General features: G+C 44.4%; 52 protein-coding genes (1 of these 52 running past the window's edge). 25 read left to right on the top strand and 27 right to left on the bottom strand.

Annotated features, from left to right (window positions below):
- Nucleotides 1-1,684, bottom strand: the 5' portion of a protein-coding gene (gene putA, locus L4D12_RS13530) for a bifunctional proline dehydrogenase/L-glutamate gamma-semialdehyde dehydrogenase PutA (protein WP_428448378.1). It extends 1,472 nt beyond the left edge of the window; 1,684 of the gene's 3,156 nt are visible here — the first part of the coding sequence; its start codon is at nt 1,682-1,684; its stop codon lies off the left edge, out of view.
- Between the two features lie 450 nt (nt 1,685-2,134).
- The gene (locus L4D12_RS13525) at nt 2,135-2,920 is read right to left on the bottom strand and encodes a helix-turn-helix domain-containing protein (RefSeq protein WP_428448377.1); all 786 of its coding nucleotides are present in this window, start codon (nt 2,918-2,920) and stop codon (nt 2,135-2,137) included.
- 1,065 nt (nt 2,921-3,985) lie between these two features.
- Between L4D12_RS13525 and L4D12_RS13520 the strand changes: the two genes are divergently transcribed.
- Entirely contained in the window at nt 3,986-4,696 is a 711-nt protein-coding gene (locus tag L4D12_RS13520; protein ID WP_428448376.1) for a helix-turn-helix transcriptional regulator, read from the top strand.
- Between the two features lie 64 nt (nt 4,697-4,760).
- Here L4D12_RS13520 and pdxH read toward each other — a convergent pair whose 3' ends face one another.
- Nucleotides 4,761-5,405, bottom strand: coding sequence for a pyridoxamine 5'-phosphate oxidase (pdxH, locus tag L4D12_RS13515; protein WP_428448375.1), 645 nt, complete (start codon nt 5,403-5,405; stop codon nt 4,761-4,763).
- Between the two features lie 456 nt (nt 5,406-5,861).
- Here pdxH and L4D12_RS13510 point away from each other — a divergent pair, with 456 nt between their 5' ends.
- A complete protein-coding gene (locus tag L4D12_RS13510) occupies nt 5,862-7,829 on the top strand; it encodes an EAL domain-containing protein (RefSeq protein WP_428448374.1) in 1,968 nt (655 codons plus the stop codon).
- A 70-nt stretch (nt 7,830-7,899) separates the two neighbouring features.
- Here the strand turns inward: L4D12_RS13510 and L4D12_RS13505 are convergent, their stop codons facing one another.
- The 6 genes from L4D12_RS13505 to L4D12_RS13480 all read right to left on the bottom strand — a co-directional run bounded on the left by L4D12_RS13505 (nt 7,900) and on the right by L4D12_RS13480 (nt 15,579).
- Entirely contained in the window at nt 7,900-9,555 is a 1,656-nt protein-coding gene (locus L4D12_RS13505; protein ID WP_428448373.1) for a flagellar assembly protein A, read from the bottom strand.
- Nucleotides 9,556-9,744: 189 nt separating this feature from the next.
- Nucleotides 9,745-10,149 (bottom strand): hypothetical protein, encoded by a 405-nt coding sequence (locus tag L4D12_RS13500; protein ID WP_428448372.1) that lies wholly within the window; start codon nt 10,147-10,149, stop codon nt 9,745-9,747.
- A 245-nt stretch (nt 10,150-10,394) separates the two neighbouring features.
- Entirely contained in the window at nt 10,395-11,138 is a 744-nt protein-coding gene (locus tag L4D12_RS13495) for a phosphatase (protein ID WP_428448371.1), read from the bottom strand.
- Nucleotides 11,139-11,162: 24 nt separating this feature from the next.
- Entirely contained in the window at nt 11,163-13,289 is a 2,127-nt protein-coding gene (locus tag L4D12_RS13490; RefSeq protein ID WP_428448370.1) for a tRNA(Met) cytidine acetyltransferase TmcA, read from the bottom strand.
- Nucleotides 13,290-13,381: 92 nt separating this feature from the next.
- Nucleotides 13,382-14,356: a ParB/RepB/Spo0J family partition protein gene (locus tag L4D12_RS13485; RefSeq protein ID WP_428448369.1), complete on the bottom strand. Its 975-nt coding sequence runs from the start codon at nt 14,354-14,356 to the stop codon at nt 13,382-13,384.
- Between the two features lie 8 nt (nt 14,357-14,364).
- Nucleotides 14,365-15,579 carry an AAA family ATPase gene (locus tag L4D12_RS13480; RefSeq protein WP_428448368.1) on the bottom strand — a complete coding sequence of 405 codons (1,215 nt, stop codon included), beginning with the start codon at nt 15,577-15,579 and terminating at the stop codon, nt 14,365-14,367.
- A gap of 1,368 nt (nt 15,580-16,947) precedes the next feature.
- On the opposite strand from L4D12_RS13480, the gene L4D12_RS13475 reads away from it, so the two are divergent.
- From L4D12_RS13475 to L4D12_RS13465, 3 genes are all read left to right on the top strand, one after another.
- Nucleotides 16,948-18,948: a replication initiator protein RctB domain-containing protein gene (locus L4D12_RS13475; RefSeq protein WP_428448367.1), complete on the top strand. Its 2,001-nt coding sequence runs from the start codon at nt 16,948-16,950 to the stop codon at nt 18,946-18,948.
- A gap of 144 nt (nt 18,949-19,092) precedes the next feature.
- On the top strand, nt 19,093-21,381 hold the full coding sequence (locus L4D12_RS13470) for a patatin-like phospholipase family protein (protein ID WP_428448366.1): 2,289 nt from the start codon (nt 19,093-19,095) through the stop codon (nt 21,379-21,381).
- Between the two features lie 559 nt (nt 21,382-21,940).
- Nucleotides 21,941-23,269: an anaerobic C4-dicarboxylate transporter gene (locus L4D12_RS13465; protein ID WP_428448365.1), complete on the top strand. Its 1,329-nt coding sequence runs from the start codon at nt 21,941-21,943 to the stop codon at nt 23,267-23,269.
- A 359-nt stretch (nt 23,270-23,628) separates the two neighbouring features.
- On the opposite strand, the gene L4D12_RS13460 is transcribed toward L4D12_RS13465, so the two are convergent.
- Genes L4D12_RS13460 through L4D12_RS13450 form a run of 3 tightly spaced genes read right to left on the bottom strand, consistent with a single transcriptional unit; the run spans nt 23,629 to nt 27,064 of the window.
- Complete coding sequence (locus tag L4D12_RS13460) at nt 23,629-24,588, bottom strand: PfkB family carbohydrate kinase (RefSeq protein WP_428448364.1); 960 nt, start codon at nt 24,586-24,588, stop codon at nt 23,629-23,631.
- A gap of 15 nt (nt 24,589-24,603) precedes the next feature.
- Complete coding sequence (locus L4D12_RS13455) at nt 24,604-26,019, bottom strand: purine-cytosine permease family protein (RefSeq protein ID WP_428448363.1); 1,416 nt, start codon at nt 26,017-26,019, stop codon at nt 24,604-24,606.
- A 10-nt stretch (nt 26,020-26,029) separates the two neighbouring features.
- Nucleotides 26,030-27,064, bottom strand: coding sequence for an ADP-ribosylglycohydrolase family protein (locus tag L4D12_RS13450; protein ID WP_428448362.1), 1,035 nt, complete (start codon nt 27,062-27,064; stop codon nt 26,030-26,032).
- A gap of 158 nt (nt 27,065-27,222) precedes the next feature.
- Here L4D12_RS13450 and L4D12_RS13445 point away from each other — a divergent pair, with 158 nt between their 5' ends.
- Entirely contained in the window at nt 27,223-27,972 is a 750-nt protein-coding gene (locus L4D12_RS13445) for a GntR family transcriptional regulator (RefSeq protein WP_428448361.1), read from the top strand.
- A 94-nt stretch (nt 27,973-28,066) separates the two neighbouring features.
- Here L4D12_RS13445 and L4D12_RS13440 read toward each other — a convergent pair whose 3' ends face one another.
- On the bottom strand, nt 28,067-28,765 hold the full coding sequence (locus L4D12_RS13440) for a phosphatase PAP2 family protein (RefSeq protein WP_428448360.1): 699 nt from the start codon (nt 28,763-28,765) through the stop codon (nt 28,067-28,069).
- Nucleotides 28,766-29,079: 314 nt separating this feature from the next.
- Here L4D12_RS13440 and L4D12_RS13435 point away from each other — a divergent pair, with 314 nt between their 5' ends.
- The gene (locus L4D12_RS13435) at nt 29,080-30,051 is read left to right on the top strand and encodes a LysR substrate-binding domain-containing protein (RefSeq protein WP_428448359.1); all 972 of its coding nucleotides are present in this window, start codon (nt 29,080-29,082) and stop codon (nt 30,049-30,051) included.
- 67 nt (nt 30,052-30,118) lie between these two features.
- Here L4D12_RS13435 and L4D12_RS13430 read toward each other — a convergent pair whose 3' ends face one another.
- Genes L4D12_RS13430 through L4D12_RS13420 form a run of 3 tightly spaced genes read right to left on the bottom strand, consistent with a single transcriptional unit; the run spans nt 30,119 to nt 32,566 of the window.
- Nucleotides 30,119-31,297, bottom strand: a complete 1,179-nt coding sequence (locus L4D12_RS13430; protein ID WP_428448358.1) for a M20 metallopeptidase family protein — start codon at nt 31,295-31,297, stop codon at nt 30,119-30,121.
- A complete protein-coding gene (locus L4D12_RS13425; RefSeq protein ID WP_428448357.1) occupies nt 31,297-31,746 on the bottom strand; it encodes a hypothetical protein in 450 nt (149 codons plus the stop codon). The genes L4D12_RS13430 and L4D12_RS13425 overlap by 1 nt, the downstream gene beginning before the upstream one ends.
- Nucleotides 31,739-32,566, bottom strand: coding sequence for a DUF3100 domain-containing protein (locus tag L4D12_RS13420; RefSeq protein ID WP_428448356.1), 828 nt, complete (start codon nt 32,564-32,566; stop codon nt 31,739-31,741). Before L4D12_RS13420 ends, L4D12_RS13425 begins: the two co-directional genes overlap by 8 nt.
- A 442-nt stretch (nt 32,567-33,008) precedes the next feature.
- On the opposite strand from L4D12_RS13420, the gene L4D12_RS13415 reads away from it, so the two are divergent.
- Complete coding sequence (locus L4D12_RS13415) at nt 33,009-34,136, top strand: hypothetical protein (RefSeq protein ID WP_428448355.1); 1,128 nt, start codon at nt 33,009-33,011, stop codon at nt 34,134-34,136.
- Nucleotides 34,137-34,165: 29 nt separating this feature from the next.
- Here the strand turns inward: L4D12_RS13415 and def are convergent, their stop codons facing one another.
- The 3 genes from def to L4D12_RS13400 all read right to left on the bottom strand — a co-directional run bounded on the left by def (nt 34,166) and on the right by L4D12_RS13400 (nt 37,122).
- Entirely contained in the window at nt 34,166-34,696 is a 531-nt protein-coding gene (def, locus tag L4D12_RS13410) for a peptide deformylase (protein ID WP_428448354.1), read from the bottom strand.
- 88 nt (nt 34,697-34,784) lie between these two features.
- Nucleotides 34,785-35,381, bottom strand: a complete 597-nt coding sequence (gene trmY / locus L4D12_RS13405; protein WP_428448353.1) for a tRNA (pseudouridine(54)-N(1))-methyltransferase TrmY — start codon at nt 35,379-35,381, stop codon at nt 34,785-34,787.
- Between the two features lie 676 nt (nt 35,382-36,057).
- Complete coding sequence (locus L4D12_RS13400) at nt 36,058-37,122, bottom strand: extracellular catalytic domain type 2 short-chain-length polyhydroxyalkanoate depolymerase (protein WP_428448415.1); 1,065 nt, start codon at nt 37,120-37,122, stop codon at nt 36,058-36,060.
- On the opposite strand from L4D12_RS13400, the gene L4D12_RS13395 reads away from it, so the two are divergent.
- A complete protein-coding gene (locus L4D12_RS13395) occupies nt 37,013-37,288 on the top strand; it encodes a hypothetical protein (protein ID WP_428448417.1) in 276 nt (91 codons plus the stop codon). The two genes, L4D12_RS13400 and L4D12_RS13395, sit on opposite strands and share 110 nt — an antisense overlap.
- A gap of 107 nt (nt 37,289-37,395) precedes the next feature.
- Here L4D12_RS13395 and L4D12_RS13390 read toward each other — a convergent pair whose 3' ends face one another.
- On the bottom strand, nt 37,396-38,361 hold the full coding sequence (locus L4D12_RS13390; RefSeq protein ID WP_428448352.1) for a TDT family transporter: 966 nt from the start codon (nt 38,359-38,361) through the stop codon (nt 37,396-37,398).
- Nucleotides 38,362-39,320: 959 nt separating this feature from the next.
- On the opposite strand from L4D12_RS13390, the gene cspE reads away from it, so the two are divergent.
- Together cspE and L4D12_RS13380 are read left to right on the top strand one after the other, a co-directional pair.
- On the top strand, nt 39,321-39,530 hold the full coding sequence (gene cspE, locus L4D12_RS13385) for a transcription antiterminator/RNA stability regulator CspE (protein ID WP_428448351.1): 210 nt from the start codon (nt 39,321-39,323) through the stop codon (nt 39,528-39,530).
- 256 nt (nt 39,531-39,786) lie between these two features.
- Nucleotides 39,787-40,356: a cytochrome b/b6 domain-containing protein gene (locus tag L4D12_RS13380; protein WP_428448350.1), complete on the top strand. Its 570-nt coding sequence runs from the start codon at nt 39,787-39,789 to the stop codon at nt 40,354-40,356.
- A gap of 63 nt (nt 40,357-40,419) precedes the next feature.
- Here L4D12_RS13380 and L4D12_RS13375 read toward each other — a convergent pair whose 3' ends face one another.
- Nucleotides 40,420-41,319 carry a GlxA family transcriptional regulator gene (locus tag L4D12_RS13375; RefSeq protein ID WP_428448349.1) on the bottom strand — a complete coding sequence of 300 codons (900 nt, stop codon included), beginning with the start codon at nt 41,317-41,319 and terminating at the stop codon, nt 40,420-40,422.
- Nucleotides 41,320-41,435: 116 nt separating this feature from the next.
- Between L4D12_RS13375 and L4D12_RS13370 the strand changes: the two genes are divergently transcribed.
- Both L4D12_RS13370 and L4D12_RS13365 read left to right on the top strand, forming a co-directional pair.
- Entirely contained in the window at nt 41,436-41,987 is a 552-nt protein-coding gene (locus L4D12_RS13370) for a cysteine hydrolase family protein (RefSeq protein ID WP_428448348.1), read from the top strand.
- 146 nt (nt 41,988-42,133) lie between these two features.
- Nucleotides 42,134-42,826, top strand: a complete 693-nt coding sequence (locus tag L4D12_RS13365; RefSeq protein WP_428448347.1) for a DUF4336 domain-containing protein — start codon at nt 42,134-42,136, stop codon at nt 42,824-42,826.
- An 11-nt stretch (nt 42,827-42,837) separates the two neighbouring features.
- Here the strand turns inward: L4D12_RS13365 and L4D12_RS13360 are convergent, their stop codons facing one another.
- Entirely contained in the window at nt 42,838-43,344 is a 507-nt protein-coding gene (locus tag L4D12_RS13360) for a hypothetical protein (RefSeq protein ID WP_428448346.1), read from the bottom strand.
- Between the two features lie 51 nt (nt 43,345-43,395).
- Nucleotides 43,396-43,998, bottom strand: a complete 603-nt coding sequence (locus L4D12_RS13355; protein WP_428448345.1) for a glutathione S-transferase family protein — start codon at nt 43,996-43,998, stop codon at nt 43,396-43,398.
- 105 nt (nt 43,999-44,103) lie between these two features.
- Here L4D12_RS13355 and L4D12_RS13350 point away from each other — a divergent pair, with 105 nt between their 5' ends.
- Nucleotides 44,104-44,658 carry a TetR family transcriptional regulator gene (locus tag L4D12_RS13350; RefSeq protein ID WP_428448344.1) on the top strand — a complete coding sequence of 185 codons (555 nt, stop codon included), beginning with the start codon at nt 44,104-44,106 and terminating at the stop codon, nt 44,656-44,658.
- Between the two features lie 134 nt (nt 44,659-44,792).
- Here L4D12_RS13350 and rhtB read toward each other — a convergent pair whose 3' ends face one another.
- Both rhtB and L4D12_RS13340 read right to left on the bottom strand, forming a co-directional pair.
- Nucleotides 44,793-45,410, bottom strand: a complete 618-nt coding sequence (gene rhtB / locus L4D12_RS13345) for a homoserine/homoserine lactone efflux protein (RefSeq protein WP_428448343.1) — start codon at nt 45,408-45,410, stop codon at nt 44,793-44,795.
- Nucleotides 45,411-46,106: 696 nt separating this feature from the next.
- Nucleotides 46,107-49,724: a hypothetical protein gene (locus tag L4D12_RS13340; protein WP_428448342.1), complete on the bottom strand. Its 3,618-nt coding sequence runs from the start codon at nt 49,722-49,724 to the stop codon at nt 46,107-46,109.
- A 155-nt stretch (nt 49,725-49,879) separates the two neighbouring features.
- Between L4D12_RS13340 and L4D12_RS13335 the strand changes: the two genes are divergently transcribed.
- From L4D12_RS13335 to L4D12_RS13300, 8 genes are all read left to right on the top strand, one after another.
- Nucleotides 49,880-50,044 (top strand): hypothetical protein, encoded by a 165-nt coding sequence (locus tag L4D12_RS13335; RefSeq protein WP_428448341.1) that lies wholly within the window; start codon nt 49,880-49,882, stop codon nt 50,042-50,044.
- Nucleotides 50,010-50,180, top strand: a complete 171-nt coding sequence (locus L4D12_RS13330) for a hypothetical protein (RefSeq protein WP_428448340.1) — start codon at nt 50,010-50,012, stop codon at nt 50,178-50,180. The genes L4D12_RS13335 and L4D12_RS13330 overlap by 35 nt, the downstream gene beginning before the upstream one ends.
- Nucleotides 50,173-50,301 (top strand): hypothetical protein, encoded by a 129-nt coding sequence (locus L4D12_RS13325; protein WP_428448339.1) that lies wholly within the window; start codon nt 50,173-50,175, stop codon nt 50,299-50,301. Before L4D12_RS13330 ends, L4D12_RS13325 begins: the two co-directional genes overlap by 8 nt.
- Before the next feature lie 706 nt (nt 50,302-51,007).
- Nucleotides 51,008-51,385: a hypothetical protein gene (locus tag L4D12_RS13320; RefSeq protein ID WP_428448338.1), complete on the top strand. Its 378-nt coding sequence runs from the start codon at nt 51,008-51,010 to the stop codon at nt 51,383-51,385.
- Nucleotides 51,386-51,655: 270 nt separating this feature from the next.
- Nucleotides 51,656-51,820 carry a hypothetical protein gene (locus L4D12_RS13315; protein WP_428448337.1) on the top strand — a complete coding sequence of 55 codons (165 nt, stop codon included), beginning with the start codon at nt 51,656-51,658 and terminating at the stop codon, nt 51,818-51,820.
- Nucleotides 51,754-51,963 carry a Mor transcription activator family protein gene (locus L4D12_RS13310; protein ID WP_428448336.1) on the top strand — a complete coding sequence of 70 codons (210 nt, stop codon included), beginning with the start codon at nt 51,754-51,756 and terminating at the stop codon, nt 51,961-51,963. The genes L4D12_RS13315 and L4D12_RS13310 overlap by 67 nt, the downstream gene beginning before the upstream one ends.
- A gap of 132 nt (nt 51,964-52,095) precedes the next feature.
- Nucleotides 52,096-52,353, top strand: a complete 258-nt coding sequence (locus L4D12_RS13305) for a hypothetical protein (RefSeq protein WP_428448335.1) — start codon at nt 52,096-52,098, stop codon at nt 52,351-52,353.
- 158 nt (nt 52,354-52,511) lie between these two features.
- Entirely contained in the window at nt 52,512-52,802 is a 291-nt protein-coding gene (locus L4D12_RS13300; protein WP_428448334.1) for a hypothetical protein, read from the top strand.
- Between the two features lie 301 nt (nt 52,803-53,103).
- On the opposite strand, the gene L4D12_RS13295 is transcribed toward L4D12_RS13300, so the two are convergent.
- Nucleotides 53,104-53,943, bottom strand: a complete 840-nt coding sequence (locus tag L4D12_RS13295) for a S24 family peptidase (protein ID WP_428448333.1) — start codon at nt 53,941-53,943, stop codon at nt 53,104-53,106.
- A gap of 182 nt (nt 53,944-54,125) precedes the next feature.
- Here L4D12_RS13295 and L4D12_RS13290 point away from each other — a divergent pair, with 182 nt between their 5' ends.
- The 3 genes from L4D12_RS13290 to L4D12_RS13280 all read left to right on the top strand — a co-directional run bounded on the left by L4D12_RS13290 (nt 54,126) and on the right by L4D12_RS13280 (nt 57,379).
- On the top strand, nt 54,126-54,611 hold the full coding sequence (locus tag L4D12_RS13290; protein WP_428448332.1) for a helix-turn-helix domain-containing protein: 486 nt from the start codon (nt 54,126-54,128) through the stop codon (nt 54,609-54,611).
- 71 nt (nt 54,612-54,682) lie between these two features.
- The gene (locus L4D12_RS13285; RefSeq protein ID WP_428448331.1) at nt 54,683-55,207 is read left to right on the top strand and encodes a hypothetical protein; all 525 of its coding nucleotides are present in this window, start codon (nt 54,683-54,685) and stop codon (nt 55,205-55,207) included.
- 519 nt (nt 55,208-55,726) lie between these two features.
- Nucleotides 55,727-57,379, top strand: coding sequence for a type VI secretion system PAAR protein (locus L4D12_RS13280; protein ID WP_428448330.1), 1,653 nt, complete (start codon nt 55,727-55,729; stop codon nt 57,377-57,379).
- A 3-nt stretch (nt 57,380-57,382) separates the two neighbouring features.
- Here L4D12_RS13280 and L4D12_RS13275 read toward each other — a convergent pair.
- On the bottom strand, nt 57,383-57,671 hold a 289-nt coding region (locus L4D12_RS13275), incomplete at its 5' end, for an integrase core domain-containing protein (protein WP_428448329.1).

Raw genomic sequence — 57,671 nt, 5'->3', positions numbered from 1 at the left:
CAAAGGCACTTACCTCTGCGTTAAACGACAGCCATTGAGATTCAATATCAATATTGATCCCAGCAGAGTTTTGACGTTCATGCCCAAAAATCTTAGGTGGCAGTGGGATCAAGTTATTATGTAATGTCGGCCTGGCACGCAAAGTATCAAGCGGATGCTGAATCAAACTCTCGACAGGGCAGCTAGCGTCGACCAGACGATGAACAAACGAACTATTCGCGCCATTTTCAAGTAAGCGCCGAACTAAATAAGGAAGTAAATCTTTGTGACTGCCCACTGGGGCATAAATTCTTATGTTGGTCTGGAACATCGCCATGGCATGGTTATACAGAGCATTCCCCATTCCATGCAGCCGCTGAAATTCAAAATGGCGATTTTCACCCGCCATCGCCATTATTGCCGACACGGTATGAGCATTATGGCTGGCAAACTGAGGATAAATCAGTCCCTGAATATGGGGCGATAACAAGAAACGCGCACAGGCCAAATAGGACGTATCTGTTGCTTCTTTACGAGTAAAAACAGGATAACCAGAATAACCATTTTCCTGTGACCACTTAAGCTCGCTATCCCAATATGCCCCCTTTACTAAGCGAAGAGGGATCACATCTCCCTGCTCACGAGAAAGAGCGGCAAGCCAAGCCAAAGCTGGCAATGCACGCTTAGAATAGGCTTGAACAACCAAGCCAAACCGCCCCCATCCCTTTATCGTCTCGGATCGATACAGCTTCTCAAACAATTTAAGTGACAGCTCAAGGCGATCCGCTTCTTCCGCATCGATTGTGATACCAACATTTAACGCCCGTGCGCGCTTAAGCAACCACAGTACCGAGTCATACATTTCGGTCAGTACCCGAGCTTCATTAGCTACGTCATACCGTGGATGTAATGCTGACAATTTAATGGACACTGTCGGTGCGGACGAGTGAATAGAATTCGCTAGGCCTTTGCTATAACAGTCACGGCCAACCGCCTCTACTGCCATAACGTAGTCATCAAAGTATTTTCGTGCATCCTGAGCAGTTAATGCGGCTTCACCAAGCATATCAAATGAATACGTAAAACCTTGTTCACGCTTGGGCTTGCCGTTTTTTATCGCTTCTTCAATAGTGCGACCAAGCACGAATTGGTGACCCATCACTTTCATGGCTTGGTTCATCGCCTGACGGATCACAGGCTCAGACATTTTATTGACTAAGCGGTTGATCACATGACTGGGTGTCCCATCTTCCTGACTATCGAGCGCGACCACCTTACCCGTCAGCATCAAGCCCCAGGTTGAGGCGTTAACAAATAATGAGTCAGAATGTTTAAGGTGTGATTTCCAATCAGCCACACTCAGCTTGTCACGGATCAAGGCGTCCGCAGTAGCTGCGTCCGGGATCCGCATCAAAGCTTCCGCCAGACACATCAATAAGATCCCTTCTTTGGTATCTAGACTATATTCCAACAACAGTGCATCTATCATCTGTATCGCATGTTGATCTGCCCGTACCTGTTCGATCAATGTCGTCGCCTTCTCGGTTATAAGCGAACGTTCTTGATCTGATGGTTGCGCTAACGGCATGAGCTGTGTCAGCCATTGTGACTCGTCCACACTGTAAAGCGGTGAGATCAACGACCAAATATCGTCCAATGGACGTTTAATAAAACCAGGCTGAAGTACATCTGCTGCATGAAACATAGTGATTCCCTCAATAGTGAACCTAACCGGGGGACCAGCATAACTACTTGCTCGGTATCCATCGCCAGGCCAGATGTTGCGACATTGTTACTATTGAGGGGATTTTATTTTCCACCACTCCGATAGTCTTGCTCTATTCTCCGATACTTTTTAGAAAAAGTCCGTTATTTAACAAAAATAGACATCAAATAATTAAAATAAATGCATTTAACAGAAACTGCCACTGCGGATTTGATGAATAAAGCAGCAATATAGGAACGATGATCAAGAAGAGATAAGAGAAGAAAATGATGATCATCACGATCGAGGGTATCACCTAACAGCCAGCAGCGGGCGTATCGGATACAATGGCAGAGTGATCACAAAAAGAATAGGAATAGAGTGGGTAAAAGGAAAAAAGATAAAAAAACTCGGTGGCTGGCTTAAAGCCCAGCCATTGAGTAACAACAATTAAGGTGCATCTTTTCGATAACGAGCGGGTGGCTTACCATACTGTCGAGTAAACGCCTGCGTAAAACTACTTTGACTGGCAAACCCCGTACTCTGCGCCACTTGAGCAATACTCAGCAGAGACTCCTCTATCAACTCTCTAGCCAACTCTAACCGTTTTTTTAGCACATACTGATGCGGCGTCACCCCGGTTTGTGCTTTGAACAAGCAATGAAATTGACTTTCGCCGAGAAAATTCAAACCAGCAAGCTGAGTATTGGTAATTTTCCGAGTTAAGTGCTGAATAATATATTGATCAATAACATCCATATTCAGCCGCTGGGATGGCTTATTATTATTGAGCGGTTTAAAATGGCGATGCAACACACACATCAGTGTATCTGTACACGCCTTACTCAACAATAAATCATCGGGATGCGCCGTCATTTCAGCAGTTAATACCTGAATCAAAGTTTGAGCTTGGCGATCTAAATGAAAATAACCAGACTGTTCAAACAGCCGAGTCATACCCTCTCCACTGTACGTTGACAAGCGTTGCTCTACAGGGACATTTAACACTAAGATCTCATTATTTCCGATCCCTGAAAAAGCATGCTCTGAATCAGCCGTCACCAAACACCCCTGACCCGGACAAACTAAGTTCCCCACCCCTTCAATATCAAATTCTGTTTGTCCCGACAGACCAATCACCACTTGATTATAACCATGGTTGTGGTGATCCATCTGCTCCGGTAACTTTACGATCTCAGAAGGCTTAAAGAGGGACAAGTTTTGCTTTTCATTCATGCGAAATAACTGCAGTGAGTCATAGTGTTATTCATAGCGCGATCATATCACATCTTCAAGGTAAGAATAATAGTGGAACGATGATCAAGAACAGATAACTTACGGCCAATGTGATTTCAATTAGAAATTGTTAATTGTCAAATTATTATGTCCATGACTTAGGGTGATTTTCATATCGTGGACTGTCATTTCTATTGTTCTCAATCAAAGCACTTCACTGTCTCCTTGATCATTGTTCCGAAAGAACTGACGAGTTCAGCCTAAATAACTTGATCATCGTTCCTGTTGAAAATACATTCTCCGTCAGATTTTGTCCTATGAATATCGTTCCACTACAAATCAACAACTTAAATGCAACACTTTACACATTGATGACCATTTCAAAACAACATATACAGCCGCTTAATCTATGCCGCCAGCTATTACCAAATAGTAAGAGTTATCCTTTGGTCAATATCCCCTGCGCATAAATTTCTGGACAAACGACCATCACACATTAGCAACATGACTCAGTTAGACGAGTGTATAGCTAAATACGGCCTTCAGCTGTGCATATTCATTTATATGAATAATTCATCAATAGTGTACTTTCACCACTCTTATTTTCACTCCACAGTTATCGAGTAATTTCAATAAATTGAAGGTTACTTTATGCATTCCAAAAAGGTATATTTTGGCATTCATAATCAATATATACTGTCAATAGGGGATTCCCCCCCTTACACTATCAAGTTGATTAGGTTATATTCTATTTTGTTGGCAAGTTGCGATAAATATCGATCTTTCCAGCCGTGTCCAACTTTGGATACAACTCAATTCGGTTTAGTTTCGTTATATACCCTCATACCGAAACATATGAACTAAATTGAGTACCTCTTCTACACGTCGTACAGGATTATGCTCTTCGGAGTGAAACTCTTGTCTTTGCCGACCACTTAGGTCGGCTTTTTTTTATTTTTTCTCTTTGTTTGTCCAAAAACCCGCCATAGGGATATTGTAACCTCAGAGTATTCATTTACACTTTCTTCATTAATTGAATGATTCCAATTAACTCAGGCCGGAACAGTGACAAATAATGTTGATCCATCTTTATTGCATATATTCAACCAACTACCAGGCTGCTGGGGATGTAAAGATATGGATTCTATCTTTGTTTACGCCAATGCAGAATATGGGAAAATTATTGGGGTCGACCATCATTTAGATTGTATTGGCCGTACTGATTTTGATATGCCAAGCCCAACAGCGGAGTGTGCCGATGCATTTCAAAAACAGGATAATATCGTCGTGGCCTCTGGTAAAAAGATGCGAGTACTGGATATTCACCCTTATCCGGATGGAAGCTGGCGTGCACACTTATTCACTAAAACGCCTTGGAAAAATGAAAGTAACATAACGATTGGTACTATTTTTTCTGGTGTTGAACTCAAAGATACTGCTGTTCTCGAAGTCGGACATTGGATCTGCCGCGCCGCAGGTATTGCTCCGAAAGGACAAACGTCCTTTAGCTTAGATTTCAACCATAACGCCATCAACCTCAACACTCGTGAATCAGAAGTTTTATTTCTGCTTCTTTATGGTAAAAAACCGCAATATATCGCCAAAGTACTTGGGGTTTCAGTAAAAACCATTGAAAACTATGTCATTCGACTACGAGAGAAATTTAACGCCAATTCAAAAAGTGAACTCATTGATCTTGCCTTGGATTTCGGCTTTGGCTCTCAAATTCCAGAAAGCATGTTAAAACGCCAATTATCCGTTATCTTGAAAGAATAGCGAGTTCGCAACGCACAAAAAAAGCAGCAACAGCTGCTTTTTCATCTTTTACCTTAACGGATAACTAGGGAGCAAGACGCTCTATCAGCCACTCGTCCGGTTGCTCATCGCCCTTGGTATAAAGAAAACGATCGTGCAAACGATTAGCCCCTCCTTGCCAAAACTCAATAGAATCAATTTTTACCCGATACCCCCCCCAAAACGTTGGTACGGGTACTTCCCCGTGAGCAAACTTCTGTTTAATTTCCATAAATTTACTTTCGAGGGCCTGTCTGGCAGACAAACGACTACTTTGCTTACTCGCCCAAGCCGCGATTTGGCTTTCTTTCGGCCGGGTAGAAAAGTACTTCAGCACTTCCAGTTTAGATAACTTTTCGGCGCTGCCCGTAATATGCACTTGGCGCTCAAGCAGATGCCAGGGAAAATGTAAACTGATCTTAGCATTATCGGTTAGCTGTATGGCTTTGCGGCTTCCCAGATTGGTATAAAACACAAATCCTGATTGATCAAAGTGCTTTAGCAATACAATGCGTTGATAGGGCTGGCCATTTTTGTCAACCGTGGCAACCGTCATAGCGGTCGGATCGGTCAGCTGTGCATCAATAGCTTGCTGTAACCATTTTGCAAACAGTTGTTCTGGATGCTCCGGCAAATCATGTCGGCGTAAACCACCTTGAGTGTAGTCACGACGCATATCAGACAATTCCATCGTTATCTCCGCTAGTTATTCTATTTGTCACTATATACCCAAGCGCTCTCAATATGCGCAGTTATACAAAAATTTATTGATTTCACTCAAGGCGCGGATGCAAAGTAACGAGTTGACAACTATCAGCATCCCCCTAAAGTCACCCTCTCACATCATCAATTTACATCTTAAAAATGAGTGAGATTGTGATAGTTAAATTTCCCCAATCATACCCTGCTTTCCGAAGGTGAAGACAGCTAACTGTTTGATTTGCGTTCTGCTTCATTCAAGGCTGTAACAGCTAAATTGCCTTGCAAATAATCTAGACAAAGATTCAATTCTAAGAATGTTTAAGGCGATAGTACCACGCATATTCTGGGTTGTTTGATAATTTATACTAGGTGTTACCCGAATATAACGTGCATTCTTTTTTACTATTGCAAAACCTACAATTTTCCGTGCCATTTGAGAATAAAAATGACAATAACCAAATACACATTCACTTGGATTTTTTCCGGTCTAAGCCTTTTATTGCTTAGCGTTATAATCGGTCATTTTTTTGTTGTAAAGTCAGCCCAACTGCATTTGGCTGAAAAACAACTTCAATCACAGGCCTATCTCTCAGAAGCCGTTCTCAACAATGCATTCAGCCGATTCACGACATTGACACCTGACAACATAAAACAGCAACTCACGTCTCTAGCACAATCTCAACCCGAGACCACCTTTGAACTTGTTTTAGCATCTACAGGTAAAACCTTTGTCCAACACCCAATCGAGCAAAACACAACATCATCCTGGGTAAGCAGCATCGCCAAATTTGACACACTTGAAACATCCCGCACGCTTTATAAAAACCAGAGTCCGATAGCAACCGTTAGACTTACGCTGTCATCATCGCCGCTGCAAAGTCAAATTGGCCAGCAATTGCTGTTATTTACCTACATTGCTTTCGTTATCTATCTCTTCATTATGATCCCGCTTTTGCTAATACTAAAACGCAAACTACGCCCAATCAGTGTTATCGCTGATCACTATAATACGATCACTTCTAACCAGTTTTCGAGCCCATTGCCTCTTCCGCAAGATACCGAATGTCGCGCGATTACAAAGATGATCAATCATCTAACAACGCAGCTAGAAGCTAACTTCAAACGGCAGGCAACGGAAGCCATTAAGCTCAAAGAACAAGCTTACCGTGATAATGTTTCAGGATTAGGCAACCGCCATTTTTTTATTAATCAACTTAGCTCTTGGCTCAGTAGTTCTTCTAAAGGTGGATTAATTTTACTTAAGTCGACACTGATTGATGACATCTACCGGCGAACAGGATTTGAAATGGGTGATAGCTTTGTTCGTTCATTAGCTGAAGAGTTAAATGCAAATATCATCCACAGTGAAATCACCCTCGCCCGCCTGTCGTACGATGAATTCGCGGTTCTTGCGCCCAATATTACTGCCAGTAAGCTCAAGAGCATCAGTGAAACGATGCATACCGTCCACACTGAGTTACAACTGCAACGTCAGGTTGAACTGCCAGATAGTGTTTGTCTAGGTATGCTTATGGTCAGCAATCCCAGTAGTGCGAGCCAACTGCTTGCACAATTAGACAACGTATTAGCTCAAGCAGCTCGAACCCCGGATCACCCCTTTGCCCTCGTCGATGATAGCCAGCAACCCGATGCAATCGCCTTTGGTAAACAACAATGGAAATCACTGTTACTTGATGCCATTGATCATAACCTCATTCAGTATCAATATCAGCCCGTTGCCGATGACACGCAAGCTATCTATCATCACGAGGTATTCTCTGCCATTTGCAAAGACAAGCAACACTACGGTGCAAACCAGTTCCTCGGTGCCATTGAAGATGTGGGGGCAGGTGTTTTATTTGACCGTCATGTTATTGCTCATCATATCAACCTACTTAATGCAAATCCTCGGCAAGGTCCTATTGCGATCAACATCACCGCCAATAGCGTCAGCGATCCTGCATTCATTCGTTGGCTAACGCAAATCATGGACCGAAATCAACGCTTGTCATCAAGGCTATTTATTGAAATACCGGAAACGAGTTTTGTCCGCACACCAGATTCATGCGGCTTACTTTGCTCGGCTATTCGTTTCTATAAATTCCGCTTTGGTGTTGATAACTATGGTCGCTACCTGAAATCACTTGATTACCTAAAAGAGTTTCGCCCTGACTACGTTAAAATTGATTTCTCATATACCCATCAGCTCAATGATCAAATGAAAATCAATTTACTCTCTTCAATCTCCCGTACAGCCCACAGTTTAGATATAATGACAATCGCAACACGGGTTGAGACTGAAACACAATTAGATCGACTCGCGGATCTATTCGTTAGTGGCTTCCAAGGTTATATCATCGAGAAAATGCAGCCTAACGCGGTAAAACGGCACCATTCACCATTTTCAATTTAAGCTAAAACGCAATATAACACCGCTTAAAGGGATGAATGATTTACACTGTAAATTAAATTTACAGTGTAAATCATAAAGAATTTCGTTGAAGGGCTGTGTCACTAATTTGTATTTTTGAAGGGCCATGCTCTTGACTGATCGCAAGAGTCAATTTCTCTATCCGCAAAACAACGCCGGGATAGAGCCGCTTGAAAACCGTAATTGAAACCAGCCCACGCAAATAATCGTATTCAGTTCGCAACTGCTCATACTCATCTTTGATTGAACTTACCGCTTCTTTATGTTGCAGCGCGGTTTGTCTTATTCTGTCAACGAGCTCAGGCGGCCGTTTCTGTTGCGGGATTTTAAGCAGTTTTATCTTCGCCTCTTTTATCTTTGCTATGTTGAGAAGCTCTGTCTCATAGCGCTTTTTCAAGGCTGTCATTTTCTCAATAAAAGCGCCAAATTCAGCAAAAGCAATAACCGTCGTCGGCACGCCAGCTAATGCGCCAATCGTAACGGCACGCACACTGTAACCAGCCTCAATCCAACCCCCACTTAAGATACCATGACGTTTTAGCTGATCCATAACCAAGACTTCACCACCTGCACGAATAATACAGTGCAATGCATGAAGTGTCAGTGTCACATTCTGACCACAGCTGATTTCACAATATTGTGCAAACTTACTGGTAATGCTGCCAGTCGCATTAATGACGCAAGCCAGTTTTTTACCGTCTTGTTTACGTCCAATAATCCCCTTCACAACATCAATATTGCCACCTGCCTTGAGTTCCGCTAATTCAACAAACCCCGTTACAGTAATATTTCCGGTTGCAGAAACTTTCATTCCAGGCGTCACATCGCCTTTAATCAAGATACTACCATCAAAATGAATATGGCCAGTTGCAACATTAACCCCTTTCAGGATCAACGCATCATCGACCTGCATCCCTTGAGGCTTTTGAACAGGGATCCCTGACTTACTAGCAACCAAAATATTACTATCAATGTCACTGATATATGTGCCTTCTCCAGGTTTAAATTCAATGGGTTTGCCTGCTATTGCGGGCAAAACTTTACCATCAACCGTAAACCCTTCAACACCAGTCGTTTCCTCAATACGTCGCATTAAAGCTTGGCCCGGCTTCACTGTGATTAAATCACCTAAGTCGAGCATATCAACCTTACCGTCCTCGGTTTGCTGAGGCGTTAAGATACGACTGGCACCGTCCTCGACCAATAACTCAAAGCGTGCATTTTGTCCGTGCTCCGGTAATCGACCAAAAGCTACAGGAAGCGTGATTTTTTCTCCCGGTAAGAGTGTTTGGCTTTGCAAAAGAAGTTCATGTAATTGAGATTTACGGAGGCCTTTAATAATATGATTCACTTTCAATGCCTCAAGCAAAGCTTGGCCAGTGATATTATTCCCACCGTAAGGCGCTGTAACGGAGATTGAAGCCTTCATCTGATCAGCATCAATCTTAACCAGTAGCGATGCATCACGGCGTTCGGCCACAATGACGGGTTTAAGTACTGCAACAGCTTCTTTTTCATTAGCAACGCTTGAATCTTGAAGAGCGACCACGACGGTATCGATTGCGTTATCAAACAAGTAAAACCTTTCCGCTCCCAAATTAGCCAGTTGGGATATAAGTTGATCGCGTGTAAACACCTCATCCATTACTCGCTCAGCATCAAATAGCACTGATTGTCCGTTTTCAGAGATACGCAGAGCAGCTGTCATATCCACACCTTCACCTTATACCAACTATTATCATCTATAGATCAATCTTAACCCAAGCAACTAACAACCCTGTATTTGCTAAGTCACAGTTTAGTCTCTATTTTTAAATAAATATGAAGATAAGTCATGGTACGTAATGAAACTGCTTTGTCTCTTGTCTATGTACAATTGAATCCAGACAAAACGTGCTTATTCAATCACCAGCCTAAGTAGCGCTGTTTCCGGAATCCAACTGTCGGTTACAAAGACATAGCGTAGATTTGGTGGTAAGCCCACATCCAAAGATTGATGATCTCTTTGAAGATAACCAACAAGGAGGCCCAATGGTTGTACTGCAAGATGATAATTTGCTGTCAGCGGTAGCTCATCATCCAGCTCAAAGTACAACGCATTACGGCTTACACGGTTGATCAATACTTTCACGCCTCGATTGCGATGCGTACGGTTGTCACAATTATCTGAATCAAGCGTAATTAAGCGCCCTGCCACACCGTCTTTCCCAACAGAGTAACATCCCATCTCTGTTGCAGGCTTAAATCGAACGGAAGGATCCCAATTACATGTTGTAGGGGGAAAGGTCTTTACTAAGCACATTATACCTCCTTGTTATCATCGGTATTTCCTGACTTATGAGATTTCGTCGTAGCACAGCGAAATCATCAACCAATACTTAAGCATAGTAAACGGTTGAATTGTTGCCAAATTTAATCAAGAAGACAGTGATTGATTTACACTGTAAATCGATGACCAACGAATATTTAACGATCAAAAAAAACGCCACTCGCGTGACGTTATTAACTCCTTAATATCCAAGCAATCACTGAAATTTACAGTGTAAATCAATCTGCATGTTGAAATTCAGGAATAGCAGAACGGCCTCGATAGTTCAAAAAAGCGAGAAATCGTTGGCTATCACTCGTAATCACCAATTCTTCAGGCATCTCAATACGTGCTAACAACTGAGCCACCGAAGAAAAATTGCCAACATCACTGGCAAAATGCGCATCAGATCCAGTTGTGATGCGAGCACCAACCGATTTAGCAATAGCTGCAATTTCTTGGCAACGCGGCGCACTTCCCACTCGTGAACCCGATAACGATGAATTATTAATTTCAATAACAACATTCGCTTTAGCCGCGGCACTAATCACGCGTTTAAAATCAAAATCAAAATTGGGGTTACCTAAATGACCCAACGCATCCACTTTGCCAGAATGGATCACATTCAATAACGTTTCGGTATGAATCGCCTTTGATGATGGTTGAAAAACAGGTTCATGAAAGCTAGCTAAAACCCAATCTAAACTCTCCAACGCTTGAGGCGGTAAATCAATCTCACCTTCGTGATTTAGAATATTTGCCTCAACGCCTCGGACAATACCCACACCGTGCAAGAAACGCGGCAAGATCCGTTGATTAGCAAAATACCAAAAATGCGGCGCACCGGGCATGGACGAGGCATGATCGGTGACGCAAAGAAGTTCTAGTCCTTTCTCGCTCGCAGCCTGCGCATTTTCTAACAAGGTACTATAAGCATGCCCACTGGCTAAAGTATGAGTATGGGTATCAACAACAAATTTCATGACGAGCTCCTTGCAGATCAAAAATTAATACGGAAGATTATTCGCGACGAACTGACGTAACAGTTGTTCCGCTTGTTTACGGCTGTTGAGGTTATAATGCTCCACAATATAAGACCATGACTTGCGCTGCATCACTTTGGCAAGCACTAGCTCGAGGTTATCAACATCAAAACAGTACAGCTTTGGAACCACTGCTTCAAACCATTGCACCAACGCAGGAAGTACGATTTCGAACCCTAGGCCACCACGACAATATAAATCAAGCTGCTGATACATTAACGACGACGGCAAATTATTCACCGGCTCGCGGGATTGCAATGCATTAAGGTAAAGCGGTAATAGCTGCATTGGCGACATATCGTCGTAGCCATCAGCAGCATGGGTATAGATACTTGCAGAAAATAATAACTTAGCGATATTGAACCATGCCGCACTCGCCGCCGAAAGCGGCATAAGAGACAGTAACGATGGATAGCCACTAGTAGCATCTTTCGTCAGTCCAAGCCGTACAGGTTGATAGCCGTTCGCTTGCCAGAATGACAATAACTCAGGCACATAACCATAACTGGTTCCAAGAAAATCAAGGCGCGGAGCCGCCCAGACTTGAACCTCTTGCAATAACCGACTGCCAATACCGCGCTGCTGAAAATCAGGCACTATCGCTATACGTAAAATTCGGCCCGAGTGCTGAGTCGCTGCCTCGCTAATACCAAGATGGGTTGCAAGCGACTGTGCCATTAAATGGCCTTGTATCCGTCGCTTGCCGATTTGGATCTGACTCACCAACTCGGCATCCAGTTGCCCCTCTTCCATCACTAAGCAGCAACCCACTACCGACTGATCGGACAATGCAGCAAACACATGCAAGTTGGGATCATCCAACAGACTGACCAAATCTGATGGCGACGTCTGATAATGAGCGTTCACCAGCAGCCCGAACAGCTGAGATAGCAACGTATCATTAGTTTCCAGTAACTGTGGTTTAAGCTGAATATAACTAAGCTGTTCAGCAACCAATGGCTGATCAGTAAACTCGGCCATCTCAGCATCAAGCATTAACGCCTTAAACACCCATTCCTCAAGCGGGTCTGACACCGCCCAGCGAATAGGCTGATGCATCACCACTGCCCGCCATTGAGGTGTAACCACATCCAACAACTGACGAAATTTAACCGCAAAACCGCGCCCGGTACCTTCGTAACCGTGCACAGTACTGGCAAACGCAATACGGCTATAACGTGACAACATTGCAGATAATAATGGAGCAGGGATAGCAGCCGCTTCATCAACCAGCAAACAGTCTGCCGCGATATTGTCACTAACCAACAGATCCGGAGCGACAAATGTAATCTGGCCTAAGCCAACCGCAAGCCGTTTTTGCCCATCAAAGGCAATTGAAAACTGCTCGGCCACATGGCGAAATAACGTTTCAGCAGCCGCAAAAGAAGGAGCGGTTACCACTATATTGATCTTGCGCTCCGCCAGTAAACTCGCAGCAGCCAGCCCCAAAGCAGAGGATTTGCCTCGACCTCGATCCGCCGTGAGTACCAAAGGACGTTTCCGATGTCCCGTTACAACACGTCGCACAGCACTAATGGCATCTGCCTGGCATGCCGTCAGTGCGCCATAACACTCAGAATCGGCACCATTGAGATCATCGCATTGAACAGAATTAGGCGCGACAGGAACAGATGACAATGACGTTATTAAACAGGTAGCGAGCGATGGCAAAGGGGAGTTTTGCTCGATCACAACAACCTCTGGGGCACGGAATAACCGACCAATTCGACGATTAAAAGCAGAGCATGGATCATGGCGAAAATCGGCAGGGAGTAGCAACAATAATATTCCGCCACCAACAATCGTCCCTGACAACGCCCCAAATGCCTCGGGGTGAAAACCATCATGCGCATTGAAAATCAAACAGTCGCATTCACGACCAAGCCATTGCTTCGCTTTTTTAAAACTGACAACGGGCAAATCAATGAAATCTTTACCGCCACATACTAAGGCGCGAGGGTAGGTTTGACAAAAAGCATGAGCAATGGTTTTCCCCCACTCTTCGCTGCCTTGAGCAACAACCAAATAACGGCAGTGTCGCTGTTTGGCTATCGAAGAGAGATTCACACAAAAATCATTCAGCGCATTCATGGTTTTACTCGATAATACTAGACCATCAAATAATACCAATTTGCCAAGCCAGTAGGCGAAAAAAAACCACGCTAGAAAGCGTGGTTGAAAGGTTATTTCAGATAATCAGCTAAATATGCCAAGATATCTTCAGTCTGACGCTCCGATAGCTTCTTCAATTTAAGCTGCAGCTTATCGCCATCTCGAACATAACTGATCTTGCCTTGCACCAACTCTTGCGGTTTAGGCTTCTCAACCTCAACTTTAGGGTGGAATGTTTCCCCTAAATGTTCAAGTTGATTGGTCACTTCACGAGTAATGCGGGTGATACCCGACGCATTAATGCTCTTCCACATCGCCTGCGAGCCATTTGTTAATTCACTGACAAACTGACTTTGCTGCTGAGGGTCCAATCCAAAATACAACCGATGAAGCTTAACAATTGTCGGCCGCCCGAGCTCACCCACGCTTGGATAAGCCATCAGCAACTCCATTGGCAATGCTGCGGCTTTTAGCGCACCACTCACCAACGCTTCACTGCATTGACAGTATTTCGCCAATTCTTTTTGATCAGATACTTTGCCTGAATCAAGCAGCGCCTGCATCTCTTTGCCACGCTCAAACAATGACAATGGCTTGTGAGCATTTGCCACATCAGAAAGGAACTTAGCGTGTTCGCTATTGATCCCTTTACCGACATAAATCAAGAAATCCTTATCAGCCAGAATACAGGACATTCGACGGCGACTACCGTCAAGTACTTCAATACGTCCATCCTCGAGCCAGCGACCAACTGCGGGATATTGCTGGCCACGGTCCTTAAGGGTCGTCAGGATATCAGCTAGCGCATGCTCGTTAAGAAACGCTTGTTCACGGGCATTTTCGGCAAAAACACGGGTCTTATCGGCAACGTCAGACGCATTGATTTTGACTAATTCAAAAGCAACCGTTTCCTCACCGGCGACCGCCAGCTCAATAACAGCAGCCTTATCTCGTGCAGCTGTTTGCGCTTCTGTTGGTGTTGTAGCGCGGCGTTTATCCGCCTTGCCAAACAGACGCGCATTAAGATCTTTGGTTTTGATTGCCATCTGTCAGTTTACTCCCGGTTTAAATTAGCCCAGTGGCTGTGCATCACGCGCTCAAGCTCAAGGCCAACACGTTGAATTGCATCCTGGGCAGTAGATAGGGTTTTCTTGCCCCCTTCAAACTCTGCTGCAGTCAGATCAAACACCGTACTATAGGTGTCCGCACAGGTTTCAAATGCACGGCTACGAGGCACAGTGGCCATCATGACCTGATCACGCAGCAGGTAATTCATCTCTGTTAATACAGATACCTGCTTCTTATTATCATCCTCGAACATCGTTGGCATAAGGCGAATAAACTCTAACCCATGCCATTCTTCTGGGAACATCTCATACACAGTAGGTAAGTGTTGGAAAAAGTTCACGGTAGATGCCCAATCCAGACGCTTAGCCGCACAAGGAATGAGCAGCGCATTCGATGCATACATCGCATTCCACACTAGCGGGTCAATGTGCGGGCCAGTATCAATCATAATAATATCGAATTCATCAGCAATCTTGTCAATCATTCGCTCTTTAAGTAAACGAACGATATTAAGATCTTGATTTTCAGCTAGATCTTGCCACGCATCGGCGTTAAACATGGCATCTTCAGGAAAGGCTGCTATGGTCTTCAAATTGGGGTATTGGGTCGGCATGACCACATTACCCATCAAGAACTCTTTATCAATTTCCTGACCTTCTGGGACATTTCCCAGCATCACATCAACCGCTGAGTAGATAGTATCCTGTACCCCGACACTGATTTGCGGATTAAGGAATAATCGTAAAGAACCTTGCGGATCAAGGTCAATCAAGCAGATACGATAACGTTTGTCTAAATCAAGCGCCAAGCAAGCAGCAAGATGAACAGCCGTCATCGACTTGCCTGTCCCGCCCTTTTGGTTTTGCACGTTAACAATCCAAGGCTTACGCCCGGCACCTTCACGCTCAAAAAAAGCCGGCTTTTTAGCTGCAGCCATCAACTTATGCGCTTCTTCAAGCGTAATAGAATAATGGTTTGCATTGTTTTTTGTAAACTGATGCCCCGTCGCTTCCATTTTGGAAATCGCATCATCCAGTTTACGGCGGGTCAACCCTGACCGTGTTTCCATCAACGCTTTCGACATTGGTGGAAAAAGTTCTTCCCTACGCTCTTCAAGCACAATTTCAATTCGATCGGCCTGAACTTGCTTGGTTTGCTCTGCGATATTGAGCAAATTCTCTATCGTCTGTTCCCTATTCATTGTCTTTATTCGCCATTAAAGATTTTCATCAATTGTACAGCAAAAAAACACATAAACAATAAAAAGCTGAACATACTTCTGTGATATTTATCTCAGCAGAAAGGGAAATATTTAGCAAAAATCTACCATTCGCACTGTGTATTTACGTTAATCCTGAGCGTAATTACACACGAACACATGACAGAATAAAAGTGTTACAGCGTCACAATTTTACAATGTAAATCAGAGATCCCATCGATATTGCCGGAAGCGTATCTTTTATCCACTAAATTACGGAAGGTGTATTATCAATTGAAAAACACACCAACGCCCACGCAGACTCCGGATCCAATACTTTTCAGGCTGATCATTAACAAAATCCCATTTTAAACTGCGAATACGTTGAATTTCAGCCTGTTTGTTGAATTTATCAAAATATAACCACTTTAAATCAGCCTGAAATAGGACAATAGAAAAAAATATCGATAATCAACTCTGCAATCTCTTGATCATCGTTCCATTAGATTGCGTAAGATCTGAAACAATGATCAAGGCGATTTTGACTGTAAATTTAATCAATATCACAGAGTCATCACCAATATATTGATCGGAAAAATGATCAAGATGACGATCACAAAAAATCAGCGATTATCACGAAAACCGGAAGCATGAGTATTCGCACCTAAATTACGGAGAATGCTGATTGAATAAGGCTTTGTGGCGGATAGTAAGCCGTATTACCGCGAAAATAAGCTAGCGGACAGGGCCTAATAACAAAAATTGAAATACACAATGAGAACCTTGATCATTGATCCAAGCCGGACACATGATAAACTCCCATTACAATACGGTGAGTGTCATTCTGAAATAGAACAAAAAGTCAGCAACATAGAGGCATCAACGACCAGCAAAACACAAAATAACCATCGAACGACAACTTCATGATCATTGTTCCACTAAAAAATATTGCAAGAATGAGGGAGAAGTGGCTAATTTTATACGATTCTCCCGGGACAACCCGAGTGGCTGTGTATAACATTGTGAGTAACCTGTATGACTACCATGATCATCGTTTCATTAGCACAATGATCATCTTTTCAGTCGAGTGATGATCATCGTTCCTTGCCTCTAATGATCATTGTTTCGCGATAACAATGATCATCGTTCCTTGGATCCGTTGATCATGCTTCCCTTTGTGCTAAATTTAAAATCCAATAAATAGAATAAGTTACGTGATTTTTTCAAACCAGATCATTAGATCATATAATCAGTAAGATCAGAATAATCAAAAAGATCAGTTATAAAGAAACATCATAAAAAGAGCTTTCTTTCTGGATCTTTTTCTATTAATCTTTCACGGAAAAATGACACATCTACGGCTAATGACAAATGAATTCAGCGACAACACCCAATAATAAACATACTGAAAAAATATTGATCTCAGCTCCACGATCCCACAAAGATGGTCATCTTTTTGCTATTCCCAATAGCCTTATTGACTGGTTGCCCCAGTATCAACACTTTAAGGGAGTAACAAAAAGTATCATCGAATTACTGAATCTCATTTCATTGCGTGGCTTATCGAGCCAAGATGGGATTGTGTCAACAACCGAATTAGTCGAAGCAACCGAAGGACAGCTCACCCGTGCAGCTATTCAGCAACGGCTGCGAGCGGCAGTTAGCGTAGGTTTGTTCAAACAACAGCCGGTCCGGTTTGAAGAAGGTCTGGCAGGCAAAACCATGCTGCATCACTTTATCAATCCGGCGTTATTAATTTCTCAATTAGGTACTGGCAGCTTAAATTCAGAGCAAAGTAAAGCCCAAGAAAAACAAAAACGCTCAAAGGCATTGGCACAAAATCATGTGAATCGTCAGCTACTCAGTGAGCACGGTTTGGGGACTCCCCCTATGATGCCTGATGAAGCCGATCAAATTGTGGTGTCTCCTACAAGTTGGGCTGGGATCATCGACCAAGCTTTGGCTCCACCCCGAACAAAAAAAAGCTACCAAAAATCAATGGTCGCGATCAGTGGTACCAAAGCGATCATTGAAACACGATCATCAAAGTCGATCATGACCGTGGATGATCTGATGACCCTGTTTGCATTGTTTACATTGACAGTGCAGTACCATGATCACCATATTGCAGATTATGAGATCCAAACTCGGAGCATGACGAATAAAACGCCAGTGTATATTACCGATATACTGGCCTTGCGTGGCAAGAAAGACAGCGGGCCTGCCCGTGATTCTATTCGCGAAAGTATTGATCGTATTGAATTTACTGACTTTCAATTGCATGAACTGACGGGTCGCTGGATGAGCGACAATATGCCGGAAGGATTCAAGAGTGATCGCTTCCGTTTTCTTGCCAGAACGATCACCGCCTCGGAAGAAGCACCACAGGAGCGTGAGGATGGCGAGATCCGGATCAAACCTAATTTGTATATTTTGGTCTGGGAGCCGTCATTTTTTGATGAGCTTTTGACCCGGGATTATTTTTTCTTGTTCCCACCAGAAATCCTGCGCCAGCATACTTTGGTGTTTCAGTTATACACTTTCTTCCGTAGCCGTATGTCACGCCGGATCAATGACTCGATGCTATTGAGTGAGTTGAATCAGAAACTGGCGAGAAACATCGAATGGCGCCGTTTTTCGTCCGATTTGATCCGAGAGCTACGAAAATTGGCGGATGGAAAAATCGCTAATGATGTCATTGCCGTCAATCTTTGGGGGTATCATTTGACGATCACTCCCCATGAGCAAAATAAACGTTATTGCGATTATCAAATTGATATTCGTTGTGATGCTGATGAGGTGATCCGCTTTTCACGTGCGAAAACCACTAACGAAGGCAAGCGTTCGATGGCGCCAACCATGCCAAACCCATTACGGAATGAGATCTTGCCTCGACGTGAACTTGAGCAACTTTCCGAAATTATTGATGGTGAGTTTGAACCTATTCAGCGTAAAGAGGGCCGGACTAAAGGTCGCCTCGGTCGTCGGGTGAAATTGCGTAAGCATCTGGTTGAGATAAATGCAGACGAATTAACGATTACATTATCAAAATATACCTCACCAGAGGCTCTACAGCGCAGCATAACGGCGTTATCGGCTATGACAGGTCATTCGGCGGCATCAATTAGCGAAGAATGCCATGGACTGTTAGAGAAGCTTGATTGGCTACGCGTAAGTGGCGAACCATTGCCTTATGAAACGCTGAGTAGAACGATTGAGCTGTATAACGCTCAGCAAAATGAGCGTCATCTGTCGATTGAAAAACTGATTTCAGGGCTTGCGGTACGTCGCAAGGTCTGCAAACTCGTGTTTGAAGGGCATATCAATGAGCAGGTGCTGACGGCACTGGATGATGTTGCTCGCGGAGTCTGATCCGACAGTCATTCGCACTATTTGATAATCCGGTTACGGCAATGGGCTGTGACCGGATTTTTTTTACCAATATCTGCTCGCTGAAAAGCGCCTCTTGAGGTAGCTTGGCAATAGAGTGTCTCGTTGTCTTGTTGAGGGTTTGTCATGAAATGGCTGGAGCCATGGCGTCACTGGATCGGTGTCATAGTACTGTCTGTTATGGGGATCTCGCCTATTATCGCTGAGGCCGAAAGCCTACAAGATGGATCTCGCCCAAAAATCGGGGTTGTATTGAGTGGTGGCGGGGCGAAAGGTGCGGCCCATATCGGTGTGCTATCGGTATTGGAAGAGTACCGGATCCCGGTCGATGTGGTAACAGGTACCAGCATGGGCGCGTATGTCGGCGGGATGTACGCGATGGGGTTGTCTGCACAAGAAGTGCGGCAGCGAACCATGGCGGCCGATTGGCAGCATGGCTATAGCGACAGGGTCGGGCGTAATGATCTGGAGCTACGGCGTAAAAAGCAAAACGATAATTATCAAATATATACGGATATTGGTATCGATCTTGAGGGAAATTACCAGTCAAAGCCCGGTGCATTTCAAGGTCAGGGGATGGCGATATTATTAGGGCAACTGACTGACAATTTGCCAGCTCTTGATAGTTTCAACAACCTTGCCATCCCTTACCGTGCGGTAGCAACTGATATTACACAGGTGAAACCTGTGGTGCTTGAAAAAGGGCACTTGGCAACGGCAATGCAGGCATCAATGACAGTACCCGGCGCCCTGCAGCCAGTAAGGATAGATAATAAGATTTTAGTTGATGGTGGTGTCGTCAATAATATGCCAGTGGATGCAGCACAGGCACTGGGCGCCGATGTGATTGTGGCGGTGGATCTGCGTGATGCGCTGTATGGTGAAGTGGATCTTAATAGCGCATTCAATATTGTTGGTCAGTTAACGACCTTCATGACGAACAGCAGTGCTGATCAGCAAAAGGCGTTAATGGATGAGCATGATGTGTACCTTCAGCCCGATGTCTCGTTCATGCTGGCCCCGGATTTTGAAAAAATGGACCAGGCCTATGCAGCCGGACGGCAAGTTGCGCTGGCGGCATTACCTCAACTGATGCGCTATCAGCTCACTCCTGAGCAGTACGCGCAGTACTTGAAACATAAATTGGATCGCCGTAGCCAATTGCTGGCCAGCAGTGCCTATTATATCGATCGGATCGAGATCAACAACACGACCCGAAGCTCGGATCAGGCATTACTTGCGGTGCTGGATCTTGATGTGGATCGGGTGATAACCAATCAAGAGTTTGATGAAGCCGTTAAACGACTTAATCGGCAGGATATTTTTGAGCGGATCACGTATCAGATCGAGCAACATCAGGACGAAAATGTACTGGTAATGGATATCCGAGAGAAATCATGGGGGCCGGGTTACCTCAATCTTAAGTTCTCTTTCGAAGACGATCTAGCCAACCGATCTGATTTTGCTTTTGGCACCCAGTATATCTATACAGATTTAACCGATATGGGCGGTGAGTGGCAGTTTGAATGGTTGTTGGGTAGCTGGAAAAATGTCAATTCCAGTGTCTATTTCCCGCTCGATTACCAGAAGAAAATGTTCACCTCAGCCGGTATCGGCTGGAGCCGAGAGGTTAGGGGGTTTACGCTGTCGCCGGAGCAGGCTGACTTAATTGATCGCCAGCCGGGAGCAACGGTCGAGACGGAATATAGCAATTACAATGCTTATGCTGAAATAGGCTGGAACCTTAAGCCATGGAGTGCGCTATCAATTGGTTATCGCGGTGCCAGCGGTGATGTGAAAGAAGTGGGGATTGATAACCACCAAGAATATGTCATTTATGGCCCGTATGCATCGTTTGTCTTTGATGATCTTGATAGTTTTTATTTTCCTCGCCATGGCGTCTTATTTGAAACCGAGGTCGGGATAGGGAGCAGTCGTAGCTCGGTGAATGGGGCGGATAATGTGTCAGGTGAAAATGCATTTTTTGATATAAAGACCATCTTGCCATTCAGTTATGATCGCCATAGTTTGGTGACAATCATGAAATTTAGCGGCTATGATTCCGATGATTTGCTGCCTGTTTATGTGCAGGATCTGGGGGGCTTGTTTAACATGTCCGGTTATCACCGCTATGAATTGAATGGCCGTTATCGGGCTTTTGGGGCGTTAATTTATAGCTATCGTCTGCTGGATAATGATTTTGGTGCTTTATCAATCCCGGTTTATCTGGGGGGCTCCTTAGAGCAGGGTGGGGTGTGGGATAACCAGCAAGATATCGCCCTTGAGAATAGCCTGTCAGCAGGGAGTGTATTTATTGGTCTAGATACGCCTGTTGGGCCTGTTTACCTTGCCTATGGTTATGCGGAAAACGGTCAGAATTCAGTCTATTTTTCGATAGGCAGTGCGTTTAACTAATACGTCATGGTGCACAACATTTAGCTTGTGTAATGTAGAGTCGAAGTCCAGATGCCACCGATTTTAGATACGGTGAATAAAATGGAACCCGTTAGACAAAATGGATTAAAAGGACAGTATTTCTGACCGTATCCTGACAATGTGACGGGGTGTTGGTGAAGAATAGCATTGGATATGACCTTTGTCCCCTTCGATGAGTGAGGCTGTTTACCGTCATGGACGCCGGACGTTGTCTTGTTATTCTCTCGAAATGCGATATCTGAGTTTTTTGCGAGCCATTCATTGGCTCGCTTTTTTTTGTCTGTGATTTCGTGACCCGCTCATTATATCAGCCATGAAAGCACACCCGTTGATCAGATTGGTATATCACCAAACTAATGCTCTTAATGAATACGGTGCAGGCGTGAGCCGTCGTTTGATGAATATGGCAATAGTGTGTTTGATGTCTGATAAATACTATGCTCTTTTATTAATATGCCATTATGTGAAATTAAATCCGTTTTTTTTAATTAAATGAAGTGATTATATTTGCAGTAATAATTAAATAAGGGATTTTCACATGCTCTATTTGGAATTTTTATTCCTGCTTTTGATGCTCTACGTTGGTTCTCGGTACGGTGGTATCGGCCTCGGGGTTGTTTCTGGCATCGGCCTTGTCATTGAAGTTTTCATCTTCAAAATGCCCCCCTCATCGCCGCCTGTTACCGTCATGCTTATCATTCTGGCGGTCGTGACGTGTGCTTCTATTCTAGAAGCTGCTGGTGGGCTGAAATACATGCTGCAGGTCGCAGAACGCTTACTACGGAAAAATCCTAAACGCGTTACTTTGATTGCTCCTTTTGTGACGTACGCGATGACATTTCTGTTAGGGACGGGGCATGCGGTTTACTCCATCATGCCTATCATTGGTGATGTAGCCCTGAAGAATGGTATTCGTCCAGAGCGTCCTATGGCCGCATCGTCTATCGCCTCTCAAATTGCGATTACAGCATCCCCGCTGTCTGCTGCGGTGGTTTACTACTTAGCACAATTATCGAATATTCAAACGGATATTACGTTGATCTCGATATTGATGGTGACGGTACCATCAACCTTGTTTGGTACCCTGTTAATGTCGCTTTATAGCTTAAGGCGCGGCAAAGAGTTAGATGATGATCCAGATTATCAAGCTCGTCTGAAAGATCCTGAATGGCGCGAACGCATTTTGAGTACCACGGCAACGTCATTGAACGAAAAACTGCCGAACTCTGCCCGTAATGCAGTACTGATTTTCCTCGCCTCAATTTTGATGATTGTCGTGATCGCCATGGTGCCGGAGATCCGCATTATTGAAGAGGGGACAAAACCGATCAGCATGTCGGTTATTATTCAGATGATGATGCTGTGTTTTGGTGGGGTGATCCTGTTGGCCACCAAAACCGTACCGCGAGAAGTGCCAAACGGCGTCGTATTTAAATCCGGTATGGTGGCGGCGATTGCAATTTTTGGTATCGCGTGGATGTCCGATACGTATTTCCAATATGCGATGCCGCAATTTAAAGCCGGTATTGTGGAAATGGTTGCTAACTATCCGTGGACATTCGCTCTGGCATTATTCATTGTGTCAGTGGTCGTGAACTCACAGGCGGCCACGGCTGTCATGATGTTGCCGGTCGGCCTTGAGCTTGGCCTCGAGCCCGCACTACTGATTGGTATTATGCCTGCCGTTTACGGTTATTTCTTTATTCCGAATTACCCGTCAGATATTGCGACGGTAAACTTTGATACCTCGGGAACAACCCAAATTGGTAAGTGGTACTTTAACCATTCGTTTATGTCTGTTGGTTTGATCTGTGTGGTTGGTGCATGCTCACTCGGCTATGTGCTGGGGCAGTGGATCATTGGCTGATAGGGGAGTTAATTACCTCAATCAACACAGCTAACAAACATTGAAGAACCCCAGCTCTGCTGGGGTTTTTTATATGGCATGATAAAGTATAGAGGTAGCGATTATTAAACAAAACCTGCTGAAAACAGGAACGATGATCAAGGTGAATCTGAACTCGTCTTTATGATCATCGCTTCGTGATCATTGTTCCGTGATCCTTGTTCGGATGAGACAAAAAGAGGAAAAAAGATCCCGCATATATTCTCTTTATCATCGGGCCATTGAGGTAACGGTGGTGCATTGAGCGGAGATAAAAAACAGGCGCTGAATCAGCGCCTGTTTGTGTTTTCGCTATTGTTTTGATTACTCTGGGGACTGCGTTATTGCTGTCGCATCTGGAATGCCATTAGCTCCTCGCGGGTTGGTGCACCGTCAGATCCTTGTCGGCTGACAACAATGGCGGCTACCATATTACCTAAGCGGGTTGCTTGCGGCAGGGGAAGTCCGGCTGAGAGGCCTGCAATGACTCCCGCACAGTGGCTATCTCCAGCGGCAATGGTGTCCGCCACCTCGACCTTGAAAGCAGGAATATGCACTGGTGCTTTACCTGGTTCACAGACCGTGGCCCCATCTTTATCGAATCGGCAGATCAGGCTGAGTTGATAGCTGTTGGCAAAGGCACAGGCATCTTCAATTTGCATGGTTGCTTGATGCGTCCCTTGTGGATTGAGCATCTTTAACTCATCCCGGTTGAGCGTCAGGATCGGCTTTTTGAGCAACAGTTGCTCAATAAATGTCGGATCAATATCAGTCAAGCGTGGACCAAAATCCACATACAGGGTTTTATCCGAACTTAACGCTAACAGCCACTGCCGCAGTGGTTCGCTCTGCGGGCTGACCAGCTCATAGCCAGAGACGTAGACAATCGCATTGTCAGGCATTGGGATCTGCGCCAGCAGGGTGTTGCTCCAGTGCTGCTCACAGCCATCAATCGTGATAAAGCTGCGCTCCTTACTGGCTTCAACCACCGCGATGCACCAGCCATTATCATGGCTGGGATGACGCAAAAGCACAGGCAGGTTTTCGCGTTTCATCGCGACTTCAACGGCTTGTCCCCAACTGCCGTTGCCGACCGGAATCGCATTGATGGGCGGAATCCTCATTCGGCTCATTGCTCGGGCAACGTTGAACGCACAGCCACCGATGTGACGGCCAAGCTCCTCAGCTACGACATCGCTGCCGCTTTGCGGCAGTTGATCAAGCCCGAGCATCAGGTCACCAAAGGCAGCACCGATCACGATGACAGGGCGCTGCGCAGAAAGGGATTGGAAGTCAATCATAATACCCCCTGAAAATTATGCGGTGATCTTTTTGAACAGACGGTAGGCCACCAGACTGACAAAGAAGGAAACAAACAACCCAAGGCTGGAGCTGGCAAAAATGCCCACCGCAAAAGGACCATCAATAAAGCCGGTATTGGTCACCATTAATCCCGAGAGTGCGCCGAGGATCCAGCAACTCAATGTTGGCTTATTGATACCCGTTTCGCCGTATAATTCTTGTACGGTATAGCCATTGTGGCGGTGATGAGTGAAGAAATCGGTGAAGAAAATGGCTGCCCAGGCCGCAAGAAATACGCCACAGAAGACTAAAAATGAAATAAATGGACCCAGAAAATTGCCTGAAACAAACAGCACATACAGGGCAACACCCAGTACCAGTACCCCATCAAGGGCGACGGCGGTACGCTGTTTGAGCTGGATCCCCATGCTCAGCAGGTTAAGGCTGGCAGAATATAGGCTCAGTACCGCAATCGTCACAATACCGGCAACCGCTGCGGCAAGATAAGGTACGGCCATCCATGAAGGAAGCAGGCGACCAATGGCAGAGATAGGATTGGCATGCGAAGCCAGATCGGGGATCTGAGCGGTTAACAGAATTCCCGTCAGCATTAACAGTACCAATGGGATCGCGGCACCTCCCACAACAGCACTGAAGATCCCGGTATTGCTGGACGACGCACTTTGATCACGGCTGTAGTCTGCGCCAGCGATGGCCCAGCTGATCCCGGTGCCAGCGGCAATGATCGAGACGGCAGGTAAGAAGCCTGAGATCCAGCTCCCTGACGGCAGCGCTAAAATTGTGGTCCAGTCAGCCGTTGTCATTAGGTAGATCACCACAAATAAGGTCATTGCCCCGAATGTGCGGGTGATCCATTTTTGCATCATCAATACGGTATTTTGGCCCAACACGCTGACCAGGACTGTCAGGCCACCAAATAGTATCAGCGATACGGCAGTGATAAAATGGGACTCTTCAATGCCCAGTGCGGCAAATAGCGCCACCAGCGTCAACGTACCGGTGATGATGTTGACGGCTTCCCATCCCATCAGGTTCACCCAGCAGAAGGCGGTTGGGGCGATATTCCCTTTTTTGCCGAAGCTTGAGCGGGATAGGGTTAGCGTTGTGGTTCGGCCAACTTTACCCGCGATACTGGAAATACCGACCAGAGTAAAGGATGCGACGCCGACCAGTGCGGCGAGTACGGACTGAAAAAAAGATAAACCAAAAGAGACGATGATGGCACCGTATACCACCCCGAGAATACCAATGTTCGCCGCGCACCAGACGAAAAATAGTTCGGCGGGCTTTTTTGTCTGCTGATTAACGGGGACTAAGCCAATGCCGAGATCTTCCATGCTCGGTTCGGTGTGAACCGGTTGCGCGGTGTTACTGGGGGCATTGCCTGAAATGATGTCTTTGCTATTCATGTCGCTGTCCTTATTTATTGATAGCGGCTAGGCGGTAAGACGCCAGCGCGTGGGCATAGGGGGTGAAATCAATCTGGTTGGCATTGTTAATCAGCGTGATGTGCTGATCGGTGAAGGCATCAATACCGTGCAAGGCGCCACAGATCGCCGTTGCCATCGCGCCAATCGTGTCGGTATCCCCACCGAGGTTGGCGGCTAATTCGGCGCATTTCATCGGTTGGGTCTTGGCTAATTCGACCAAGGCTATTGCGGTGGGGATCGATTCGATGATGTCCATGCCTGAGCCAATCATGTCGTAGAGATCAGACAAAGCCTGCTTATCGTTATGTTGGCTTTCGGCAACATAAAGGGCATATCGGATCCGGCTGCCAAGTAGTGGACTGAAGGTGGACTCGTATTGGCGTTGGATGTCATTAGCAAGAGGGACAATTTCCATCTTGATTTGCTCCCAGTCGCTACCTTCGATAGCCCGGCTGATCGCCCAGGCGATAACGCCGGCTCCAGCTATCGCAATGTCTGACTTGTGGGTGGGCATGCACGCTAAGCGGATCCCATCAATAAATTGTGCTCTGTCGTGGGTTGGAAGTAGGCAGCCTGCTGGGGCCACGCGCATCGCAGAGCCATTGGTAACGCCATTCGCGACAATCTCTTCAACCGGAACCCCTTGGCTGATAGCGTTAAGCGCTGACTTTGATGTTGGGCCTAAGATGTTCTTTTCAAATGCGTTTATCCTGTTGGCCCATGCCATGATGTGCTTGGCGATCAGTAATGGCTGAATGGTACCATCAGCCTCAATGATCGCATCCATCAGCGCGACGCACTGGCAGGTATCATCGGTAAACTCACCAGCCTGAAATTCATTTGCGGCAATATTTTCTTCTGGCCCAGGGAGAAAATCATCGATCCAGCCAAAATATGCGATAACTTTGCTTTTTGGCCACAGCTCTGAAGGCATACCCATTGCATCGCCAATGGCTTGGCCGTACAGGCAGCCGAGTATTTTTTTCTCGATCTCAGTGGATGAGTATGCGTCTGAGTGCAACATGGTTTTTTCTCCAAAAGGCTGAACGTTTTGGATATGGTAAGTCCACTTTAAGTCCAGTTGAAATCCTTTTGCGTGCCAATGTGATTTAGCGCTCACTCTTTGATAATATTATCTGATGATGTATGGAAAAGATGACAGACAGCGGAGCGGGGAATTAGGTGGAGCAGCAACTACTGACCTTAATTAAGGACAAACTGGATTTTGAGTCTTCAACGCCACTGTATGTCCAGTTGCAAAAGACGATTGAGCTGGCAATCTCGAAAAAAATGCTGGTTCACGGCAGTATTTTGCCCTCGGAGCGTAAATTGTCGTTGGCACTTGGGGTGTCACGGGTGACCGTTGTGAAGGCGTTGTCTGAATTGCTTGCCCTTGGGCTGGTAAGGAAAAAACACGGTAAAGGGACGGTGGTTAACCAGCCTGTCCATTATGATCTTGCTGGTGGGGGATTTTCTTCCCAGTTGCAATACAAAGGAGCCGTGTCAAACCGTTGGCTGATCCGAGACTTGGTTCCCTGCTGTGAGGGGGATGCTCAAGCATTGGAAATTGCTCAAGGCGAGACGATGGCAAAAATAAAGCGCGTCAGACTCGTTGATGGCGTGCCCGTTTCGATAGAGAGCATGGTCATTCCTGAAACGTGGTTGCCAAGACCTGATTTGTTGGACGGTTCATTATATGCCTATTGGCATGAACACGGCATAGAGCCCCATATTCAGGAATATTCAATGAGTATTTACACCCCAACGGTAGAGGAAGCCTGTATATTAGAACTCTCTGCCGTGTTGCCATTGATGAAAATTGTACTTAGAAGCCGAGATGTCGAGGGGAACGTACTGGAGTACGGTACCGTGATTTGCCGCAGTGATTATTACAACTTTGAATTTAAGGTTAAAGTCGGCGGTCAGCGATGAATGTTGGTGATTCATGAAGAAGTAAGGCGCAACCGTTTTACGCCTTACTTTTTGTGGTGGGTTATGCGTGAGAGAGTACGTCTGGCGTATTCTTTTAGAGCGTGTTATTGCCGTCCTTTTTATGGGTGCACAGCCAATAATAGCCGCTGGCCACTAGCCAAGAGATGGTTAAGCTCCATAGCCCGTGAGACATGAAATGGGCACCTCGTAACTGTTGACTAATATCAAAGGTCACACCCAGGCTGATTGCCCCAATCAGTCCCAGCCATTTCCATTGTGGCTTTCCTGCCAGCAAGCAAAAATAATAGAGTGCAACCCAGCTGTAGGCGCCACCAGCATGCCCGGCAGGGAAACAGTGCCCGTTAAACGCCCAGCCTTCTGGTCGAATCGCCAGCAGAGGCACATAGGGATTTGAACCGCCAAATGGGATCAGGTTGTAAGGACAATCCATATGGGTGAGGGATTTCAGCCCAGAAATGATCAGCATACTGGTCGCGACGGAGAGGAACAGATACAGCCATTCGCGTCGTTGGCGCCGATGATAAAACGTCAGACCCAGTTTAAAAATAACGATGATAGCCATGAGGATGATCAGGTTCCGTCCTCCGCTATGGATCACGGTGTCGGTTAGCCATGCATGGCGAAGCGTCCATTGATTATTTTCCAGTTGATAGAGCCATTGGGCAATATCAAGATCCCAATGAAAGAACTCGAACATCGCCAACACTGGCATCATGATACAAAGTGGGATGAGTACATGTTGACGATAGAATAATGCAGAGGTGACAGACATACTAAATAACGATAGTAAAGTGGATGGAGTCGTTTTGTATCATAATCTTGCCGTAATAGGCGGGGATGGCGACAAATGGGTACAAAGCTGCACATTGTCGCTGTGAACCTGAGGAAATGTTAAGCAGATTGTCCTGTTCGCGCCTGCTTAAATGATGTTAATTAAGTAAGAAGGGCGTTAGAATAACTTGGAAAATGTATCGTTTTCGGGGCGTTAATCGGTTATACCCTGTGATATGTTTAGCTTAAATACTCAAATTAACGTTAGTTGCGTTTTGCAGTGGTACATGGAATGTTAATGCACAGGGCTTATCAATGAAATTACAACAACTCCGCTATCTCAAAGCGATCGTAAGTCATGAGTTAAATATATCGGCAGCGTCAAAAAGTCTCTATACCACCCAGCCGGGTATTAGCAAGCAAATTGGATTGCTGGAATCTGAATTGGGGGTAAAGATATTTGACCGAAAAGGTAAAAATCTCAACTCCATTACCGATGTCGGTCAACAATTACTCGATGAAAGTTTTAAAATGCTTGAAATTGAGGAAAAAATGTATGCGATTGCCCGCGATTTTCTCAATCCGGAGATTGGCTGCTTAAACATTTATACCACCAACACCATTGCCCGGTTTATTTTGCCTAAAACTGTACGTAATTTTGTTAAGAAATACCCTGAGATAACTTTCCATATTGGCCCTGCTTACCCTGATGAACATGGCACCATTATAAAAAAAGGCCATTCAGATTTTTCCATTGTGGCACAAGAGGTTGAACGTGATACCGATCTGATTGTTCTTCCTGCCTACAAGTGGTCATTGAGCTTAATCCTGCCAGTACACCATCCGCTGAGAAAAGAGAAAGAGATCACCCTCGCGATGATCAGTCAGTATCATTTGATCAGCTACGAAGCCGGTTCAACAGGACGAATGGCACAAGATAAGGCATTTGCAGAGCAAGGTCTTAACCCGACGTATTTTATGACGGCGATGGATGTCGACGTGATCAAGCAGTATGTCAGTATGGAGTTGGGGATCGGGATCATCGCTTCCGTTGCCGCGGCGAACATTTGTGATGGCAAAATAGTCGCCATCCCTCTGAACAAGCTGATCCCTGAATGTGATGCGTGGATTTGCTATAGCCGCAATGTCTTCTTGCAACGGCATATGTACGACTTCATTGAAAGCTTTGCCCCTCACTTAACCCGAGAGGTGATGGAAGTTGTCACCCATTCCACCAACAGTGAAATCAAAAAGCTCTCCGAAGACTTTACGTTACCCCATTATTGAATCAACGATGAAAAAAAGCCCTTAACGAAGAACGTTAAGGGCTTTTTTGATGGGGGAGATATTGCGATTAGCTGGTAGCCAAGTTAATAAAAATTTGCGCGCCAACCAGCAGGAAGTCTTCATCAACAAAGTAAGGGTTTGAGTGCAGGTAGTTGCAAATCCCTTTGTCTTTGCTGCCAGAGCCAAGGAAGAACATGGCACCGCGTTGCTGTGGTGTCGCTTCAATCATTAGGCTAAAGTCTTCGCTGCCTGTCATTGGTGTACAGTTTGCATTCAGAAGTTCTGACGGAATGGTTTCGTTGGCCGCCTGCACTACGCGCTGGTATGCATCAGAATGGTTAATCACTGCCGGGTAGCCGCAATGTGAGATAGAGGTGGTATAGCCACGCAGTTCACTTTGCGCCACAATTGAGGTGAAGCTGTTTTTCAAAATAGCGTCAGTTTCTGCATCCATCGAACGAATGGTACCGCGCGCCTGAACATTGGCAGCGACGGCGTTTGGTACAGTACCACCGTTAAACATGCCGCAGACAAAGACCGCCGGTGAAAACGGGTTGGTTTGTTTGGCAACCACATAATCCATATCTTCAACAATACGCGCACCTTCACGGATTGCATCAAGCCCTTTGTGAGGGGTTGAACCATGTGCAGAGATCCCTTGAATATCAAGCGTCCAAGCACAGCCATAAGAAGACATAATGCCATTGTTGATCAGTACCGTACCGCATTCTTGAGCCCCATCATTATGCAGGGCATATACTTCGTGAACGCCTTCCATACAACCGAGTTCGACCATCTTGTTTGCGCCATCAACGCGCATGTCTTCCTCGGCCATTTGGAAAATGAAGCGTAGGTTATGGCGAAGCTCTTGCTTGTGACTCGCCAGGTAATTAGCTGCCGTTAAGGCAATGGTCATATGCGTATCGTGACCGCAGTTGTGCGCACGACCCGGATTGGTCGATGAATTTTCATCATTGGTGAGATCATCCATTTCCAGTGCATCCATATCGGCACGGAAAGCGATCATGGACAATGATTCATCAACAATCAAATCAGCAATAAAGCCGGTGTAGCCTTCATACGTGGTGACGGTATAACCAAACTCAGTCATCAGCGCGTTACAGTAGGCTGATGTTTCAAATTCTTGGCCAGACAGTTCAGGAATTTTATGCAGGTGGCGACGTGTATTGACGCTGAATGGTTGTAGCGCTAACAAATTCGCGTTTAATTCAAATTTATTTAACATTAGATAATCCCTTTCATTGAGAAACCGATCTGAGCAACAATGGATGCGCCGAAGAAACAGCTGGTTGAAACGACCAAGAATAAAACAACAATTTTCCACGATAGCTTTTTAAGTTCTTCCATTTTTCCGCCGACAGATAAACCAGCGAAAGCAAGAAGAGGTACACAGCAAGAAAGAAAACCAACCTTACCAATTGAATCTAAGAAGAAAGCACGTACTGCTGTATCCGGTAAACAAATTACAATACCAATGATAGTTGCATATGCAAATGTCGGCAGTGGTGATGGAATATAATGTTTAGCAATCAGTGATAAGAATACAACTAATGACATAGCAATAAAGCTATCCCACATACTAAATAATGGCGTGCCTGTTGTTAATGTCTGGGTGAAAATAGCCAGCATTAAAGCAAGGAAGACAAATTTCATTTCATTAATTGAATTAAGCATGAACGTTTTCCTTCTCTTTATTACAAATCTTATACATGAATTCAGCTAGTGGTAAGCCAATAAAAGTGAGAGACAATGCACCTACAACAGAAGAAAGTAGGTTAGATGCAGCCGCAATACTTAATGCTTGAGCGGCCATTTCTGGGCTCAGGGTACTGACTAGCGCACCAGACGCCGCACTTAGCATTGAACCACTACCGACACCACTGCCCGCAGCCAGTGCCAGTGGGTGCAGACCCGTTAGGGTGCCCAGGCTACCCAGTACGCTGAACCACAATGTACCGATCACTGAACCACACAGGTAAATAGCGAGTACGCCGATATATTCAGGGGTACCTGTACCGTATTTGCTCTGAATAACCGCGATAGAAGGCTCACGGCTGATTGATGAACAGGCGCCAATGGTTTCACGACCAAGACCGAACTTCACCGCCAGAGGAATAGCAATAAAGATAGGGAATAAGTTGCCCAGTTCTTGTAATAGCAGTGGAATACCAGCATCGATAATATTATCGATGTTTGGAATGATCATACCCGCATATTGGGTACCTAGAATTAAAAGAGAATATCCGACCATTTTTGATGCGAATGACTCTTCTTTGTCAGTGAAAAATTTACCCCACACTGCAATTTTATCGCGAACAAATAGCAGTGAAATGAACATACCAATCATAACAGCAAATAACATTGGTAGAATGGGAATAGAAACTGAGCCAAATGAAATTACTTGCTTACCAATAACAAACTGTGAAATGAAAATAACAGCCATAACTACAATCGTAGTTTTTATCACCGTCTTTATATCTAAGGCGTTGTTCATAATTGAACCTCTTTGTTTTAATTAATGCGGATTATATAGAGAGGCTCAAAAACAAGTGTGACTTGGCGCACCTTAGAATAGACTCAAAAGTTATAACTTATTTCAAAAATGACAAATAAACACCTCGGTAACAAAGTCACCACCAAGTTGTGTGCGAATGAATGACAATTCAAACAAAAGTAAACTGAATTCGACACAATACATCAAATAATTACTATTTGTTAATATTGCCAACTATAAATTAGAGACAACAGATGACTATGAATGTGACAGCAACCGTGCAAGAACGTCTCTGCCCTCGATAAGCACTCTGCTGCTAATTTTGCGGCGCATTTCAAGTATCTATGATTAGGCGGTTTGGATTGGTGAGGCATTAAAGCAAATTGTGTTATATCCACATCAGGAGAAAGTGTATTCGCTAGTCTGGTGATAGGGATATGATATGAAGCAACTAGGAGCGATGTTCGGCATCGGTGTATCCATCTTGGTCGCTATTGCGGTTGTCTGGCAGTGGGACGATGACATCAACCCAGAGGTAATGGCCTTTATCGCATTAGCCGACCTTCATGTTGAGCAACATAGTGTCGTCTCTTCCCTCGTCGATAATCGCGCGTATTTCTACTTATTAGGGATGGATGCTGAGCCGGGATCCGATCCAGTGGCGGTCGGTCGACAGCGGTATATCAATCAACATCGAGACGCGGGTGAAAGCAGCACTGAAAGCTCCTATCAGTTACCTTTGTTTAAGGTTGAGCCGGATTGCAAATTAACGGATGCGGCGTGTCTGGATCATATTGTTACCCATAAACCCCATATCATGGAAACGATAGATGACTATTCAGTCATGTTATCGAGATACCTGCAGTTTATGGCGTTCGATCGCTATCGGTTAGTCACGCAGCCGAGTATTGATGAACAATGGCCATCCTATTCGTATGTCATTATTGGCAATCGCTTGTTTCTTCATCATGTGCTGTTCCAAACCCCCGCGTTTCCCCTTGAGACCCTGCTGCATAACATTCATCGTATCCGCCATCGACTCGCTAATGCTGACAGCCTGTTAGAAAAAATGGTCTTTCTTGCGATGCTTGATGAAAGCCTGACCGTGTTAGTCTACCTGCAAGAAAACCGTGGCATTCAACGCCCATTCAACATTGCTGAACTCTCAATGGCGGAGCGGAGCTTATCTCGGGCGATGGCTCGGGAATGTGCTGGTATGTTTACGATGAATATGTCATTGGCCAATAGAGCCGATCTGTTTTCACCCTCACCCGATATCCCCCTTTGGTTTGCCCGTATTGTGTATAAACCACACATGACAATTAATGCCAGTTTTCCGTTATATCGCGAGGTAGCAAGGCGCTCAGAGTTAACCGCTGAGGTCTTTGACGCAGAGTTGATAGGGCGTGGGGGAAAGGGGAAAATATGGCATTCTCTTGCGGCAATGCCTGGCTGGGTGCGTAATCCGGTTGGCTCAATATTAAATGGCATCGCTGCGCCGGATTATGATGAATATATCGCCCATTTTTTCGCGTTAGATCAGAAGATAGCAACTATCAATCAGCACTAACGGTACTCATTACCGGCTCCTCATTAGTCCTATCCTTGAGGCGCGCAGATGAGTTTGAGAAATTCAGCTTCGGTGGCGTAGTCTGTGCTATTTGCACGATCGAGAAAGACAATCCCATCGAGGTGATCCAGCTCATGCTGGTAAATCCGGGCAATGAAGCCTTCCATTGTGGTGTTGATTTCCTGATCCGCCAAGGTGTGATAACGCACGGTGATCTGCTGGTGGCGATTTACCTTAGCCCGGATGCCGGGAATACTCAGGCAGCCCTCCCAGTCTTGTTCTAATGCTTCGCTCGCCCAGATGATTTCAGGGTTGAGCATGAGAGTGGGGTGCATTAACGGGGCATTGGGATAACGGGGGTTAGGGCGAGAAGCAACAATAAATGCGCGGATGGATTCACTGACTTGTGGTGCAGCAATACCGACGCCGTTATGCTCTAGCATCTTCTGCTCAAGGGCATGGAAAAACGGTGCTTGAATTTGGTATTGCTGAACGGAGAGAGCAGTGGCGCGTTGGCGAAGGATCGGGTTACCGAGCTGGGCGATATTGAGGGCATCCATGGTGTATATCCTTATGCAGGCCATCCCAACGCTATAAAGAACGATTTCAAATAGACGCTGAGATGGTGGGTGGCGATGCGTTATCGGCTTATTCGCACAGATCCAGTTCATTGTGGATCAGTACGACACATTGGGAAGCAAACAGCATTTTTGGACCGAGGCTGATCTTCACTGCGCCGAGTCGCTTTAAGCTATTCATGCTTTTCTTTGGCATTGGGATATGATCAGTCAGCAAGAAACAGCTGTTAGCGGCAAACTCCTGAGTGCGGATAGATTCGCCTTTCTTATCCATCATGTAGATCTGGTAGTCTTCAGCCAGTTCCACCACGAGTTTTTCAAAACTGATCGTACGAACAGTGATCCCCGCTTCAACAATACGGGTCTGCTCTTTGCCCATACCAACAGAAACATCGAGTGCTCTCACTACTTTTTCCAGCAAGGCTTGCTCATGGAAGCCACCGACATTGGTAATATCGTTAGCGGTAAAGGTGATGGTGCGCGAATAATCTTGAGTGCTTTCCAGCACTAGGTGGACGATGACATCTTCACGGTGCGATTGTGCCACAAAAATCGAGTTCATCAGGGTATGAGCCAAGATTTCCGTGTGGGCATCCTGTCCAACAGATGCTAGTAGTTGTTGACTGTTGGTTGGGGCCGATCTGGCTCGTAAAACGAAGGCGCGCATAGAAGAATGTCCTACTGATTGGAATATTGCACTTAACACTATAGTGGTTAAAGCCTGTGGACGAGGATCGCCACATATTGAGGGGGCGTATTATCCCAGCTTTGCCTAAATATGTAACGGTAAATTATTGATGGGTAACCCGAGGATAGATGTATTTATCATGTCACTTTTGTTGAATGCCAAGTCATGTAGGCCAAAGATTACTTGCCCATTGATCAAATCATTGTCGCGTGATGTACAGGGCTAAAAGCGAATTCTTTCTCGTTAACTCTCTTGCGATCTCTGTAATTCTTTTATTGTTCAGTATGTTACAGGATTGTTTGGCGGTATCACGATCTTCGATTCATTGTAAAGAGCAAATTAACGGTGATGATTGATAATTTTAGTTCTGATGACTGAAATCAAATATAGATGTAACGATTCAAATATTTTTTGCATTACTAAAATTTCATGATAAATTATACCCAGATTTGAGCGAATCAAGTCACACGCATTTCGCTGTTTTCCTTTTTGTAGGGAGGAGAATGGCATTCGATTAAGGCAGCCTTATCGCGCTGAATTAATCGTGCTGGGGGCACCCAGCTATCCTGCTTGGAACACAGGATTATTATGGAACGGGAAACGGCCCTGAGCATCTGCTCAGGGCCGTTTTTTCATGCTCGGAATACATCGTCGGTTAATTTTTGGCCATTTTCGATGGGGTGCTGGTCAGACGCGTAATCATCTTATTAATTGCGATCATCTGCGGCGCATTTTTATTGTAGTAGTTGTACGGGGGTAAATCGTTATTACTGTAGCCCCAAAAATCCCAGCAACCCTTTGGATTAAACGGGGACAAGGCTGATTTTTTAACTTGCGGGAATAGCACGATAGTACTGTTGGTATCAGCAGCCTCTAAATAGCCGGTATCTTTGACATAGGTGGTGCCTATTTCAGAGACGCCTTGTTCGCAACCATGAACCGAGACGTGCACTTTGCATTGTTCAGTCCGGCAATTTTTAGGGATATAGACAAACGCCGTGTCGTTCATGCTAGTCAGTGGGCTGTCGAAGAATGCACGCTGATCAAATTCGATAAGCTCACCGCTTAATTGCTTGGCTGGCGGGTTTTGAGCGCCGTAGATGTGTTCAAGGATACGCTGGGCCTGAGGAATATCGCAGTCATTGATAAACGGCTCGGTGGTTTTCGCACAGGGGGTATCGTTGGGATCGGTCGTGATAAAAGCATGCCCAGCATCTGTTGTTTTGTTGTAGCGAATCTGGTCGTTACTGACCCCTAATTGACGATAAAACTCAGCCGTTGTATCAACCACTCCTGTCACAACTGTTTTATCACTGGCCCCTGAGAAGATATAGATTCGATCATTTTTGAGGTTATTTAGATCATCAATTTTACCTGATTTTGCGGTTTCTAGTGCCAAGTCGGCCAGAAATTCACTGTTGGGGTACAGCATTGATGGGCAGCCGAATAGGCTACCTTTGCAAGGATTCATACAAGTGGTGGTTGCGCTCATTATGGGTGTGAGAAACGGATTGTTGTATGAGTTATTACCAGCACAGTTCCATGGCCCACCAGCGACGATACCCGCCCCAACCAGCTCATCAGAATACGCTACATGGAATTGTGCAGCCATGAAAGCGCCGGAAGATAATCCAGAGATCGAGGTTTCATTAGGTAGAGCATTCAGTGCGGGTAGCGCTGGTGGAGTTGCAAGGGCTGCGGTACTGAGTGAAAAACATATTAGAGCTAGGATTATTCTGATTTTTTGTATCATGATGCCTCCTGGCAATTTAGAAATGATGAACGCATATGGATCCATTACTGTATTATGCAACGTTATTTCTATCTGTCATTTGCTGCCGGATTTATTGCCGGATGAGGGGTTGGTATGTGATGGAGGTATGTAGTTGTGAGGGATCTATCTTGCGGTTTGCAAAGAAGGTGAATGAAGATCAAATAATGAAGAGAGACCAATGGGGTGGCGGTGATTACGATAACCGCCACACGCAAGCAATTAACGGTGAGAAAAGACTCGGGCTGGTGCGGTTTGAGGCCAGTATAAACCTAAGTAGTTCCAGGTAACCCACAGCACCAGTCCTGTGGCAATGACAAGTTCGAAGATCCCCAGTCGTTCCAGCCAAGCCCATTGTGGGTAGTCCACGGTCAGCCATTGAGTGAGTCGCTCTAGCGCGACAGCACTGATCACTGATGGAAATGTGACCGCAGCCAGTGAGGGTTGGAAGCGTTGTTTTAGCAGGTTGAAATAGCACAGGTAGACCAGAATTGTCATGGTGATCCCTACACCCGCCAGTGCGCCCGTTAAGATTGGATCCGGTTGTTCAACATTGAGCAGATAGGCGGTGAGTGCGAGATTCACCGGTGCCGCCATGATCGCCAATGTGGGTCTCGCAGGCCTTGGCAGGCGACCAGCAAAACATAAACGATAGAGAACAACAGGCAGCATAATAAAATAAATGCCGATGCAAATCTCGGTCATGGCCAGTGCAAAGGCATGATGACCTAACTGGGGACCGGCTAACGTGCCGCTGATGGCTCCAACGGGATACAAGAACCAGCTAGGGTAGAGATTGATTAAGCGAAAATGTTTCAGCTGGCAGAAAAAGAAAAACAGCATCATTGAAAGATGCAGCATTAAGGCAGGGTACCATAGTAATTTAGCACTCTGTACATGGATGGATGACAGGTAATCGGCTAATACCAACATGGTCATCGACATAGGGGCCATCAGGCTGCCATACAGTGGATGGCGCAGATCTTGAATAAATTGCTGGCGGTGGACGAGGTATTTCAGTATCACTGGCGCCAATAATCCTGCGCCTATAACGGCACACATTCCTCGTATCCACCCAGTCGCTTCCGGAATAAAAAGAGACCAGGCCAGTCCTGTTCCTGTTGTTGCAAGCGCGAGTGCTGATTGTGCAGTAGGAATACGTAACAGAGCATGGGCGAATGCTGTCATTGCGTCAAAATAGCCTTATAAATAGAAGGGATTGAGGCGGGTATATTACACTAGTTTCTCAATTGAGAGAGGGATCACAGAGTGCAGTAGAAGATCGTCACGATCACACTTTAGCCGAATATTTTACGGATAGGGTTTGCCAAAAGTGAAAATTAGTACCATATTTAACTTGAGACCTGTTGATGAGCTAGTTCATAGGAAGCTTACGGAGGATTGAGCTGTTTTCGGAAGGCTCAGGGGAACAGGGATCAGGTTGATGTGAATCAACCACACTAGGCGGGTAACATGAAACACATTGCCTAGTCACAATTTGGTAAGCAACAACGAATAAAACGATACTTCTTCGCCAATACAGAAGATGTCCGATTTAAATCAGTGACTATATCGGGCACGGCATACTCAACGTAGTGAGTGGCGAAGCTTCAAGTTACATTAGCGACATTTGGTACACTAGTTACATTAGCTACAAAAGCAACACTAGTTCTGAAGATACACTAGTTACATAGCTACACTAGTTACATTATTCGTTAACGCCCGACGTGTGCTGAGTAGGTAGACAAGGGCAACAGAAAGAGATACAACCTAAGCCGTACTGCAATGGTGCGGCTTTTCTGTATGTGCTGATCCGAGGTGGAAATTGCGTTTTTTTTCTGCGTAATTAGTGAGCACTAACTTACGGTGATTGGTATGACATTATTGCTGTCATTATGCATGCCGTAAATTTGAGAAAAACAGATAAAAATAACACTTTACATTGCTTCGAAATGCCGTAGTATTCGTCTCGCTCTGTAGTTAAAAGTTATTAATGAAACATCAAGTAAAAGAAAAACCTCAGAAACTTCTTCGTAATCGGCGTTGTCCTTAGTGTTTCCCTTAGCTTTACGTAACATTAAATAATGCAGTTTCAGTGCATCACAATTTGTGAAAATTATCTAATACATTTATAAAAGGGACACATCATGTCTAAGTCAACTGGTATCGTTAAGTGGTTCAACGAAGAGAAAGGTTTCGGTTTCATCAACCAAGACAACGGCGGTGCTGACGTATTCGTTCACTTCCGTGCTATCGCTTCAGAAGGTTTCAAAACTCTTGCTGAAGGTCAAAAGGTTTCTTTTGACGTTGAAAACGGCCAGAAAGGTCCTCAAGCTGCTAACGTTGTAGCGCTATAATTTATAGCATTTAGTTCGCTTTCATAGAAAGCAAGCTATAGTAAAAGGTCAATTCATTCAATGGGTTGGCCTTTTTCGTTTTTATCTCTCCCCCTGTCATATCTTGTATCCATTCATCGCTTCAATTTCTCTAATCAGTGTGTGATTATGGACGTTAGCGCATCTGTTATGATCACCAGTATGACTAAGCCGTTCATTTGTTGTTCATTGCACCATGCTAATATCGCCAAACGGTATATTTCCATGGCGTCCATTTATGTCTGCGCAGACTCATTTCCCCAAGCTTCACCGATTGATCCACTGGCTACTGGCCTTTGCTATTCTTTTTATGTTGTTAACAGTATTTTTACGATCTTCGTGGATGGATAAATCCAGCATGGCTGCCATCATCCAGTCGGGATTGACCAGTGATAACCTGCTTATCTCACAACAGCAAGCGATTACGATAGCAAAATCGATCCGTAATGAGATGTTCCAATGGCACTTCATTGTCGGTTATGGGGTGGGGTTACTACTTCTTGCTCGCGCTTATTATTCAAAAAAGGTTGGCGTATTCATGCCGACGCAAAGTAGAGAAAACTCGCCGCATGATCGTTTGCAAGGGTTACTCTACATTGCTTTCTATGCTTTTTTAGCGGGCACGGTGTTAACCGGATTGGCGATCCACTTTCTTGGCCATGATTTTTTCGCGTACACGCTGTGTAAAACCTTACATAAGCTTTCATGGTGGGGTGTTGTCGGGTTTATGGCGATACACATTGGTGGCGTTATTGTGGCGAATGGCCGTAATAATAAAGATACCATCACCAAGATGGTGAATGGATAAAACCATCATTGATCTTATTGGAAAAAGTCAAAATACAAGGCCGCCTATGCGGCCTTTATTGCATCAGGCAAGCTGCCTTGCCTTAAATCCTGCTGGCGTCATTCCCGTCACTTTACCGAATGTTCGATTAAAATTGCTGACATCCAAATAACCTAAATGGTGCGCCACCTTTTCTACCGACATCGACGATGTACTCAGTAACGTTCTCGCCAGTTCAATTTTTGACTCGACGAGATACTGTTTGGGTGATAGCCCTGTTGCCGCCATAAAGCGCCGATATAGAGTGCGTTCACTGATGAACGATAAATCGGCCAGTTGCTTAACTGAAAGGGTCGGATCGGTTTCGCACAGGCGCTGAGCTTGTAAGATTAAAGTGTCACCGTGATCGATATTGGGCGAGAAGCGCTCGTAATACGCCTGTAATCGGCCATTCAGATCTAACAGTGAAAAGTCAGCCACTTGTTTGGCCAAATCATACCCCGCTAAACGGGCAATAAGATGAAGAACAAGGTCCTGAAAGGCAAACAGCCCGGCCGCTGTCACAATCTCACCTTGATCGACTACCATGTCCCGTTTTTCAACATGCCGGATAGCCGGAAACTGCTGCGCTAATTTTTCACATAAGCGCCAGTGGGTGGTTACTGTTTTACCATTTAAAAGTCCGGCACGACCGAGCCAGAATACGCCCACACAAGATGCTGCCAGTATCACGCCATCATCAGCATTTTTTTGCAGCCACATCGTCAGTGCTGAGTTTTCAAATGTCGGCAGCGGATCGGCAAAGCAAGGTGGAATAAAAATGATCCGCTGCGTCGCTGTGCTCATACTCTGATGATAGTCACACAGCTCAATATGAAAAAGAGGGGAAGGGGCCATTCTATTCGCGAGCGTAAACAGCTCCTCAATGCCATAAATAGCTGATCGCATAGCACTTTCATAATTGAGTATGGATATATGCCACATGCCGCCTCCTGCGTGTCTGATAATGACTTAAATAGGTCTGTTAAAGCCATTATAAGTAACCGTAGTGTTTCATACACTGTGTGTGTCGATTTTTAAAACACATTAAGGAAGCACCAATGAATGACACACAAACGGCACTCATCCTCATTGATATACAAAACGACTATTTTGATGGTGGGAAATTTCCCCTGGCAAAGCCGATAGCGGCCGCGTCAAATTCAAGAGAAATACTGCAACGGTTTCGAGCAAACAAGCAATTGGTTGTGCATGTACAACATGACAATGTGGATGATAGGAAACCGTTCTTACAGCACGGAACCGAGGGGCAGAAGATACACGCCAGTGTGGCGCCAGCTGCGGATGAGATCGTCGTGACTAAGCATTTTCCAAATTCATTTTGGCAGACCGAACTTGATGCCATCCTCAAACGTAATAATATCAGCAAGATAACGCTTGTCGGGATGATGACTCATATGTGTGTGAGTGCCACGGCCCGTGCAGCCATGGAAAGAGGCTATCAAATAGCGATCGTCAGTGATGCATGTGCAACCCGCGAGCTGGAATTTGAACATGAACGCTTACCTGCTGAGACCGTCCATAAAGTCGCACTGTCTGAAGTCGCCATGTTCTCGAAACTCATGACCACAGCGAGTTATTTGGCAAATTAATATCGCATCACTGAAGTATGGCCTTACACTGTGGTGTCTTCATCGGTCAGTTGTTCGCTTTATCGTGATAAACGTGTCGCACTGGCCCTGTTTGAAATACTGGATAGCGTTTCAAAGATCCCATAAATTGAAGGAGTCGATGATAGATGATTGAAGTAGGCCACAACCTGTGGGTATTTGATGGTACGTCTGTGACATTTTTGACCTTGCCATTCTCTACCCGTATGACCGTCATTAAACTTTCTGATTCGACATTATGGGTTCATAGCCCAATTGAACTCACCGATAAATTGAAGTCACAAGTTAACTCATTAGGGGAGGTAAAATACGTAATTGCCCCGAATCATCTCCATCACCTGTTCTTAAAAGCGTGGCAAGATGCCTACCCAGAAGCAAAAACATATGGCACGAGTGAAGTGATTAAAAAGCGTGATGACCTCCGATTTGACGGGACACTGGCCTCTGGTAGTGAGTATCCCTGGATGTCTGATATCAGTCAGTTTTTATTCACCGGCTCACCGTTGATGGAGGAATGTGTATTCTTTCATCATGAGTCACGCTCGTTAATCGTGACAGATTTAATCGAAAATTTCCCGCCTTCTGACTTTACCCGCACTCAGCGATTATTAGCCAAGTTCACCGGTATTTTATCGCCTAATGGAAAAACACCGATAGATTGGCGAATGAGTTTTATGTTTCATAAGCGCGAAGCCAGAGAGCATTATAGCCAAATGGTTGAATGGCAACCGACACGCATTATTATGGCGCACGGTGAGATTGTGAACGCTGATGCATTGACGTTTCTACGGAAATCTTTTGGCTGGCTAAAAATCAAATAAGCGGCAAGTGATCACTCACCATTCAAAATATCATCGATAAATGCTCTTTTAGATAACGAGCTGCAAACTGCTCCGAGACGCATAGCGGCATCAATACTGGCAGCACTTTCATTTACAGCTAACAAGCTATTTACGTGAGAACGAAAACAGACATGACCGCCATTCATTAAAGAGACAACAACGCATGCATAATGATAAGCCGTTTCATTGGCGATATTCAGTGCTTGTAATGGACGGAAGTGAAGCGCATCTAAAGAACCTCCCGCCTCAATGTTGACAAATTGTCGTGCAATGAAATAAGGATTGGTGACACCCATCCTTGAGATGGCAGACTCAATAGCCATTAGCGCTTCAGAATTTGGCCGTGGGATATATTTAGCAATATGTTCCACGACATTTTTACTTTGTGAGTTGAGTGCTGCTGCCCATGCCGCGTAAATTAAATTGTCATTATTTAATTCTTTTGGTTGTGTTAATAGCGATGTCAGAAGCGCTATTTGGTCATTGATTACCATCATAATATTACCCGTTATATGATTTTTAATGTGATGTTTATGAATCCAATAAGACTAAAGAAATGTTGGTTCAATGAATCCTTCTAAGGATCTTACTCGATTAAGCCATTGTTCGATGTTTTTATAGTTGTCTAAATGAAAAGAGGCTTCATGGATATAGAGTATCGTTGATGCGGCAGCAATATCAGCGATTGTCGGATCATCACTGGTTAAAAAATGTTTATTTTCTAATTGTGTATTTAAGATAGTTAATACATCAGTAGTGATTTCTCTACATTGCGATAATGATTCTGTTGGCAACATTTTAAACGCGTTAATTAATCGTGCTTTTTCAATTCCCTCATATAACTCATTACTTACTAAAGATAGCAATGTATCTATTTGCGCCGCTGTCGCAATATCACTTTCTGGATACCAGTGTGTATTGTCAGCTTTGCGTGCCAAGTAGCGCAAAATAGCGATGGAATCGGTCACAATCAGATGATCGTCAGCCATAGCCGGAATTTTACCTAATGGATTGATCGCCAAGAAAGTCGCTGATTTTTGTTCATTTTTACTCAGATCTACCAAGATTTCTTCGAAATCAAAGCCAAGTAGTGATGCGGCTAATCGTGCGCGATAGCTCGGTAATGAGTATGGAAAGCTGTATATTTTCATTTTACTGTCTCTTTTATACAGGTCTGTGTAATTCATTATAAGGTGTGCTTTGGGGAAAACAAGCTTTTTACACAGACCTGTGTATAATTGGCGTTGGCGCAATTAATGAGATTAGGGCAAATGACTAAGCGAGAGAAATTGATAGCGGGCTTTCTTGAGCTTGCACAAAAAGAGGGGATCACGCTTACGGGGGTAGATACGATTGCTGACTATACTGAAATATCGAAAAAGACTATTTACAATAACTTTGGCAGTAAAGAAGGCCTGGTACTTGAGGCATTAACGTCATTTAGTCATCGAATTCAACAAGCATGGGCTAAGGAATGGGATGATATTGCCGATAAAAAAGATCTGATACTTGCTCGGTTTACTGAGCTAGAAATGTTGATAAAAAGTCAGCAATTTTACGGGTGTATTTTTATGTCTGCTTGCCGAGAATTTGCAGATGAACAGCATCCGCTACATCAATTAGCCGTTAAGCATAAGCAAGCTTCCTACATCGAAACCCAAAAAAGGCTAACAGCTTTGGGGGCAGAAAACACTCAGTTAGCCTTACATATAGAGTTGCTTTATGAAGGACTCATCGTCAAATTAGTTGCTCATAAAGATCTGAAGTTAATCGCTGATACCAAAGACATTGTGCGTAATCTTCTGCGATAGGGCGGGCATAGCACTTTGGCTACCTGTCATTTTTCGTCTAAAACCTCGCTCTCTATTTTAAAGCGAGGTTTGTGTTGCCGTCATGTTCAGATTCTTATTGGTGTTAGTGTTCACCAACCTGTAAAGCATTGTGGCTAGGCCTTAGCTACTGCGAGTAGAGCGCCACAGCTGATAAACATTGAACCAAAAATACGGTTAAGCTTCTTTAATATCCGAGGTGATCGGATGTAACGGGACAGTTTGGCTGCCAAGATGACGTACATTAGCATTATGCATGTATCAACAACGATAGTGGTTATACCCATCTGGATGATCTGCAGCTTTTGTGAACCAGTAGGATCAATAAACTGTGGCAGCAATGCGGCAAAGAAGATCACTGTTTTGGGGTTAGTCAGGTTTACCACAATAGCCTTCCTGAACAGCTTCCACTCAGAGGTATCTAATGGTGACCCAACAGAGCTTATGGCTGCATTTTCCTGAAATTTTTGGATGCCTAGCCAGATCAGGTAAATCACACCTACCCACTTTATTACCGTAAATGCGATAGCGGACTGTGAAACAAGTGCGCCAACTCCCGTGCCAATGAGGGCAATATAGAATGCAAGGCCAAGTTGTAGTCCCATGATGGAAATCGCTGATTTGCGAAAACCATATACCACCCCATTGTTAATTGAATTAATTGTACCAGAACCTGGTATCAGGCTATATATAACGGTCGCACTGAAATATGCGACCCAGATTTCAATATTCACTAGCAGTGCCCAAACTAAAAACAGAGTAAAAGACGTGGTTTTGTAAACCCAAACGGGTGAAACATATCCAAAATTGCACGGTTCAATCGTGATATAGATCACGATTGTGGTTAATTATCATACAAATTATATCAAGAGGGTATTAACGAGATCGCAGGTATCCTTGACGGTTTCTTGATGGAGAGCCAACACGTTTAATCGTGGAAGAGCAGAATGTACTTAATGATGTACAATAAACAGTTTTTGGCCGACTATTATCGTGGTGTATACACAATGGGTTTAAGTCGAGTGGGGCATTAGAAAAAATGCTACGCTGCATTAGCAATTCATTTTGTGTGAGAATGTAATTATCCTCAATAATTTGATTTTTATGTATTTCTGATTCTAATTGCTTTAATTGTCCCTGTGAAAGGTCAGGGAGCAAAGAAAGCAGTACTTTAAAGTGCTTTTGATTCATTTGAAATTACCACAATCATCAACCCTTCATAGCACTTAGTATCATCTTTTTTGTCTTGTATAACAATGGGATATATATAGATACCGCCCTGGTGTTCGCCAGTCATTATGGTGTCACTTTTGTGTTCGACATGGCATATTTTGTACCAGATGTATTGGTTGTTGAGTGAGAGCCCTCAACAGAGGGCTAAATATGCCCCTGACTAAGCCAAGGGCGTTTAAAAGAAAGCAGCTGTATTATTAAGAGAAACAGTTGGCGATAGCTATTTTGACCAATCGTGATTTATCTTTTGTCAGCGGCTCCATCAGCTCAGCGGCATCACTGGCCTGACTTAAGATCTTCGGTAACAGTCTTCGTTGACCTGCGTGCAGATAAGACAATGTTTGTGCGAAGCTGCCGTGATTGTTGTGTGAATGGCTACCGCGTGCGTGGCTTTGAATAAATTCACAACATGCTTCAAATCGTGAATGCTTTATGCAGAACCGTGTAATGTGTGCCGGATTAATATCGATTTCAACTAACCAATTGAGCAGAAAGTGCATTGCCTCCTCTGAGGTTTCATTATCATGATTATTTTCACGCTCACGTTCAAAGTAGGTATTGAAATCTATTTCTCCTTGCGCCAACTGATGGTGCAACCAACAGTTTTGATAGTTCTCTTCCAGCACCTTAAATCCGCAGTAATTATGGTTTAACAGAAGTTTGACAAGCCTGTCTCGGCGCGGTTTATCGAGTACCCAGATGAACTGATGAGTGCTATACAGACGGTACTCACCAGCGCTTGGTCGGAAGTTATCCGTCGCGATGTGCGCTGCATACAGTGTTGCAATGGCGTCGTAATCTACTTTATCGTCTAGATAAGCCAGTGTTTGTTCAACCAAATACTCGATACGAGCAGAGGTATCTTGCAATTGAGTGATACGGGCTAGTAGTGCTTTGCTCTCTACCTCTTCAGCAAAAATCAGCAACGTACCACGAGGTAGCCCGCGCTCGTAATTTTCTAGCGGCACGTTTTGATCGGCCATTAAAATATTATGCTGTTCACCACGTTGTTGTAGCACGGTGCAATTTAGCCAGCTCATGCCATCTATATGACAAGGTTTGTCGTGTACGGTATCTTGATCCGCAACGATAGGCTTGCAGAGCTGAGTGGGTACATCATCACCTTCGCCAATGTAGAGGCAGGATTCGCCGTACTCATACGCTAGCGGATCCTCCCATGATCGAATATTCAACTGAATTAAAATGTGAAGAACACGTTTTAGATCATGCGCTAGATCTGAGGGAATATCAGGATATTTAAGCGATGCGTGATGCAAAAACTCGATTCTGGTTTCCTCATTAATGTATTTCAACCCTTCGTGCATTGCTTGCGCTTTTTTACGATCTAGGCTGCCAAACATACTGGTAGCGGTACTGGTGATCTCGCTATAGACATCAATCCAATGCTGGTAACGCTCAGTATCGTTGAACTGACAGCTCATTTCATAAGCGCTGAGTATGCCAGCATCGATCCCTGCTTTTTCTAGCTGTTCCTGTACGTTGATATCATCGAGTACATTGTTGAATGTAATGTTGTATGGATTGTCAGAGTGCGCTCGCATGATATTGCGCGCAACGCGTACTGGAGCAAGGGTGATAAGAAATTGCCACAACCGATCGGCTTGAATACGCAGTGGTAATGGCAGCTGTCGTAACCAGAAGGCAACTAATGTAAAGCGTTGGAAGTCTTCGTTGAAATCATTAAATAGCTTGTAGCTCGGCTGGTATTCGCTGAACTTGTTTACGTAGAGCTCGCCACGGCAGATATTGTCTCGAAACAAGTGAGGTTCCAATAAGGCCAACAGGCTGGCTTGATCATCTTCAGGTTTATCAGCGGTGAAATACTCTCTGATCCGCACGATATCAGTGTCACTTAACCCTGTATTGTCCGAGCTGCTGGCATTACTCTGAGTGCGGGACTCAGTCAGTATTTGTGATACCGCCATATTCCATACATTGTGCTCATTTAGGTAGTTGAACAATGCTTCGGTGACGTTATCGCCAATGCGCTGATTAAAATCGTTATAAAGTTGGTAACTGGCCAGTGCCAAAAAGCCCATATCGGGTTGTGACCAATATTTCGGATGGCATAATTCACGAGAAGAGCGCAGCACGCTATCAACCCGTTGAAAGTACTTACTGTAGAGAATTTCATCTGGATCAGTAAAGATATCGAAAATAGAGTGCACGTCACGGGTTAGCGCTGGGTCGAGTGGATCTGCTCCAGCTTCTGTGTTTGTTTCTGCTCCAGAGACGGGGAGCTGGCTATAACGACGATAGTAATCTTGGCGTGACAGGAGTGGTTCATCTTCTTCTGTCAGTGACGCCATCATATATTCGCTGAACTCATGTTTACCTAGCGCACGGTAAAAGACATCAACAACACGAAGATACTGTTGTCTGCGGGCTTCAAGCAGCGTTATATCGTTATCGCGAGTGACGGTGAGTGTAGTGATGAGACCGTTATCGAGTTCAATCGTGGATTCTTCACCAAAATGGTCGGTGGTTAAATCACCACGCACCAAGTCTAGTACCCCCTCAAGCTCGTCTAGAATGCCTCGGTTGTTATAATCCCAACTGCTGAGGTGATCATTCATTTGAGCATACATGATAGGCGCATGCTCTTTGGCAAGAGGCAATAACTCAATCTCTTCAAGAGCTTCTAGTGCATCTAGCTCGGTGCCATTTTCGATATAGCGCCATAAGCGCTCGCCCTGCGGCAGCGCAAGAATTAACGGTTTGAGAACCTCGGAGCCATAGTTGAGATCGTAGCGGTGTTCGTCACGCTCGAGATAGGCTTTATAGCTTGCACGCTTTTCTAGGGCGCTTTCGGCCGTTTTTACTAATGCTCCGGTAACTTGGCTTTGAATAAGTTGCTGAAGATCATAGGCTTCATTTTCCAAAGTACTGCCCATAAACGGCTGCTGCATAAAGGCATCCTGCATTTCCTCGTCATCAAAATGACGGCAGCGAGGAAACAGCGTGTCATATAGCCAGACAACAGGATTGTGGCGACTTAGATCTTCTTCATCATACTCGTCAATGCTGTATAGCAGCACGGGTTCAGCTTGAAAACGCTCGACAACCATCTGTTTGAAGCGGGTGTATTGGCTTGGATTTTCCGTGAGGTAACCGCCTAAAGGCTGATAGGTGGCGCTGTTATCATAGGGATCATCCATAAACATCCCTAAACGAAAACTCGGGTTATCGCACCAGATAAAGGCTTTTAGTACTTCAGGATGCCAGCCGTATTCCACTAAAAATGCCGCGAGATAGCTTTCATACTCATTGGCGTGTTCGTCGTCCCAATAAGGGACGAAAAACTGCGCGACGAGGTAAGCGTATTGCAGATCGGTTTTTGCCAGCATATACACGGCTTCGATACCAAATACGCGCATATCGTCAAGCCACATGCTATCGGTATCATTCGCGCGGCGACTGTAGGTAACGATGGCTTTGGCGGTTTCAACAACGGTTTCTTTAATTTCAGGGTACTGTAGCGCGGCTGCGAACAGAATTACCTCAGAGATATAGGTTTCCGTCTCATCGGTAATTTCGTGGTCGTAATAATGCGATCCGCCTTCTTGGCCTTTATCGAGAGCGGATTTGAGCAGCTCAAGGTTTGTTCCCGCATCGCTGGGTTGTAAACGGCGCAGTTCGCCCGAGGCACTTTGTTTAAACTCTACATCAAAGAGCTGGTTATTGCAGACTTGGTTATTGTTTAGCAGGGTTTGATATTGGATGAGTGCGTTTTTGATTTGTTGTGGTTCTTGAATATCGAGGGTGATGATTTTATTTTTATCAAATTGGTTCATAAGGCGATATTTGCTGAGGGAATAACTTTAAATACAATAACTTAAATTCACCTTTGGTAAAAGGGGATATTGGGCGGTGAACCTGCGAGCAGTTCTCTATTATTACACGATTCGAGCATGCCATACTGGCGAAGCGGCTGGCAGTTTGGATAACCATGGCCGGGCATGGCATCGTCCGTGACAGTTCCGAAGCGGCGCTTGATAAGTACGTGTGCCGGATGACCAGCAGGCGGTCAGCAAGGCGTCGAACATATTGGCTGGTTGTATTCAAACCAGGCTTACACGGTGTTGGAATCACTCAAGAACTGGCACAAACGTGAGTTGGCCGACCGGATGAAAGAAGTTGGTCACTGTATACCACTCAATCGCAATGGTACGGGGGTAGCAGGGTATCAGGCGGTGGTGGATGAGTATGAATTTATGCTGAAGCAGCAAAAGGTGGTGGAGGATGAATGAACCACTGGCAATTGCAGCGAAAGCGCCGGACTATGTGATTACGTTGATTGCAGACATGCTGGGCGGTGATTACCCAGATAATCAGGTTCTGCTAGGAACTGTCTTTGATGGGAAAGGCTGAAATCCCTACCTTACTGCCAATATTGAGTTGGCTGAACTGCATAGAGATATATTCTAATCTAGGAAAGAAACAGGAAATTTTAAATATTGGATAAACAGGTTGTGACTGTGATTCCAATAGTATTAATGATGTTTCTGACAGTATTTGTTTGTCGTATATCGTTATGTGCTATTGCTGAAATTATAGGGTAGGAGGAGCAAGATGGTAAAGAAAAGGGTGCATGGAGAAAACACGACATCTGGTTTAAACATTGTAGTGTTAGGTATTCATAGCAATGTAGCAGGAGATAATGTCAATCTCACAGGAGGTCATGCATTACAGATAATGGTGTTACGACCTCTTATGGCCTGTGGCCTGATGATCACCCAAGAACAATCGATAATGGGTATGAAACAGATATTCGAATTGGAATGGAGGGCACCAAGTTCCCTAGAGCTAGTCGTTTTTATAAGTTAAATGGATCTCAGATTGTTAAGTTAAATCGGGCGCTAAAGAAGCGTGTAGCTTGGCGTTATACCAATACTTGTGCTTCATGGGCTTCTGAAGTTTTGAATGATGTCGTAGGGGTTGATATTGATGCTGATGACTTTGTAGGGTTTGAGACTCCAAGAGAGTTAGGTAAGCACATTCTGGTGCTTGAAAAAAATTCCCCGACCTCAAAGATAGCACCTACGGTAGCGGTAAGAGCGTCTAGTTGGTGATTGATATGAAAAATCTTGTTTTGTTTTTGTTGGTGCTTTTGGTTGCTGGTTGCGTAGGAGATGGTGAGATGATGCGTTATGAAATTACAGATATTACAGATGTTACCTATACCACTGATGGTAAAGGATTGACCTTGTCTTATACCTTACCATTGGAGACTTTATATTATTCGCCGGGTGTAGATGTTAGCGATAGTGCAGACGGTACTTTGCTGATAATTAGAAAGTGCAGCATCAATAATAAATGTGAAGTCGATATACAATCAGAACATGCAGAGGCGAGTAGAGAAGTTTTAGTTTTGGATACACAGGAAGATCCATCGAGGATATATGTGAATCAAATTCAACCAAGTAATAGCTTAGCCGCATTAACAAAAAAGTAATGATGGCATTGATTTTGTTCCTCTTAAGTGCTGTTAGCTTAATCATCGATAAGCATCAGTCATTCACTGAGGGTGTTTTTTTAGATTAGAAGTGGCTAACAGTTAAAGGGAACATATCTTAAAGAACGGCAAGTTCAACAATAGCTCATTTATCATAACATCCGTAAAACGCCTCCCGGCGATTTTTTTTCGCCTTAGCGGAAATGTTGGATTGACTTAGCGATCCCCGCCTTGTTCAATAATACGATTCGTAGAAATTGAGGATGGGGCATGGAACAGCAGCAGGAGATCTTCAAAACCGAAGCGGCAGAGCTTGAGCTGTTGATTAACAGCGTGTCTGAAATTGCCGATGATAACGTGCGTCAGCGTTGGCCATCGCCTTTGGCCATTACTTTGGTGGCCGTGACATCTATATTCCCACTGGCACCAAATTAAAATCCGCCCTGCGTAACATCTCAATCTGGCGCGAATACAACGGCCGCAATATCGAACAGCTGGCGAATCATCATAAGCTGACCGAACAGCAAATCACTGAAATCATCCGCGAACAACGACAGGCAGAAGTGAAGCGCAGGTAGAGTAGTTTGTTTTAAATTGAAATAGCCAACATATTGATATCTTAGTGAATAGTGGTAATTCACCAAGTGACTTGAAAATATGATGTAACACCGCTAACTTATGAGTCTTGGTTTTTATTATGGAGGCATCGAATGAAAAGTAAAGCATACGATGAAGGGGCTAATTCCGTAGGGGTATACAGTAACCCTTATAGCCTAAATACTGCTGAATTTAATGATTATGAACGTGGTTGGGTTCAAAAAATAAAGAGTGGGCCAAATCATTGTTTTGGTTCGAAGCCTCATAAAAGACTGAGCATGAAAGATAAATACGGCCCCAAAAGAACGTTATCTTATGACTTTGATAGTGTTGATCAGACAAGTGGTTACGCGAAGGCTAAGAGTCGGTAGCGACTATTTCCATTCGATTTGCAATGATTCGTAAAAGATATGTTATAAGATTTCATGCATGTTTTTTTGTTAAACACTTTCCTTCTTTTACGTTATAACAACAAAGTGCCTCCAGAGAAGTTGTTCTCGTCATTAACATGTAATCAATGGAGAACACTATGAATATATCTTCACAAATGCAGGCTCGCTTTTTATCTGTTGTTAGTGGCAATTCAAAAGGTAAGTGCATGCGGACAATATTGAATCAGTATGGGCTACCTCAGGTTGTAGCAATTGAATTGATCAAAGCAATACAGAATCAAATTGTAGGCATGAAGATGCAAGAGCGAATCAACACATTAGCTAGCAGACAATCACAAGCTTTATTTATACTTGGCGCATTAGATAGCCATAATAACGTCCATTCAGTTACAGCAGATATGTTTACAATTGCTCTGGAGTATGGGTAATCAAATAAACCGATGATTTAGAAATCCTGGCTCCCTTCTAACCCACTAACCTTCACAACCCCCATAACATCCCTGTAATCAATCAATTTACAGGTGTAACCGACCACTAAGAATGACAAATATGGGAATAGGTGGGAATGAGCAGGATCTCGTGGGCGAGGCCTTGAGATTAAAGGGATTGTGGCTTGGGCAGTTCTAAAACTGAGAAATCACCAGAAATGGCAAAGAGTGTGTTTTTGTTAGAGAGAAATCGGGCGAAATGACAATTCGCCCAGTTTGACAAAAGCACATGATGAAGCGTTTAAAGATCCGTTGAACGTTGAACAACACGGCCGATAATGCAAAGTTGATCTAGCTGGTCTGTTGAAACTTCTATCGGTGAATATTCTTCATTATCACTGATTAATCGCAGTGAACCATCAAAGCTCTTTTGAATACGCTTGGCGTAAAGCTCATCACCTAAACGGACAACGAAGATCTTCCCATCAAGTGGTTTATTGGCGCTAAGGTCAACCAAGAGTGAATCGTTGTCTTTTATCGTAGGCTCCATTGAATCGCCCTTGGCAAAAATCACGGCCAGCTTATTCGGGTCCAATTTACGATACTGAATGTATTTACGTCTGAATGCTAAGTAGCGCTTCACGGGAGCATCGATAGCTGACGTACCATGCCCTGTAGATACTTGGATATGGTAACCAGGGACTAAAACAAACTCTTCATTAATCGCGTCGTTGGCTTCATTCATTTCTGGTTGCGCCCCGTCATCGCAATAGGCACACACAGAAAACAAATTATCCACGTTAATATTTTTAAAGATATGTTCTTTGGGCGTGTAGTGATCGAGATTAATAGAGCTAGGTTCTACTAACTTAGGACCGTTTCCCGTTGCTAGCCACTCAAGTCGCACACCTTTGTAATCAGCAATCGCCACCAACTTATCGAAAGTGGGTTTAGAGTTGTTTGGTGGAAGGTACTTTCTTAAACCACTATCAGTGATTCCCACCTTTTCGCCAAAGCTGCGGATCGATTCATTCCCAATGAGCTCTTTTAGACGAGCTGAGAAGTGTGCGATTCCTTCTTTATCAAAGGCACTTGGTGTGTTTTTCTCTGCTTGAGTGAGCTTTTTTATTTTATCCCTCAAAAATCAGCGTGTTAACCAAATATTCCTGAGAAGTAAGAAACGAAGAAAAACACATCAGCTGTGTCTTTTATTACATTTGTTTCAAACAAAAGTGCGGCAGGGTTTAATAAATTGTAATTTCTCGTCTTATTGTTGTAATAAGAAACTTGCTCATAGGCATGATATTACCACGGAGGGATTAAATGGAAATAGAAACAGCTTATCAGCTGCAAGGTGCTTTAAGAGCAAAGGCTTGGACTGTAAGGAGTTGGGCGATAGCTCACGGTTATAATCCAAGAACTGTACTTCATTGCATTAGCACTTTTGCACCCCATCAACACTGTCTTCCCAAAAGACGCTTATCAAAAGCCATCATGGCAGATCTGTCTATAGCGTTATCTGTTTCGTTGATGCGTGCTCGTTTACAAATGCATATATATGGACTTGGTATTAATGATCCATTAAATGGTGTTTGGCTTCCTAGGTCAAAAGCCTATGAAGGCCATTTCACTACACCTAAAGCTCCTCCACACTCACGCATTCATCGTTACAATTATGAGATGTGGGTAGGTCAGTTAGCTCAAGTTCGCGACAAAAAGCTCTTTGTTGATCGGTTAAGAATTATTAAAATGAAGCTTAATCATGGGACTCATCCTGATAAAATACTCGAGAAAAAAGATCCGACCTAGAGACCTGAATAATGATGGTGTATCGGCTTAAAAATGACAGAGATTCATACCAATTGTTTAAGGCCGATATCATGGACCTTTGTCTGTCACTATCAAAGGATGGATTAGATTCTCAGATGCTATCTTTCCTGATGGAGTTGCCCAGTACGGAAGAAAGCCTCAAGCCCTATTGGACTAAAATTAACTATTATTTTGAAGCAGATGTACCCCGTGTAACAAGGATCCCGGATATCATCGTGTGGATGGATTGTTTGATGCTTTTTAGTCAAAAGGCATTTGATGTCTTCTCACCATTGTTGAATAACATTGGTGAGTTTTTGCTAATTACTATTAATGAACAGCCATTTTATGTTCTTAACGTTCAAACATTTGGTAAAGAAGATACATCAGCTACTGTTCGAGAATATTATGAAGGACTTGAAGGGGATTTGACACATTTAAGCTTTATAGATGCTGATGTTAAAAATAAACTAATATTTAAAAACAAACAGTATAACGGCGGAATACTGTTTGCTAATGAAATGTTTAAGTCACTTTGTGAGAAACATAATTTTTGCGGACTTCGATTTGATGATAATTTAATAAATCCGTTTTAATAATATTAGTCGTCGTAAGTAATTTAGCCATATTAGGATGAGTTCCACAAGCCTTAGAGTTCGGCACCAACTCAGAATACGGCGCAATCCACCACTTCGGTGGTAGCCACCTCTCTCAAGGAACAGCGCGCCCACAAAACGCCGCCATTCCCGCCCTTGGTTAGGTGTCTCGCAAGATGACATCAGCGAGGTCTATGACATCCTCGGTTGATTTCCTGATGGATAAGTAAATACCCTGTAATCGACGCTAAGCGGGCAGCGCCTGACGAGGTACAACGGCTTAGGCGAAAACGAGTTAAACACCGTAGAAGGGATTTAAACGGGGTGTGGAGTGGGATGAGGTGATTAGTCGCCACTCCGATATTTGGTGAATAAATCGTACCTATCTCACTAAATAAATTAGAAACGGGTGAAAGTTCAAAAATTAGATGAGAAATAACTCGGCGAAAAGGTTGAAGCCACTACCATATATTTTCTGGCGTGCTCATTATTCCCATAAATATCTTAGGGGTTAATGGAGTGGGGAAAAAAGCAGCAAGGTTAGGTGACCAAGGATCGGGGCATGATGGTTTTCCACCGACGATTATAATCTCTGGTTCTTCTAATGTTTTTATTGAGGGTAAGCCAGCCGCCAGAGTTGGAGATACGTTGATCCCACACGCTAAACCTAAGAATCCGCCTCATCCGCGATCAGTAGCTCAAGGTTCATCATCAGTATTTATAAATGGAAGACCTGCTGTATTCGACGGCTGTGACATTAGTTGTGGCGGTGTCATTATTGGAGGTTCTGGGACCGTATTCATCGGTGATAAAGGAATCGATGCGTCAGGGGCTGCTGAGGTTGAGCCTAAACCAGAATCGAACACCACTCAAAAAAGCACAGCCGTTCCGCCAATCACTGAGCATGTTAATGCGAGCGGAGTGACATTCAAAGATGCCTATATGTCAGCTCTTAACCATGGAGCTGCTTTTGACCCATCAGAATTTCATCCACTTAGTGAAGAGATGGCTTGCAATGCTCCGAATAAAAAAGTTTTTGCAAAATCGTGTACGCGCCCTTCTGGCGATGTTGAGGCGAATTCAGAAATAGAACCTGTCCGTAATTTTGGTCCATTATCGTTTTTTTTCGGTTCAGCGCATGCTGCAGTTTTACCTCCGCCATCTGTAGTAGCAGTTGAAGCGCTAACAGTACAAGCAGGTAGCGCGGGTGTAGCGGCCGAGGCTGCGGCTCAGTCACAGAATAACCAACATGGTAATGCACAGGCAGCGGCTAATAAGCAGTTATCTATCGCATTGACAAAGGCAGTGGGTAATTTCAGTGATAGCGTGCTGGATGCGCAACAAGCCACTGTCTCTTTTGCGGAAGACGTTAGTGATTTTATCATGATGCTATTTCGACCTGATAACTATGGCGATGACACAAACTTGTCAGGCGATGAGTTAATAGAAATGGGTTTGGCTCCTTCACGCATTAGAATCAGTATTGAAGATGCAACAGGCGGCCAACAATTCCCAGTCGTCAAAGCTTTCCATTCGAACAATGCTTATATCCCAGTTAAAAAAGTTGATTACGATGAACTCGGGAATTTTAGTGTCATGTTGGGTGAAGGAACAAATGGCCCAACAATCACATGGACGCCAGATAAAAGTGATGAAAATGGGCCTCAATTAACACCGCCGCATCATGATGGGTATGATTGCCCTCATATATACACAACGCCAATACCAGACGATGATATTAATGAGATAGAAGTCTATCCAATGCCTGAAGAGCGGAATTGGCAGGATTATATACTTGTATTCCCCAGTGATTCTGGCGTTGAACCACTATATGTGGTTTTTAAAGCGGAGGATCGTTACAAGCGAGGAAAAGTAACAGGTGAAGGAAAGGATGTAACTTGGACGGATGGTTATTGGTTAGGATTTGATTCAAATACCGCTAATGGTCAATACATTCCTACTCAAGTGGCTGATAAACTAAAAGGGAGAGAATTCCAAAATTTTGATGAATTTAGGGAAGCTTTTGGGATGGCTGTTTCTGAATGTCCTGATTTGATGAATCAATTTGGACGAAGGAATCAACGTTTGTTAAAAGATGGGAAAGCACCTGTTACTGGTGAAGATTATCATTGGGAAAGTTTAATCAGATACACATTGCATCATGTAATGTAGTGGTCAACTAAAATTGGCCACGGTTTTAGAGTTTTCCCAATATAATCGTTCAGACTCATTAGGAGTTAGACCACCGTTATACTGATGTGGCCTGAGTTGGCAGTAATATCCAATGATGTAGCGAGTGATCTCTTGTTGAGCCTCAGCAAAGCTACGATAACCCACCGTTGGCACCCATTCCGTTTTCAGACTTCTAAAGAAGCGCTCCATCGGTGCATTATCCCAACAGTTTCCTCTGCGAGATAAACTCTGTTTTATTTGAAAACGCCACAGTAATTGGCGGTATTTACGA

Origin of the sequence: Photobacterium nomapromontoriensis, from assembly GCF_050336815.1 — a bacterium.
Lineage (GTDB): Bacteria > Pseudomonadota > Gammaproteobacteria > Enterobacterales > Vibrionaceae > Photobacterium > Photobacterium nomapromontoriensis.
The sequence above is the reverse complement of the archived record's forward strand: the minus strand, read 5'-3'. Positions and strand labels throughout refer to the sequence as shown.

What these genes read in the sequence shown, in the direction of transcription:
- L4D12_RS13525 (WP_428448377.1), bottom strand. Translation starts at nt 2,920, where the DNA reads ATGAATGAAAAGCAAAACTTGTCCCTCTTTAAGCCTTCTGAGATCGTA.
- pdxH (WP_428448375.1), bottom strand. Translation starts at nt 5,405, where the DNA reads ATGGAATTGTCTGATATGCGTCGTGACTACACTCAAGGTGGTTTACGC.
- L4D12_RS13510 (WP_428448374.1), top strand. Translation starts at nt 5,862, where the DNA reads ATGACAATAACCAAATACACATTCACTTGGATTTTTTCCGGTCTAAGC.
- L4D12_RS13505 (WP_428448373.1), bottom strand. Translation starts at nt 9,555, where the DNA reads ATGACAGCTGCTCTGCGTATCTCTGAAAACGGACAATCAGTGCTATTT.
- L4D12_RS13500 (WP_428448372.1), bottom strand. Translation starts at nt 10,149, where the DNA reads ATGTGCTTAGTAAAGACCTTTCCCCCTACAACATGTAATTGGGATCCT.
- L4D12_RS13495 (WP_428448371.1), bottom strand. Translation starts at nt 11,138, where the DNA reads ATGAAATTTGTTGTTGATACCCATACTCATACTTTAGCCAGTGGGCAT.
- L4D12_RS13490 (WP_428448370.1), bottom strand. Translation starts at nt 13,289, where the DNA reads ATGAATGCGCTGAATGATTTTTGTGTGAATCTCTCTTCGATAGCCAAA.
- L4D12_RS13485 (WP_428448369.1), bottom strand. Translation starts at nt 14,356, where the DNA reads ATGGCAATCAAAACCAAAGATCTTAATGCGCGTCTGTTTGGCAAGGCG.
- L4D12_RS13480 (WP_428448368.1), bottom strand. Translation starts at nt 15,579, where the DNA reads ATGAATAGGGAACAGACGATAGAGAATTTGCTCAATATCGCAGAGCAA.
- L4D12_RS13475 (WP_428448367.1), top strand. Translation starts at nt 16,948, where the DNA reads ATGAATTCAGCGACAACACCCAATAATAAACATACTGAAAAAATATTG.
- L4D12_RS13470 (WP_428448366.1), top strand. Translation starts at nt 19,093, where the DNA reads ATGAAATGGCTGGAGCCATGGCGTCACTGGATCGGTGTCATAGTACTG.
- L4D12_RS13465 (WP_428448365.1), top strand. Translation starts at nt 21,941, where the DNA reads ATGCTCTATTTGGAATTTTTATTCCTGCTTTTGATGCTCTACGTTGGT.
- L4D12_RS13460 (WP_428448364.1), bottom strand. Translation starts at nt 24,588, where the DNA reads ATGATTGACTTCCAATCCCTTTCTGCGCAGCGCCCTGTCATCGTGATC.
- L4D12_RS13455 (WP_428448363.1), bottom strand. Translation starts at nt 26,019, where the DNA reads ATGAATAGCAAAGACATCATTTCAGGCAATGCCCCCAGTAACACCGCG.
- L4D12_RS13450 (WP_428448362.1), bottom strand. Translation starts at nt 27,064, where the DNA reads ATGTTGCACTCAGACGCATACTCATCCACTGAGATCGAGAAAAAAATA.
- L4D12_RS13440 (WP_428448360.1), bottom strand. Translation starts at nt 28,765, where the DNA reads ATGTCTGTCACCTCTGCATTATTCTATCGTCAACATGTACTCATCCCA.
- L4D12_RS13435 (WP_428448359.1), top strand. Translation starts at nt 29,080, where the DNA reads ATGAAATTACAACAACTCCGCTATCTCAAAGCGATCGTAAGTCATGAG.
- L4D12_RS13430 (WP_428448358.1), bottom strand. Translation starts at nt 31,297, where the DNA reads ATGTTAAATAAATTTGAATTAAACGCGAATTTGTTAGCGCTACAACCA.
- L4D12_RS13425 (WP_428448357.1), bottom strand. Translation starts at nt 31,746, where the DNA reads ATGCTTAATTCAATTAATGAAATGAAATTTGTCTTCCTTGCTTTAATG.
- L4D12_RS13420 (WP_428448356.1), bottom strand. Translation starts at nt 32,566, where the DNA reads ATGAACAACGCCTTAGATATAAAGACGGTGATAAAAACTACGATTGTA.
- L4D12_RS13415 (WP_428448355.1), top strand. Translation starts at nt 33,009, where the DNA reads ATGAAGCAACTAGGAGCGATGTTCGGCATCGGTGTATCCATCTTGGTC.
- def (WP_428448354.1), bottom strand. Translation starts at nt 34,696, where the DNA reads ATGGATGCCCTCAATATCGCCCAGCTCGGTAACCCGATCCTTCGCCAA.
- trmY (WP_428448353.1), bottom strand. Translation starts at nt 35,381, where the DNA reads ATGCGCGCCTTCGTTTTACGAGCCAGATCGGCCCCAACCAACAGTCAA.
- L4D12_RS13395 (WP_428448417.1), top strand. Translation starts at nt 37,013, where the DNA reads ATGAAAGCGCCGGAAGATAATCCAGAGATCGAGGTTTCATTAGGTAGA.
- L4D12_RS13390 (WP_428448352.1), bottom strand. Translation starts at nt 38,361, where the DNA reads ATGACAGCATTCGCCCATGCTCTGTTACGTATTCCTACTGCACAATCA.
- cspE (WP_428448351.1), top strand. Translation starts at nt 39,321, where the DNA reads ATGTCTAAGTCAACTGGTATCGTTAAGTGGTTCAACGAAGAGAAAGGT.
- L4D12_RS13380 (WP_428448350.1), top strand. Translation starts at nt 39,787, where the DNA reads ATGTCTGCGCAGACTCATTTCCCCAAGCTTCACCGATTGATCCACTGG.
- L4D12_RS13375 (WP_428448349.1), bottom strand. Translation starts at nt 41,319, where the DNA reads ATGTGGCATATATCCATACTCAATTATGAAAGTGCTATGCGATCAGCT.
- L4D12_RS13370 (WP_428448348.1), top strand. Translation starts at nt 41,436, where the DNA reads ATGAATGACACACAAACGGCACTCATCCTCATTGATATACAAAACGAC.
- L4D12_RS13365 (WP_428448347.1), top strand. Translation starts at nt 42,134, where the DNA reads ATGATTGAAGTAGGCCACAACCTGTGGGTATTTGATGGTACGTCTGTG.
- L4D12_RS13360 (WP_428448346.1), bottom strand. Translation starts at nt 43,344, where the DNA reads ATGATGGTAATCAATGACCAAATAGCGCTTCTGACATCGCTATTAACA.
- L4D12_RS13355 (WP_428448345.1), bottom strand. Translation starts at nt 43,998, where the DNA reads ATGAAAATATACAGCTTTCCATACTCATTACCGAGCTATCGCGCACGA.
- L4D12_RS13350 (WP_428448344.1), top strand. Translation starts at nt 44,104, where the DNA reads ATGAGATTAGGGCAAATGACTAAGCGAGAGAAATTGATAGCGGGCTTT.
- L4D12_RS13340 (WP_428448342.1), bottom strand. Translation starts at nt 49,724, where the DNA reads ATGAACCAATTTGATAAAAATAAAATCATCACCCTCGATATTCAAGAA.
- L4D12_RS13335 (WP_428448341.1), top strand. Translation starts at nt 49,880, where the DNA reads ATGGCCGGGCATGGCATCGTCCGTGACAGTTCCGAAGCGGCGCTTGAT.
- L4D12_RS13325 (WP_428448339.1), top strand. Translation starts at nt 50,173, where the DNA reads ATGAATGAACCACTGGCAATTGCAGCGAAAGCGCCGGACTATGTGATT.
- L4D12_RS13320 (WP_428448338.1), top strand. Translation starts at nt 51,008, where the DNA reads ATGAAAAATCTTGTTTTGTTTTTGTTGGTGCTTTTGGTTGCTGGTTGC.
- L4D12_RS13315 (WP_428448337.1), top strand. Translation starts at nt 51,656, where the DNA reads ATGGAACAGCAGCAGGAGATCTTCAAAACCGAAGCGGCAGAGCTTGAG.
- L4D12_RS13305 (WP_428448335.1), top strand. Translation starts at nt 52,096, where the DNA reads ATGAAAAGTAAAGCATACGATGAAGGGGCTAATTCCGTAGGGGTATAC.
- L4D12_RS13300 (WP_428448334.1), top strand. Translation starts at nt 52,512, where the DNA reads ATGAATATATCTTCACAAATGCAGGCTCGCTTTTTATCTGTTGTTAGT.
- L4D12_RS13290 (WP_428448332.1), top strand. Translation starts at nt 54,126, where the DNA reads ATGGAAATAGAAACAGCTTATCAGCTGCAAGGTGCTTTAAGAGCAAAG.
- L4D12_RS13285 (WP_428448331.1), top strand. Translation starts at nt 54,683, where the DNA reads ATGGACCTTTGTCTGTCACTATCAAAGGATGGATTAGATTCTCAGATG.